Source organism: Bacillus cereus group sp. N11, assembly GCF_016483605.1.
Classification (GTDB): domain Bacteria; phylum Bacillota; class Bacilli; order Bacillales; family Bacillaceae_G; genus Bacillus_A; species Bacillus_A toyonensis.
Window position 1 is genome coordinate 114,800 of the sequence record NZ_JAEHBN010000008.1, and the last position, 57,514, is coordinate 172,313.

The following is a 57,514-nucleotide window of genomic DNA, read 5'->3' on the forward strand; positions in this document are numbered from 1 at the left end:
CTAAAGCTGATACTGCTACAATTTTCAAAGTAACTTCTAGCCCTTTTAATATATACGGTATCGAAGGCGTAATCGCTGAAAAATCCAAGTTCATTCTTTTCATTCCCTTCACAGAAAAGCGAAAGGCAGCTTATTTTCCGCTGCCAAACCACTTCTTCACTAATTTATCCATTTCTCCGTTTTCTTGCATTTTTTTAATCACTTTATTAAATTCAGCTGTTTTATCACTGTTTTTCGGAAGGGCAATTGCCGCTCCTACTTCTTCTGGTGCTTCTTTAATTTCAATTCCTTGTAAATCTTTCATTTTCTCTAAATAATTTTTCGCTACTGTATCTTCTAAAATCGCCGCATCAAAACGACCCGCTTTAATTTCTTGTACAATTTCTGGTATACGGTCACGTCCCTCAGCTTTGAAATCAACTTGTTTTTTAAATTCCGCCGCCTTCTCTTCTTGAATAGATCCTGTTTGTACCCCTACTTTTTTCCCTTTTAAATCTTCTACTGATTTAATGTTAGAATCCTTTTTAGAAACAATCATGTTTTTCGCAACAAAATATATATCTGTAAAATCTACATTATTTTTACGCTCTGCCGTTGGCGTCATACCTGCCATTACAAAATCAACTTTTCCTGAGCTAAGAGACGCTAATAAACCACCAAAATCCATATCTTTCACTTTCACTTCATACCCAAGTTCTTTTCCGATATACTTTGCAATATCAATGTCAAAGCCAATAATTTCATCACTCTTTGAAGCTTCTACATATTCATAAGGTTTATAGTCTGCTGAAGTTCCCATTACAAGTACTTTCTTATTTCCGTTTTCTTCTTTTACGTCCCCATTACTACACGCACTAAACATACTTACAATTAAAATAAGTGCAAACGATATCGATAATAACTTCTTCATCTTTCTTCCCCCTAATAATGTATATTTAAAAGTTTAATAGAATATTTATTCGATGTTTGTATTGTATCAGCAGTTTTATTTTTATGCAATATATAAAATAAAAATAAATAAAATAACATTAAATAACGCATTCTCAATGCATAAAAAACTGCATAACAAAACAAGATGATGTATATTCCATCGTTTTGTATAATTAATAAAAAAAGCAGTACACCCACTTAATCGTGGGCGTACCGCCTTTTCACTTATTTATAGTTCTTCACAATTCTCTTCAAAATACGATTGTAATTTCGCAATAACTTGCATCGGTTCATGACCTTCAATTTCATGACGTTCTACCATCGTTACAATTTTTCCATCTTTTAATAAAGCAAATGATGGAGAAGAAGGTGGATACCCTTCAAAATATTCACGAGCTCTTGCTGTTGCTTCTTTATCTTGACCTGCAAACACCGTTACAAGATGGTTAGGACGTTTATCATAATGTACGGAATGCGCAGCAGCAGGGCGAGCAATACCACCTGCACAACCACATACAGAGTTTACCATTACAAGTGTTGTACCATTTCTTTTAAACGCTTCTTCAACTGCTTCTGGTGTCGTTAATTCTGTATATCCAGCAGAAACGATCTCTTCACGCGCTTGACGAACAACATCATTCATAAAAAAGTTAAAATTAATCAATCTTTTCCCTCCTCTAAATCTACCTATTTGTATCTTACCAGTTAATGTTTATGAAATACAAGTAAGTTTACTTGTATTTAAGCATAGAAAAGGTGTTAGAGCTCTTGCTCTAACACCTTTTCTCAATGACCACGATGTTTTTGCTTTGCTTTTTGTACTTTTATAAAACGTTTTCTCTGCTTTTCAGCTTCCCGTTTCTCTTTAGATTGCACTTTCTGTTCTTGTTTATGCAGTTCATAAGATAAACTAATTGCTTCTTGTGCCTTTGTAAAACGTTTTACATTTACTTCTTTTGCTGCTTCTCGTATGATACGTTTTATATTTTTTGGACGCTGTTTTTCTTTAACGTCCACACCACATTTTGCAACGTGCTGGAAATATGCTAACATTGGACCATTCACAAATATAAGTACTTCCTCGTCTGAAGGTTCCATTCCAAAAATATACCTCGCTCCATACAATTTCCCTTTTTCTTTATGCGTAATAATTCCTACAAAAAATTGACCTTCGTGATATACTGTCAAATCCATTGACAGCCCCTCCTTTAATAAAATTAGAAATATTGGACATCCCGGAGGGGAAGGTTACTGACATGAAATCATGCGTCTGGACTACCGACCAGAGCTGTGTTTTTATATTTCTTTCATTATTATATATTCATTTCCATAATTTTCATATATTCAACAATCATTTTTTTATGCGATCCAACAATATAGTCAGGTAGCTCCGTTACTGGAAAGAATTTAAGCTGAACCGCCTCTTCTTTATTCATAACAAAATGTCCTTCGTATTCATCCGTATAATAGGCTGTCGTTACAGATTGAAATTCATCACCGTTTGCTAATTTTGTAAAGTAGTTCGCTCCAGAAAACACATTGATTAATCGTAAGTTCTTTACTTCTATACCTGTCTCTTCATATACTTCACGGTAAGCTGTTTCTTCTGGTGATTCACCAAGCTCCATGAGCCCGCCAGGCAGCCCCCATTTTCCATACGGTTCTGTTCGTTGTTGCAATAATACATCTCCATGTTCATTTATAACGAGTACAACAGCACCAACTAAAATTAAAGGGCGATGACCAACTATTTTTCGTAATTCTTCTACATATCCCATCGTATCGCCTCCTTTTTCGTTGTCCACACTATTGTATCATATGTATGAAACGACAAAATGCGTATATTTTTCATTTTTTTAACAAAATATTTATTTTACGTGCTTCATCTACTGTAGCTAACATAATAGATTCGACTTCTGTACTCTCCTCTAGAAATTCTCTCGCCCACGCTTCTGTTTTTCCTAATAAAGCAAGAACATCTTTCTGAATCCTCCCATCCTTTACTAATACAAAAGAAACTGGAGATTTTTTTCCCGCCACTTTAAGATCAAGTCGCGAAACTGCTTCATATTCTCGATATCGAAATATAGAAACGACACCGTTCGCTTCCCATAATGCTAATTTGATTGTTTGAATATCACTCACATTTCGCATACGAAGTTCCGAAAATAAATATTCCACGGTAATTCTCGCTTTTTTCAAATTGCTAAAATCAATGGAACCATTGTGTATAAGAATGATAGGTGCTGGCTCTAAAAAACGTCTCCATCTATCCCATTTCAGCATTAAAACTGAGCTTATAATATGAAGTACAACGAGTATGAACGTTGTAATCATCGAACCAAGTAACCCTACTTTTTCATCAGACAATGCGTTAGAAATATTCCCACCAAGCAATAGCACTAATACAACATCTAAAAAACGAAGTTGTGCGATAGATCTTTGCCCCATCGCTTTCGCAACTAATATTAAAAATACGTATGCTATTATAGCCCGTACAACCCATTCCATATTTGAAAGGTGCCGTGCCCCTTCAAAAATATGCATATGCATCATTCGCACCCCATCTCAAACTGCTAGTCTGTTTTAGTTTGCAACGTTTAAGAGCATATATGTAAAAAAGCTAGTTCGTTTTTACACGAACTAGCTTTTTTACTTAACTGAAAACATATATTTTTTATACGTTTTCCGTACCGATAATATGAGACCCATCATAATCATATTCGAGAACAAGGAACTTCCCCCATACGATAAGAAAGGCAATGCAATCCCTTTTACAGGCATTAATCCAACGATCATACCGATGTTTTGGAATATTTGAACCGTTAATATCCCAATTGATCCAGCACATAATAATGTACCGAATAAATTATCAGCAGAATAACCAATAATAATTGTTCTATATAGTAGTAATAGGAACAAGAACACAACTAACGCTGCTACGATAAATCCACCTTCTTCGGCAATTGTAGCGAAAATAAAGTCAGTATGCTTCTCAGGGATATAGACGTTCCCTTCGCCAAATCCTTTCCCTTCCATACCGCCACTACCTACAGCTAAAATCGATTGCTGCGTTTGATAACCTTGATCTGTATGTTCAAATGGATCTAACCAACCTAAAATACGTGATTGTTGGTGAGGTTTTAGTAAAGTAACTAACTTATTAAAGAAGAAATCCTCATACCTTACGTAAATAAATATTAACGTAGTTAATATGGTGACTGGAATAACTGTACATAACGCTATCAATTTCTTCTGAATACCTGACATAAATAAAATACATGCAATGGCAGCAGCATATAAGAACACCATCCCTGTATCCGGTTGGCTATATACAACAGCCATAGGCGGGAGGGATACTAGCACAATTTTACCTACTAATTTTAAGTCCGTTTGGAATGTCCTTGCCATATACTGTGCATTATGTTTCACTGCTATACTTGCTACTACGAGAAGCAATGAAATTTTGAAAAACTCAGACGGCTGAATTTGGCCAACTAGCGGAAATACAAACCATCTTTTTGCACCTAATTTTTCAGGTGTGAAAGTGGAAACTGGTAGTATTTTCAAAAGAATAAGTGAAGCAAATCCAACGATATAAAGTGGCCAAGACAATTTTTGTAATTGATCTAGGTCAATGCTTGCAACAAGCAATAACAATACAACCCCAATTATGTAGTTCAAACCCTGTTTCATCGCAAAGTTTGCCTCTCCATATTGGCCAGTTTGCTGACTGCTATATATAGCAGCTATACTCGTAACACATAGTGCACACAAAATTAAAATTAATTTTACATCTAAACTTTTTAGAAACTCGGTACTTCTTTTCATGACATCCTCCTGAAACATTGTTACAGCAAAATAAAAAACCAGGAGTCAACATTCTTCATGTTTTGACGACTGATTACACATTATCTATAAAACACTTATATAGAATAACTCTCTTTTTCATACAATACAATATATTATACTACAGTTTCATCAGTAAGATTTGCCAAAAAAATTATTCTTTTCTTATTTTATATCTATATACCATATATCAGCAATGTATTTTCGTAAATTCCTAATACATAATCGTTCATTGTAAGATTACTGGGAAAAGTGTTGTACATACAGTAGAATGCAAATGAAGAAATAAGATGATAAAAAGCTCGCATAAGCGAGCTTTTTATTAATATACAGATGTATTATTTTCTGACATGTTTTCTAAAATTTCTTTTACACGTCCTAAGAACTTACCACAAATTAAACCATCAAGTACACGGTGATCAAGTGATAAACATAAGTTAACCATGTCACGAGCACCGAACATACCGTTATCCATGATTACTGGGCGTTTTACAATTGATTCAACTTGTAAAATAGCTGCTTGTGGGTAATTAATAATACCCATAGATTGAACAGAACCGAATGATCCTGTGTTATTAATTGTAAATGTTCCGCCTTGCATTTCGTCCGCTTTTAACGATTTCGTGCGTACTTTTCCTGCAAGCTCTGTAATTTCACGAGCGATACCTTTAATTGTTTTCTCGTCCGCTTGTTTAATTACTGGTACAAATAGTTCTTCCTCTGTTGCAACAGCGATAGAAAGGTTAATATCTTTCTTCTGAACGATTTTATCGCCAGCCCACATAGAATTGATTTGAGGATACTCTTTTAACGCTTGTGCTACTGCTTTTACGAAGAAAGCAAAGAACGTTAAGTTAAAGCCTTCGCGCTTCTTAAAGTCACCTTTAATTGAATTACGGTATGACACAAGGTTTGTCACATCTACTTCAATCATCATCCAAGCGTGTGGCGCCTCATGTTTACTACGTAACATATTCGCTGCAATTGCTTTACGCACACCTGTTACTGGAATTTCGATATCGCCAGGCATTGTCGGTACAGAAACTGGTTTCGCAGCTTCTACTTTTTGCGCTACTGGCGCTGCTTTTGGTGCTTCTGGGCGCGCTTCTACTACTGCTACAGCTTCCTCTTTTTTCGCACCTACTTGCGGAATGTTTCCAGATTCCACTAGTTTTAAAATATCTTTACGAGTGATACGACCATTTGCTCCCGTACCTTCTACTAAATCTAAATCAACGTTATGCTCGCCCGCAAGTTTTAATACCGCTGGTGAAAAACGTGGTTTTCCATCAGTTGGTTGTTTTACTTTCGGCGCTTTTTCAGGCGTAGTTACTTCTGCCTTTGGTTCTTCTTTTGTTTTTTCTTCTACAGCTGTTGCTGCTACTTCATCCGCGCCTTCTACTTGAATGACACAAACTACTTCACCTACAGCTAACGTATCGCCTTCACCAGCGATTAACTCTTTCACAATACCAGTGAAAGAAGATGGTACTTCTGCATTTACTTTGTCAGTCATTACTTCTGCAAGCGGATCATACTTATTTACGTGATCGCCAACATTAACGAGCCATTTACTAATTGTGCCCTCTGTAACGCTCTCCCCGAGCTGAGGCATTGTAATATTTTCTACAGCCATGTATAGTCCCCCCGATTAAAATTCCGCAAGTTCACGCATTGCTTTTTCAACTTTATCTGGATTTACCATAAAGAATTTTTCCATTGTTGGTGCATATGGCATTGCTGGAACATCTGGGCCTGCAAGACGTGCAACTGGTGCATCTAAATCAAACAGACAATTTTCAGCGATAATTGCCGCCACTTCACTCATAATGCTTCCTTCTTTATTATCTTCTGTTACAAGAAGAACTTTACCTGTTTTAGAAGCAGCTTCAATGATTGCTTCTTTATCTAATGGATACACAGTACGTAAATCAAGAATGTGTGCAGAAATGCCATCTTGCGCTAACTTCTCAGCTGCTTGAAGAGCAAAGTGAACACATAATCCGTAAGTGATAACAGTAATATCATCACCTTCACGTTTTACATCTGCTTTTCCGATTGGTAATACGTAGTCATCTTCTGGCACTTCACCTTTAATTAAGCGATAGGCACGCTTATGCTCAAAGAATAGTACCGGATCTTCATCACGAATTGCAGCTTTTAATAAGCCTTTTGCATCATATGGTGTAGAAGGGATAACAATTTTTAAACCTGGTTGGTTTGCAAACATCGCTTCTACAGATTGTGAATGATACAATGCACCGTGAACACCCCCGCCAAATGGCGCACGAATTGTAACTGGACAAGTCCAATCATTGTTAGAACGATAACGAATTTTTGCTGCCTCAGAAACAATTTGGTTTACTGCTGGCATGATGAAATCAGCAAACTGCATTTCAGCGATTGGGCGCATACCATACATTGCCGCACCAATTGCTACCCCAGCAATTGCAGATTCTGCAAGCGGTGCATCAAGTGCACGATCTTCACCAAATTGATCGTATAAACCGTGTGTCGCTTTAAACACGCCACCTTTTTTACCAACATCTTCTCCTAAAACGAATACTTTCTCATCGCGTTCCATTTCTTCGCGCATTGCTAATGTAATAGCATCAATATAAGACATTACAGCCATGAAACGTTCCCCCCTATTCTGCGTATACGTGCTTCAATGCATCTTCAGGTGCTGCATACGGAGCATTTTCTGCATATTCTGTTGCTTCATTTACGATATGCATAATTTCGTCTAACATTTGTTTTTCAGATTCCTCAGTTAACACGCCAGCTTCTTTTAAATAAGCTGCAAATGTTATAATTGAATCTTTTTTCTTTGCTTCTTCTACTTCTTCTTTATCACGATAAACACGATCATCATCGTCACTAGAATGTGCTGTTAAACGATATGATACTGTTTCAATTAAAGTTGGACCTTCACCACGTCGACCGCGGTCTGCTGCTTCTTTTACAGCTTTATATACTGCAAGCGGATCGTTTCCGTCTATTGTATATCCAGGCATACCGTAACCAATTGCACGATCTGATACGTTTTTACATGCTAATTGTTTTTCAACCGGAATAGAGATTGCATATTTGTTATTTTCACACATGAAAATAACAGGTAGTTTGTGTACACCAGCAAAGTTTGCTCCTTCATGGAAGTCACCTTGGTTTGAAGAACCTTCTCCAAATGTAACGAACGTTACTAAATCTTTCTTCTCCATTTTTCCAGCTAACGCAATACCAACTGCATGTGGTACTTGTGTTGTTACTGGAGATGAACCTGTCACAATACGATTTTTCTTTTGACCGAAGTGACCAGGCATTTGACGACCACCAGAGTTTGGATCTCCAGCTTTCGCGAAAGCTGACAACATAAGCTCTTTAGCTGTCATACCAAACGCTAGTACAACACCCATATCACGGTAGTATGGTAATGCATAATCTTTCTCTCTATCAAGAGCGAACGCTGCTCCAACTTGTGCAGCCTCTTGTCCTTGACAAGAAATTACGAATGGAATTTTACCTGCACGGTTTAATAACCACATACGTTCGTCAATTTTACGTGCAAGTAACATCGTACGGAACATTTCTAATACTTGCTCATCACTTAAGCCAAGCTCTTCATGGCGCTTTTCTTTTACTTCTGCCATTTTTCATAACCTCCTAAATCCACATTTTTATGCGTGTAACGCTCTTCCATCTACAGCAAGTGCTGCTTCACCAATCGCCTCAGATAATGATGGATGCGGATGAATTGTATGTGCTACTTCCCAAGGTGTTGCATCAAGTACTCTTGCAAGACCAGCTTCAGAAATCATATCTGTTACGTGTGGTCCAATCATATGAACACCAAGAATGTCATTTGTTTCTTCATCAACTACAAGCTTTACAAAACCATCAGATTCTCCGTATACAAGCGCTTTTCCGATTGCGCGGAATGAGAACTTACCTACTTTTAACTTATAGCCTTTTTCTTTCGCTTCTTGTTCTGTTAAACCGACAGAAGCAACTTCTGGACTGCTATATACGCATTTTGATACCATAGAGTAATCAATTGGCGTAACTTCTTTCCCTGCAATATGTTCTACTGCAACAATTCCTTCGTGAGAAGCAACGTGAGCAAGTTGTAAGCCACCGATTACATCTCCAATTGCGTAAATATGAGATTCTTTCGTTTGATAAAACTCATTTGTTTGAATGTATCCTTTTTCCACAACGATATCCGTATTCTCTAAACCAATATTTTGCGTATTGGCTTGTCTTCCTACAGATACAAGCATTTTTTCTGCTTTAAATTCTTTATTCTCACCGTTATGTTCAGCTTGAATTGTTACTCCATTATCTTTTACCAATGTTTCTGGTAATACTTTTGCACCAGTCACCACTTTAATACCTTTTTTCTTGAACAGACGTTGCATTTCTTTTGAAACGTCCTGATCTTCTAGTGGTAAAATCGTTTTCGCATACTCTAACACTGTAACTTCTACACCGAAGTCAGCAAGCATAGATGCCCACTCAATACCAATTACACCGCCACCAACGATAATGATCGAACTAGGAAGCGTTTCCATTTTTAGGGCATGATCTGAAGACATTACATACTCTCCGTCTAACTCTAAACCTGGTAATGAATTTGGACGAGAACCCGTTGCAACAAGTACATTTTTTGGAATTAACATTTCATTCTCTTCTCCACTTGCAAGTTCAACTGAAATTGTCCCTGGCATCGGAGAAAAAATAGACGGGCCAAGAATACGGCCAATACCTTCAAACACATCAATTTTACCTTGTTTCATTAAATGTTGAACACCTTTATGAAGCTGCGTTACAATCTTCTCTTTACGCTCTTGTACTTTTGCAAAGTTTAGTTCTACATTACTTGCAATAACTCCGAACTCTTCGCTTTTTTTAGCAGTTGCGTATACTTCCGCACTACGTAAAAGAGCTTTACTAGGAATACATCCTTTATGCAAACAAGTACCACCAAGATTTTCTTTTTCAACAAGTGCTGTTTTTAATCCTAGTTGTGATGCGCGAATTGCAGCAACATATCCACCTGTACCGCCGCCAACGATGACTAAATCATATTCTCTTGCCATTATCTCAACCCCTAGCTACTGTTTGTTTTTCTCTTACCACATACTCTTTCGGCGCTTCTTCTTCACGTAATACACGAAGTGCTCCTTCTGCTAACGCTTCTAACTCATCTTCCCCTGGATGTACGATAACATCTGCAATCCAATCCACTCGTTCTTTTATTTCATCAACAAGTATTTTACTGTATGCAAGTCCACCAGTTAATACGATTGCATCGATTTTCCCGTGAAGTACAGCACTAGCTCCGCCAATCTCTTTCGCAACTTGATATGCCATTGCTTTATAAATAAGAGTTGCTTCAGGATCGCCTTTTTCAACCATTTGTTCTACTTTAATTGCATCATTTGTACCGATAAGACTTACAAGTCCACCTTGTCCGACAAGTTTTTTAACCATTTCGTCTCGGTAATACTCACCAGAGAAACACATCTCAACTAATTGTCCTACTGGTACTGTACCAGCACGCTCTGGACTAAATGGTCCTTCTCCGTTTAAGCCATTATTAACATCGATAACTTTTCCTTTTTTATGAGCACCAACTGTAATACCGCCGCCCATATGTGTAACTAATAAATTTAAATCCTCGTATTTGTGGTTTAATTCTACAGCCACTTTACGAGCAACTGCTTTTTGGTTTAATGCATGGAAAATACTTTTACGTTCCATACCAGCAATACCGCTTATACGAGCAATCGGTTCCATTTCATCTACAACGACAGGATCCACAATGAATGCTGGAATATTTAATCCAGAAGCGATTTCATATGCTAAAATGCCTCCAAGATTTGAAGCGTGATGACCGCTAAATCCATTTTTCAAATCTTCTAACATTGCATCGTTTACTGTGTATGTTCCGCCTTCTATTGGACGAAGTAATCCACCACGCCCACAAACAGCGTTCAATTTTGAAATGTTAATACCGTGAGAATGTAAAACTTCTAATATTGTTTCTTTTCGAAACTCATATTGGTCGATAATTCGTTTATATTTCCCAATCTTTTCTTCATCATGACGAATTGTTTCTTCTAAAACAGGTCTTTCATTATCAAAAACACCAATTTTTGTGGATGTACTACCCGGGTTAATAACAAGAATTCGATTTAAGGACAATGTTGCTACCTCCACTAATAAATTCAAAAGGACGTGGAAACCTCATAAGAGGTAACCACACCTTTTGTAAAAGTTATATATGAATGATTAGCGACGGCTAATAATGTCGTGACCGTTGCGTAAGTATGTGCTACGAGAGTTTTTCAAGCTTGCAATGCGCTCTTCAGCTAAACGATCTGCTGCTACATAAGTTGCTATGCCATCGCGTTTTGAAATTTCGATTACTTTTGCAATTGTGTCATAAATTGACTCAACACGTTTTAGCGCACGTTCTCTATTATATCCATATAATTCGTCTGCTACGTTAATTACGCCACCTGCATTAATTACATAGTCTGGTGCGTATACAATACCCATTTCATGAATGATGTCGCCGTGACGATCTTCTTTTAATTGGTTATTTGCAGAACCCGCGATTACTTTTGCTTTAAGTTGTGGAATAGTTTCATCATTAACTGTTGCGCCTAATGCACATGGTGCGTAAATATCACATTCAACACCGTAAATTTCATTTGGCTCAACTGCTGTTGCACCGAATTCTTCTACTGCACGTTGTACAGCTTCTTTATTAATATCTGTAACAATTAATTTTGCTCCTTCAGCGTGTAAATGTTTGCATAGATGATATGCTACGTTACCAACGCCTTGAACAGAAATTACTTTTCCTTCTAGATTATCTGTACCGAACGCTTCTTTCGCAGCTGCTTTCATACCACGGTATACACCGTATGCAGTTACTGGAGATGGGTTTCCAGAAGAACCGAATGAAGGTGAAATACCTGTTACAAAGTCAGTTTCTTCATGGATAATATCCATATCATCTACTGTAGTACCAACATCTTCAGCTGTAATGTAACGTCCGTTTAATCCTTGAATATAGCGTCCTAATGCACGGAACATCGCTTCACTCTTATCTTTACGTGGGTCACCGATAATTACTGTTTTCGCTCCACCTAGGTTTAAACCAGCTGCTGCGTTTTTGTATGTCATCCCTTTTGCAAGACGCAATGCATCTTCAATCGCCGCTTCTTCAGAATCATATGTCCACATTCTTGTTCCACCAAGAGCCGGTCCAAGTGTTGTATCATGAATTGCAATAATTGCTTTTAAACCTGATTCTTTATCTTGACAAAATACTACTTGCTCATAATCATATTTTTCTAAGTATTCGAAGATTTCTAATGTCATTGTCGTTTCCCCCTAATGTTTTACCCTTTTTGGTTTATTTTGAAGCAGTCGTAACTGCCAATGCTAATGAATATACTTTTGTTTCTGCTGAATCAGCACGAGATGTTAAAACTATCGGTGCTTTTGCGCCAGCAATCATCGCTCCTACTTTTGCATCTGCAAAGTAAACGAGTGATTTATAGAGCACATTTCCAGCTTCAATCGTTGGGACGAGTAAAATGTCTGCCTTACCTGCTACATCACTTACTATGCCTTTATGCTCTGCTGCGATTTGTGATACTGCATTATCTAAAGCAAGTGGTCCATCAACGATACAATTTTTAATTTGTCCGCGGCGATTCATTTGTGTTAACATCGCTGCATCAATTGTCGCCTGCATCGCTGGATTCACAACCTCTACTGCTGCAATTGGTGCCACTTTTGGCAACTCGATTCCTATTGCCCGGGCAACTTCTACAGTATTTTGTATAATAGCAGTTTTTTGTGTTACATCAGGTGCGATGTTCATCGCTGCATCTGTAACGAAAATAAGACGATCGTAATTTGGAACTTCAAATGCTGCTACATGTGAAAGCACGCTACCTTTACGTAACCCCCACTCTTTATTTAACACAGCCTTTAAAATATTCGCTGTTGGGATGTTGCCCTTCATAAGCACATCTGCTTCACCGTTTCTCACAGATTTAACAGAAAGCTCTGCAGCCTCAGCACTTGACGCTGCTGCAATCACTTCAATGTGGTCTGAAGTTTGTAAACCATGTTCTTGTAGCATCCCCATTATTTTTTCTTGATTTCCATATAGACGAAATTGAGCTAGCTGTAATTTAATCGCTTTCGCTACAGCTTCAATTACTTCATGATCTTCAGCTACTGCTACAGCTACAGTTTTTTTAGGCTGTCCTGCTGCTTGATCAATTAAGTGTTCTAACTTCATATTTTGTAATCAACCCTTTCCGTCGTCCCTCGTTTATTTATAAAGCAAATACCGTGCCAACTTTTTAAAGTGGTCTTACCAATAATGAAAACGCATTCAAAATGCAGTAAAATCAATACTTTGCAAAATAACGAAACATTCTGTCTTAATTTGTCGCTTTTTATATACCATGCAATAAATTGCACGGTACGCAATTTATTGCATGCTATTTTTTGCACACTCATACTTTTCTAGCTTGTAATATAGATTTCGAACTGAAATTCCTAATGCTTTTGCAGTCTTCGTTTTATTCCCATCAAATTTCTCTAGATATCCACGAATAATATTCCCTTCAAACTCTGTCACTAAATGTTCAAGTGGCTTTTCTTCTAATTCAGATAATAAGTTATTTTGAGCTAACTCCGCCTGCTCTTCTTTATGCAAAGGGGGTAAATGCTGTACATCAATATATATCTCGTTATAATTCATAAAGATAATCGCTCGCCCTAAAATATTTTCAAGTTCCCTTACATTCCCTGGCCATTCATATGATTGTAGATAGGAAATAGCCGAATCAGTGAGCCCATCTACATTCCGACCATAATCTTGGTTTATTTTTTGTATCAATCGTTCAGCAATTGCCGGTATATCTCCTTTTCGCTGACGAAGAGACGGAATTTGAATTGGAATTTTATTTAATCGATAATATAAATCCTCTCTAAACTCTCCTTCTAGAATAGCCTTTTCTAAATTCACATGTGTCGCTGCAATTACCCGAACATTAATAGGTATCGCTTTCGTTCCACCAACTTTTACAATTTCTTTTTCTTGCAACACGCGAAGGAGTTTCGCTTGCGTATTTGCAGACAACTCACCTATTTCATCTAAAAAGATACTACCGTTATTCGCTTCCTCAAAGAATCCGCGTTTCCCCCCTCTTTTCGCTCCAGAAAACGCACCCTCCTCATAACCGAATAATTCACTTTCTAACAACGTCTCCGAAATCGCCGCACAGTTTACACGGACGAACTTATTATATTTTCGATTACTTCCATTATGGATCGCATGTGCAAATAATTCTTTACCCGTTCCAGATTCTCCGCGTAACAATACTGTTGCCGGTGTATTCGCCCCAAGTTTCGCCTGCTCGATAGCTGCAGTTGTTTCATCTGAATTTCCGACAATATCATCAAATGAATATTTTGCTTCTAATGTACGAATAATCTGTCTCGCTCTATTCAACTCATTTGTTAACTTTTGAATTTCTGATACGTCACGAATTACACCGACGCTTCCTTTTAATATCCCATCAACAATAACGGGTGCTACGTTTACAATTACATCGCGCTTCTTTTGCCCAATCTTCATATGTATCCCGCGTACCGCCCTACGCGTTCGAAGTACTTTCATATGCATACTTTCACCTTCCACAATATCAGTTGTAGCCGGTTGTCCAAGAATATCTTCTTCTGTTAAACCCGTTAACTTCGTATAAGCAGGGTTTATAACTAATCCTCTTCCTTTCTCATCGACAACCGAAATTGCTTCTTCAGATGAATTGATAATTGCCTCTAGTAACGTTTGAATTTCTTTTAAATCTGTAACTTCTTCCGCTAAATCTACAACTTCTGTAATATCTTTAAAAATCGCAAATGCCCCTTGAACCTCTCCTCCTTCTTTTAATATTGGAATACGTGTTGTAATAATTTTCTTTTCATTTTCTAACGTCAGTTCATAATTTACTTCTATTTGTTTCGTACGTATAATGCGAAGCAGCTTACTAGTTGGAATAACTTCTAAAATATATTTCCCTATCGCGTCTTCTTTTTTATATCCGATAATACGCTCTGCACTTTTATTAAAAAGACGGACTTGTCCCTCTTTATCAATTACAATCATACCGTCATGTGTAGAATTTAAAATTAATTCTCCTTGTTGCGTCTGTTCCTCTAACTGTCCAATTAAACCTTCCTTCTCATGCGCTAATTTCGTAACAATTTTCGCAATATCACCTGGAATGAGAAGAGTATCTTTATGCTTTTTCTCTAGTAAAACTTTATGTAAACCATCGTCACCTGTCATATCAAATATGACATCGATATGCATAGAAAGAAACGGAGTTACACTCTCTCCAATCGCAATCCCATTTTCCTTAGCAATTTGTAATCCTTGCGCAATCGGATTTATATCAATAACCCCTATAATTTGAAATATATTCGAACTTTGTAACAGATTCAGCAGTGTACTTCCACCTTCACCTGCACCAACAATTAAAACCTTTTGTTTCATACATTACACTTCCTCTCGAAGTATCTCTGCAAAATTTTTCACACCTTTATCTTACTCGCTCAGCCCCCTCTTGACAAACCCCCTTCTCATATAACATCATTGTAATATACTAAATAATCTGAAAAGGAGCGTTATGTATGCAGCGTTACCTTGCTCTATTATTAGCACTCATCCCTATTTCATTAGCTGTATTCGGCATTAAGTTAATGAGAGATACTGTATTTGGGATTTTATTCCCCCCAATTTCTATACTATGGTTACAGTTTTTTATTGGCGCTCTCTGCTTCGCACTCGGGTTTTACATCTTTGGTGGCTTCGTCTTACACCGAGACCGTAAACGCAATAAAGTTCAAGCTCGCTTTAGAAGATAAAGTAAAACTTTAATCACCAGGGTTTTGTCCATTTCTAACTGATGATGAGTCCTACAACAAAGAGCTTGATAAATAAAAAATGAGACCTTTATATTAGGTCTCATTTTTTTATCGGCAATAAAGTTCTTGCTGTTTCAGGATAATCGGTAATAATCGCCGAAATATTCATATCAAAATATTTACGCATAAGAGTTTCTTCATTTATTGTATAGGGGCGAACCTCTACACCACTTTCCATTGTTAGTATAGCTATGGCATCTTGAAGGTAACGATAATTAGGATGTACTGCTGTTGCCCCCATTTTTTTTGCATATGCCCACGGACTATGCAAACCTTCACGATATAAAATAGCTGTTTGAATATCCGGAGCCATCATATGACATTTTTTCATACTGTAGTGATTAAACGAAGAAAATACAACACGATCTTCTAGACTAAACTTACGTACAAGTGTTATAACCTCTTCTTCTAAACCTCTGTATGGGATTTTATTATTTTTAAATTCAATATTGAGTAGCAATTTCGTTTTGGCGAGCCATTCTAATACTTCTTCTAGAAGAGGTATTTTACAAAAACCTACTTTATCACCGAATTTATAACTCGCATCCAACTTACATAAATCCTCATATAAATAATTTCGAACCGCACCTTTTCCATTTGTTGTCCGATCCACCGTTTCATCATGAATGACGACAACCTTTCCATCTTTCGTTAGTTGAACATCAAGCTCAATTCCGTCCGCTCTAAAAGCCTCCGCCGCTTCAAATGAAACCATTGTATTTTCCGGATACGTTCCCGCTGCACCACGATGTGCAAATATAAGAGTCATCCTCACTCCCCCAATCTTATGCTATACTATACGAAAAAGGAGGTACTTCTATGAGACCATTACAAATTTCTCCAGACACTGCAGTTCGCTTATCAAAAGCATTAGGTGTGCCGCTCGAACAGCTCATGCATATGCCACAACACATTTTAATTCAAAAGCTAGTTGAATTAGAAAAACAAAATAAAGACGAAGAATAATATGGTCCTGTTTTGCAGGACTTTTTAATTTATCCTTACTACATATACTATCACAAGTACATCTTCCATACAGTGAAACTTCCACCAGATAAGTTATCTTGTCTTATTCTCCTACTGATCCCACAACTAATCGCTTTCTTACAAGCATTCTTTGAACAAAAAAATGAAAGAGCGTTGCCTCATGGCATCGCTCTTTCATTTCTCTATTGGAAATATATTAAACCTTTATCATTTATCCGCTTTATGATTTATCGTTGTCTTATTATGCTCTGTTTTCACCCATGTATGTTGTTGCTTCCATTTAATTAGACCAACAATTTGAGCATAAACAAACGTATATGCGTAATAAAAGATAGAAAAACTCATTTGGATAAGTTTATACTTTCTATTTGTATCTACCTTAACTGCATAATACATACAAACAACAAATTGATACAGGAATAATATTAAAGAAAGAATACTCGCACCTAAAATCATCGCAACTAAACGTTTCCCTATTGCAGGGATATCTTGATATGATTGCGTCGCAACAACATATCCTAAAGCAATTAAAATACCTATCAAGGTTATTGTCATTTGAACTGCACGAGTCATTCCGAATAGATAAAACAACTGGTCAATAATTCTTATTTTCCCTTTTTCAGTAAACAGTTTTTTTACCATAGGTTTAAAGTTTGTAAATGCAACATACCAATGCCCTTGAGACCAACGCGTACGTTGTTTAATACTAATTTTAAAGTTATCTGGTTTTTCATCGTATACTCGAACAAAGTGATTCCATAATACTCTTCCATTATCTTTAACAATTTCCATCTCTAATTCTAAATCCTCTGTTAGCGAATCAAAACGGAAACCACCATGTTTCATTAAGTACTCCATTTTAACAATGAACCCAGTTCCACCAATAGCATTCGGTAATCCCAGACGATATTTTGCCAGCTGGAAGAAACGATTTGTTAAGTAATAGCTCATAGCATAACCAAGCGATAAATTAGTCGCTGAGTTTTTTGAATCTAAATAAATTTGAATCGCTTCTGGCTTATCTTTAGCAATGTACTGTGAATTTAACTCTTGTAAAACATTCGAATCGACATGATTATCAGCATCTAAAATCATTAAACAGTCATATTTTTCAGTCAGTTTATCAAATCCTAAATGACGTAACGCATATTGTAAACCTGCTGGTTTCCCTACGCCTTCACGAGGAAATAGCTGTTCACTTGTATTAACATATTTCATTCCCTTTTCTTCACAAATAGCACCTGTTCTATCCGTACTATTATCATTTACAACATAAATATCATACAAATCATCTCGGTATTGAATTTTTCTTAAATTATCAATAGTTGAACCAATTACTTTCTCTTCATTATGTGCTGCAACTAATATTAAAAACTTTGTCTTATCTTCAATTATTTCATAATCACGTTTCGCTTTACCAAATCCAAAAAAGGAAATGATTACATAGTATACCGTATTAATATTAACATATACTGTAATGATAAAAAACAATGCTAATAACACGGTAACTACTTTTCCGCTCAAAAATTCCATGTCCATCCTCCTAAAATCTTTCCAATATACACCATTATAGACTCTTAAATAATAATAATCTAGTTCGTTTCGTATTTCAAATAGTTTTTCTTACATAACGATGAAGATTAGTATCGTAAATAATCATAAAATACAGTGGAATTTTAGTCAGCTTTTTTTATCTATCTCCACTGACTATTATCCTCTATTAACTAAGTTTTTATTGTAATCTACCTTTCGCTAACCACCAAATCCCACTTACTAACATTACGTCTAAGCAAACTGTAAATAAAAATAAATGCTTAGCGAAATCCCCTTCTCCACTTCCAACAAATGGGACCACATAAGAAATCATGCCAATTATAGCTACCGCTGTAAATATGTCAGGAATAAGCCGCTCACTATGCGTCTTAGCTCTTCTGTATTCTAGCAAAATTCCTAGTCCATATAAAACGTATAAAAGAACAATCCATATGAATCCATTTGGATGATATTGCTCTTTCACATGACTCCATAAAGAAAATGTCTCCACTTGAGTAGCGGGAACTGGATTATCTTTTTTCTCATAATTACCAAGAAAAGCAACCCCATCAACGGACGGTCGGATAGTCCAAGCATATTCAGCTGTTGCCTCTAGTTTACTCCAAAATCTTTGTGGATGCGTCAAATAAAATTTGGCGATATCAGGGAATTTTATTTTATTATATAATTCTTTATGCAATCTCGGGTCTTCCTGTGGTATCGCTGCATTAGACCAAAAATGAGTTCCTGCATTTACAGCAAGTTCTGGGTCAACTCCAAGATCACGTAAATCTTGTTCTGGGTTTGGAGAATCTTTAAGAACCCCATAAAATACTGTTTGATATATATTAATTTTATCAATCCATGCAGGTGAGCTTTTATAACAAATGAAAGATAAAATTAAAAGTAATGCCGTCATTGATACAATTACACTTCTCCATACTTTATCCTTGCGTATAAACCATAGTCTAATAGTAAGTAATGCTGCTATAAATCCTGCTGGTGTATACTGCGTTTTAGAACAAGCTAGCATTATTGCTGATATATAAAACAAAATAACTAACCAAATAGACGGATGTTTCTGACGCGCAAGTTGTATTCCTAATGCAATTGTTAAAAATAGAAACACATACGTTACAGCTTCACCATACATAGAATTAAAATATAGTATGTATCCAATATCTGCAAAAACAACAATTGTTAACGTTACAAGAAAACCATTCACGATTTTATTATTCGTTTTATTCAGTTTGACAATTAGATATAGTGCTAGAAGAAAAATCATAATATATTCGACCGCTAGAACTCGTATATCAAACCAAGGTCCTGGTAATATTTTACCAATCCATAAAGCTGGAACCATGAGAAACAACTGCGAAGAAACATAATCACCTGCAGCTGGATTCACATAAGCATATAAATGATGGATAAATGAAAAGTATTTATCTACCCTCGCTTCATTTGGATCTGGATAAGCCAATCCAATTTGAATCATAATACGTTCAAAGTCACCATTGTCAGCGAGACCAACAATAGGCTTAATAAGTAATAAACCAATCATTACTATTGCCGCAACAACAACTGCTATAACTTCCCATTTTAACCACTTTGTCTGCATTTTTTATCTCCTTTATATGCATGCCATTACGTCATCGTTTTTTGCCAGACAAACATGCAACTAGCATTATCCTTCCAGCTCTTTTTAAGTATAAATTACAACCTATTTTGTCATATTTTTTAAAAAAGAATCTAGAAATACGAAAGCTTATAGTAAATATACCTCTTTATTTACTATAGCTTTCACAATATAAAAATCAACAAAATTTTACATCATCTACCTTAAACTGTCAATTGTTAATCTGATCTTTCAACATAATATTTTATTTATTAATTTAAATATTAGCTTCTTTCAGCAATAAAAAATTCAATTGGCCTCTTATTAGGACGTCGTTCGCACTAATAAGAGGGGAGGGATGGATACCTCCACTACTTATAGTTTCACTTTATTACACTTGTTTTGCATCGCTGTAGTTGCTTCGCTTTCAGTAGAATTTCCAGTAACATATAGATCCCCATCTCCCCTCTACCTACTACCAGCGATTCTCCTTTTTATCTATTTCAGCACTTGCTTGTTTATCTACTGGATAATCTCCAAGTTTTAATATCCAAAAGGTCGCCACCACCACAAGCCCCTATAACCACTACTATCCCTAGCCAAGTTAATATTTTATTTTTCCGCTCTCGTCCCCCCATCTGTATTCATTAAAACCTCTCGCAAAATATTATATAAAAGACCGTGCCCTTATAAGTAATCCTTCTAAATATAGACTTTATATCCTAGGGAGTTGAATGAGCCTTTAATTTACAAAAAAATTTTACTTCTCTACAAAATAAAAAGGCAAATGAATCATAAAATTCATTTGCCTTTGAATGAAACTTTTATTTTTTTAAAATTAGTATTGTTTCTAGATTTCATCGTCAGCTTTGCTATTTATACTCTCAGCTAGCCTTATGTTCAAGTCTCAACTTATCCGCAACCATTGCGATAAACTCAGAGTTCGTAGGTTTTGCTTTTGACATGGATACTGTATAACCAAATAAGGACGAAATAGAATCAATATTTCCACGGCTCCACGCTACTTCAATCGCGTGACGGATTGCACGCTCGACACGGCTCGCTGTTGTATTATATTTCTTTGCAATATCTGGATATAATACTTTCGTAATAGACCCTAGTAATTCGATATCATTGTACACCATAGAAATCGCTTCTCGTAAGTACATGTACCCTTTAATATGAGCAGGTACACCAATTTCATGAATAATACTCGTAATACTTGCATCTAAGTTTTTCGGTTTTCCATCTATTGTTGTTGCTGATCGGAAAGATGGTAATGGACGTTTAATAGTAGCATTTGCCTTGCCACTCACTTGACGAATATGACTAGTTAAATTCTCCATATCAAATGGTTTTAATATGAAATATGAAGCACCTAGGTCAACTGCTTTTTTCGTCACATCTTCTTGTCCAAATGCTGTTAACATAATTACGCTAGGCTGTCTTAACCTTTCAATATGTCGCATTTTCTCTAGTACAGCTAAACCATCTAAATGTGGCATAATAATGTCTAAAACGAGTACATCAGGCTGCTTATCTGTTAATAAGTTTAAACACTCTTGACCATTATAAGCAGTACCGATTACTTCCATATCATCTTGAGCAGCTACATAACTCTCTAGCATTGATACTAATTCTTTATTATCATCCACAAGACATACTTTAATTTTCTCCACAGCTTTTCCTCCCTTACCGAATCGATTCTCCGACATGTGTATCCTTCTAGGCTACATGAATTGTTCGACAATTGTGTGAAAATTCCCTTTTAAAGTTTGTTACTTTCCGATAAAATCACAAAAAAATATGTTTATCGTTCATTTATTCCCTTTCGCAACACATTCCATCATAGAAATACAACGAAACGTTCAACCCTTTGCTTATATTTTACAACAAAAAACATCTCTTGCGGAGCTTTTACAAAATTTCAACGAATTTTTCAATAGAAAAGCGAGCTAATGAATAAATTAGCTCGCTTTTTTTTCTTGATCATAAATATTAATTCCAGCCTCATGTAACATCCATTCAATATGAACACCGTACCCTGATGTTGGATCATTGACAAATACATGTGTAACGGCTCCGATTACTTTCCCGTTTTGTACAATTGGACTTCCACTCATCCCTTGTACGATACCACCTGTTTTTGCTAATAAACGCTTATCTGTTACTTTTATTACCATACCTTTTGTAGCTGGAAATTTTTGCGGTACCGTACTAACAACTTCAATATCAAATGCTTCTACTTTATCTTGATCAATAACTGTTAATATTTTTGCCGGCCCTTCTTTTACTTGATGAGATAATGCGATAGGCATTGCTTTATCCATTACGCCGTTTGTCATATTTGTATTTAATTTTCCAAAAATACCATACGGACTATTTATTGTAATATTGCCAATCACTTCACGATCTGGTGAGAACCTTGCTAACTTCTCTCCTGGATTCCCATGACTACCTCTTTCAATCGATGTAACTGTCGAACGCATAATTTGTCCATCTTCAACTTGAATCGGCTTTTTCGTATCATTATCAGAAATGACATGACCCAGTGCTCCGTATTTCATAGAATCTGGATGAACAAATGTCATTGTTCCGATTCCAGCTGCCGAATCACGAATATATAAGCCAATACGATAAGACGATTCCCCACTGTCTTTTTGTGGTGTTAATTTCGTGCGAATGTATTTTCCATCTCTTAACAAAACAAGGTTAAGTGGTTCACCTGTTTCACCACTACTATGAATAAATGGTGCGACATCACTCATTCTTTCAATTGTTTTACCATTAATTTCAGTAATCATATCTCCAATTTGCACACCAGCTGTTTCACCAGGAGATATTTTACCTTTTTCAGTTTGAATTAAATGATGGCCTACAACAAGTACACCTTTTGTGTTTAATTTCACACCAATTGATTGTCCACCTGGAATAACTTTAAAATCTTTTAATACTTTCACATTTACTTTTTTTACTGGAAAACCAGCGATTTGGAACACCATGTCCGCTTCACCATTTTGATGAGAATTTACCATAAGTCCTTGTTTTTGTTCATTCGAACTCACTGTAAATACATGGCTATTTGTAGATGAAGCTTTAAAAACTGGTAATGAAGCTATTTCTGATTGTTGTCCTTCAAAAACAACAAGTTGCTTCGGGGATGAAATAAACGTCCGAAGCGGCTTAAAACATCCAATAAAAACTAAAGAAACAAGGAGACAAAGACCTATTATTTTTCGAAATCTTTCTAATTTCAATTTGTTCACTCTCCTCGCTCCTACCCCACATTCAGCCTCTTGGCTTCACTTTTTAATCTCTCCTTGCAGTGCTTTATTTATAACCGGAAGAATTAAGAAATCTTCATTTGAGAAAAAAAGCTATCCATTACTGGATAGCCTCTGCTGTCTGTTTAAAATGATGCGCTTGCGTAAGTAACTCTTTCGCATGTTCTGTCGTTAAATCTGTAATTTCCACACCAGAAATCATTCGAGCTATTTCTGTTACTTTATCCTCCATAGTTAAAACGGTAACTGATGTAATTGTCCGATCATTCGCTACCTGTTTTCGAATAAATAAATGCGAATCCGCCATTGAAGCTACTTGAGGTAAGTGCGTAATACAAAGCACTTGTGAGTTTACTGATACACGATAAATTTTTTCCGCAATAGCCTGTGCAACTCGACCACTCACACCAGTATCCACTTCATCAAAAATAACAGATGCAATACCTTGATGTTTAGAAAAAATACTTTTTAAAGCTAAAATAATACGAGATAACTCTCCACCAGAAGCGACCTTTGAAAGTGGTTTTAACGGTTCACCGGGATTCGTTGAAATATAAAACTCCACGTGATCATAGCCGTCCGCCGTAAGGCGCACCGGTGCGCCTTCCACAAGAGGTTCTTCTGCATTTCCTTCTCTCTTCATGATTCTCACTTCAAATTTCGTTTTTTCCATATATAGTTCTTTTAATTCTTGATGAATAGCATTTGTAAGATGCTCTGCAAGTTCATGACGCATATTACTTAACAACGTTGCTTCTTTCAGAATAACACTTTCTAATTCCTTTAACTGCTTCTTCGTCGCTTCAATATGAACGTCTTTATTTTCAATCGTAAAAATTTCTTGCTCAATTTTATCAGCATACGCTAAAATCTCTTCTACATTATTTCCATATTTTCTCTTTAGCATACGAATTTCATTTAAACGTGTTTCAATTTCATCTAGACGATTCGGATCATATTCCATCATATCGAGATTTTCTCTAAGTTGATACGCAACTTCTTCTAATAAGTAATAGCTATTTGCAATTGAATCATGATTTTCTTGATATACTTCATCTAAATGTGTAATACTCTCCATTTGTCCCATTGCACTTCTTACATTATCTAATCCTTGTCCGTCAGCACTTAACGAACGATATGCATCACCTAACGCTTTATAAATCTTTTCAAAATTAGAAATTTGCAATCGTTCCTCAGTTAATTCATTTTCTTCATCCATCTTTAAATCAGCCTTACGGATTTCTTCATGCTGAAATTGAATTAAATCTAAGCGATGTGCCATTTGTTGTTCATTTTCACTTAACGATTTCAATTGTTTTTTTAATTTCTCATAGTCAGCGTATACATTTTGATATATATCCAACTGTTTAACAATACGCTCCCCATCAAAATGATCGAGCATAAACAGATGTCGCTCTTCATTCATTAAGTCTTGCGTTTCGTGCTGTCCATGAATATCAACAAGCGTTTTGCCAATCTCTTTTAATATACTAAGGGTGACAAGTTTCCCATTTACACGACATACACTCTTTCCGTTTGCAGCAATATCACGCTTCAAAATAATCATGCCGTCTTCTATTTCTATATCTAACTCTTCTGCCTTTTCAATACATGGATGCTTGTCGTCTTCCACATAAAATAACCCTTCTATCTCAGCTTTTTCTGTTCCGTATCGAACAAATTCCGCTGAACCACGGCCACCTACAAGTAAACTAATCGCATCAATAATAATCGATTTTCCAGCTCCTGTTTCACCACTTAAAACTGTTAAACCTTTTTGAAAAGAAATATTTAATGCCTCAATAATAGCAAAGTTTCTAATCGATAATTCCGATAACAATGCCCCATTCACCTCGTTATAAACTAATCCCCTACTAAGGGCTTTTTTCAGTTCTTTATTCAAATAGTCATACTATATGTTTGTATGTACTCTTCTAACCCGCTCCATTGTACCAAACATTCGTTTTACGGGTCAATCCACCTATTTTCTAATTTTATTCAAACAAAATATTATATTACAATTAAAAATTCACATTTTTAACCGCTAAAAAAATCCTGTTCACTTTCCACTTTACAGAGGAAAGCAAACAAGATTTTTTTGTTACAACATATTTAAGAAACGATCAGAGACAACACCTGTATCCTCAGGTGTACGGCAAATAATTAGGCAAGTATCATCACCACAGATGGTTCCGATGATCTCATCCCACTCTAAATGATCAATAAGTGCTCCAAGTGAATGAGCGTTACCAGGCAATGTTTTTAGCACAAGCATATGTCCTGCCGTGTCTAATTTTACAAATGAATCCACTAGATTTCGTTTTAATTTTTGTAACGGGTTAAACCGTTGATCTGCTGGCAAGCTATATTTATAGCGACCATCATGTAATGGCACCTTCACTAAGTGCAGTTCTTTAATATCGCGCGATACTGTTGCTTGCGTTACATTAAATCCCTCATTACGTAAAATATCAACTAATTCATCTTGTGTTTCGATTTCTTTGTTCGCAATAATTTCCCTGATTTTAATATGGCGCTGACCTTTATTCATACATTTGCACCTCACACTATCTCTTACCATAGTTTAAACATTGGTATACTTCACTTATTTATGTTAACTTATAATTCGTTACTTGTACACAATTGTTTTTACAATCATTATACAATTACAGCAAAAAGAGGAACAACATATGTTATTCCCCTTTTCCTTTTTGTTTTAGAACGTCATGCGCTTCTGTAACAACTTGCTCAATAGAAATTGGAGAATGATTTTTGCCACTCTCATCACGTTCACCATGCCATTTTAAATGAATTAAGAATTCAATATTACCGTCTCCACCCGTAATCGGTGAGAATGTTAACCCTTCTACATCATAGCCTTCTTTTAAAGCAAAATCGACAATCATTTCTACGACAGCTTCATGCACTTTTCTATCACGAACAATGCCTTTTTTCCCAACTTGCTCTCTTCCAGCTTCAAACTGCGGTTTAATTAACGCTGCTACATCACCGTTAAGCATAAGCATTGTTTTTAAAACTGGCAGTATTAGTTTTAATGATATAAATGAAACATCTATACTAGCAAATTGTGGTAAACCACGCTCTAAGTCTGCTGGTGTCACGTAACGGAAATTTGTACGTTCCATTACGACAACACGCTCATCTTGACGCAATTTCCACGCCAATTGATTATATCCTACATCTAATGCATAAGATAGTTTCGCTCCATTTTGAAGCGCACAATCTGTAAAGCCACCAGTTGATGAACCAATATCTATCATAACTTTATCTTGTAAATCTAGATGAAATGTCTCCAGTGCCTTTTCAAGTTTATAACCACCACGGCTTACATACGGCATAACTTGTCCCTTTACCGTAATCTCTGTATCTTGTGGGATCTTCTCTCCTGGCTTATCGAGTCTCATCTCATTCGCATATACGAGTCCAGCCATAATAGCACGTTTCGCTTTCTCACGTGTTTCTATAAGCCCTCGCTCTACTAATAGTACATCTACTCTTTCTTTTTTTGCACTCATTTGTTACGCCCTTTTTTGTTTTGATGGAATCATTGTATGAATACGGTCTACAACAGCATCTGTCGTTAAACCAATTTCTTCTAATAATTTTGTTACACTACCGTGCTCTATGAAACGATCTGGAATACCCATTCTTTCAATTAATGCACTATGGTATCCGTTCTCAGATGCAAATTCAACTACTCCAGTTCCAAAACCACCGATTAAACAAGCTTCTTCAATCGTTAAAATCGGTATATTTTTTCCTAAGAGATCATGTAAATACGCTTCATCCATTGGTTTAATAAAGCGAGCGTTCACTACTTTCACTGAAACTCCAGCCTTTTCAAGACGCTCTGCTGCTTCCATTGCCATTGGAATTGTCGTACCAAATGTTAAAATAGCTGCCTGCGTACCTTCTTTTAACGTTTCCCATGTGCCGATTGGAATTGCCTTTAATTCTTCGTCCATATGAACGCCAAGACCATTACCACGTGCATAACGTAAAGCGATTGGTCCATCTTCATATTGCATCGCCGTATACACTAAATGTTGTCCTTCATTTTCATCTTTTGGCATCATTATTACCATATTCGGTAAATGACGTAAAAACGAGATATCAAATACACCTTGATGTGTTTCACCGTCTGCTCCTACTAATCCAGAGCGATCTATTCCGATGAAAACATTTAAATTTTGACGACATATATCATGAACAACTTGGTCATATGCTCTTTGTAAAAACGTTGAATAAATTGCTAAGAATGGTTTCATCCCTTGCGTTGCCATACCTGCTGCCATTGTTGTAGCATGCTGTTCTGCAATACCTACATCGATCATACGATTCGGGAATTCCTTTTGGAATTTCTCAAGTTTCGATCCAACAGGCATTGCAGGCGTAATTGCAACAATACGCTCATCTTCTCTCGCCAACTTAAGTACTGTTTCACTAACAACAGCACTCCATGCTGGTGCAACTTCCTTCGGTTTAACGAAGTCACCTGACTCAATTTTATACGGGCCTGTTCCATGCCAAGTTCCAATTACGTCACTCTCAGCTGGTTTATAACCTTTTCCTTTTTTCGTAATCACATGAACAAGTACTGGACCTTTTGTTTTCTTTGCATATTGCAACGTTTCGAATAACTTTTCATAATCGTGCCCATCGACTGGACCTAAATATGTAAAGCCTAACTCTTCGAAAAAGACGCCTGATACTAGTAAATATTTAAGACTATCTTTTATTTTCTCTGCTGTTGCAGCCACTTTTCCACCGACTGCTGGGATTTTTTTCAATATATACTCTAGTTCATCTTTTACCCAATGGTATTTTCCTGCGGTACGTAAACGACCAAGTACATTATGAAGCGCACCAACGTTTGGTGCAATTGACATTTCATTGTCATTCAAAATAACAATCATGTCTGTTTTTTCATGCCCAATATGGTTCAATGCCTCTAAGGCCATTCCACCTGTTAAAGCACCATCTCCAATGATTGGTATAACATATTCTTTCGTTTTCTTTAAATCACGTGCTAAAGCCATTCCCATTGCAGCAGATAGTGATGTCGAGCTATGACCTGTTTCCCATACATCGTGCTCACTCTCACAACGTTTTGGAAAACCACATAGACCTTGATATTGCCTTAATGTACCGAATTCCTTCGCACGTCCTGTTAAAATTTTATGTACATAGGATTGATGTCCTACATCCCATAAAAATTTATCTTTCGGACTATCAAATAATTTATGCAGAGCAATTGTGAGTTCTACTACACCTAAGTTAGGTGCAATATGTCCACCTGTTTGAGAGAGCTCTTCAATTAAAAATTTACGAATATCCTCACTCAATCCCTCTAGTTCACTGATAGACATATCTTTCAAAAAACTAGGGTTTTGAATTTGCGTTAGATCCACATGGATCACTCACTTTCATTTCATAATCTGTCAACATGTCAAATATTATAAAAAACATTTACACAACACAAGAAATTTTCTTTTCTATCCTTTATCTTACCCTGCTATCAACCAGTCTATTGTGCCCTAATCCTATTATAAACCATATTTCTTTATGCGTTGAAAAAAATAGCCGCTAACACGAAGTGATAACGGCAATGTAATCTACATATATTTTTGCCAATAACAAGAAAAGAAAAACCTTTTCCTACATTTATATCATAAAATGATGAATGACTCAACAAATGAAAACGCTGTTATATTAGTTATTACGTTTTGCAATCAAATCGCAAATAGATAGTAAATATTCATCTTGTAATTGCAAGGAGCTAATCGCATCTTTTGCTTTTGCAATTGTTTCTTCTAAAATATTCTTTGCTCTATCTACAGTAAATAACGTCGTATATGTGCTCTTTTCGTTGGAAACATCACTACCAATCGGTTTTCCAATCTCTTCTTCGGTTCCTTCTACATCTAAAATATCATCTCGAATTTGGAAAGCTAGGCCAATATTTTTTGCAAACTCAAGTAACTTTTCTTCCTGCTCTTTTGTAGCATTAGAAAGTATCGCTCCTGCAAGTACAGCGAATTCAAGTAGTTTCCCGGTCTTATGCTTATGAATATACTCTAACTCATCAATCGTAAGTTGTTTCCCTTCAGCTTCCATATCCGCCACTTGTCCGCCAACCATTCCTTCCGGCCCAGCTGCTTTTGCAAGCTCAAGTACAAGTCTTACTTTTTTTTCAGCAGAGATTTCTTTTTGCTCATATGCCATAACAATTTGAAAAGCATACGTCAACAAACCATCTCCTGCTAAAACTGCCATTGCTTCACCAAATACTTTATGATTCGTGGGCTTTCCTCTTCTTAAATCATCATCATCCATACAAGGTAAATCATCATGAACTAACGAGTATGTATGTATCATTTCAAGAGCACAAGCTGCACCTACTCCAAGATTTCTTTCTTTCCCAAACGCTTGTAATGTTGCAAATAAAAGTAACGGGCGGAGACGTTTTCCACCCGCTTCCAAAGAATATGCCATCGCTTCCCGAAGTACATTTGGACATTGTAATTCATTTGCATAGCTTACAAGCTTCTCTTCTACGAAAGTTTTACTTTCTTTCAAAAAAGTATCAAAAGCGATTGTCACTATGCTTCATCTCCTAAAGCAGTAAACGGTTCAAGCTCTCCATCTTCTCCAAGAATAACTGCCATTTGTTCTTGTACGTTCTTCAACTTCTCATCGCAAAGCTTAGATAATTCCATACCCTCTTTAAAATAAGAAATCGCTTCTTCTAAAGGTACATCACCTTGCTCTAGCTTAGATACGAGATGCTCAAGTTGCGAAATTGCCTCTTCAAAACTCACTTTATTTTCCATTATTCAATTCACGCTCCTCTTTGCCTGATACGCTACAATCTAGTATTCCATCTTGTAATTGAACTGAAACAGCATCTCCAAGGCTGACATCTTTCACACTTTTTAACACTTGCTTCTCTTCATCATATACAAGCCCGTACCCTCTCATCATTACTTTAAGCGGACTTAATGCTTCAAGTTTTTGAGCAGCTCTTACAAAGACAAATTCTTTCGTTTGAAGTAATGTTTGCATTTCACGTTGTAATTGCTTTTGCAACGTTTCAATCGCTACCTTTGTTTGTATAATTTTTTGAGACGGGTGGTGCTTCTCTAAATAAAATGAAAGCTGTTTTAACTGATTCACCTTTTTATCAATGTAGCGCTCTTTCGCTAAAACAAGCTGTTCTAACGCTCTATCTAATTGCTCTTCCTTTTGTTCATATACTTGTCTTGGATAACGGAATGCATAAGATTTTTGCAATACTTGTAATTTTTCTTCTTTTTTATGTACTAACTCTCTCATTGCTCTTTGCAATCTTAGAGTTCTTTGTAATACCTTTTCTTGTAACTCTATAACGTTCGGTGCTGCTAGTTCAGCTGCTGCAGTCGGTGTTGGTGCACGTAAATCGGCAACAAAATCTGCGATTGTAAAATCTGTTTCATGCCCTACTGCTGAAATAATAGGAATTTCGCTCTTAAAGATTGCTCTTGCAACCACTTCCTCATTGAAAGCCCATAATTCCTCAATAGAACCTCCCCCGCGCCCAACAATTAATACATCTATATCTCCCATTTCATTCGCTGTACGAATCGCTTGTACAATCGAGGGAGCTGCTGACTCCCCCTGTACAAGTACTGGAAATACAATAACATTCCCAATTGGATAACGACGTTTAATCGTTGTTATGATATCACGAATCGCAGCTCCTGTTGGCGACGTAATTACCCCTATTGTTTTAGCATAAGGAGGGATTATTTTTTTATAAACTTGAGAAAACAATCCTTCTTCCTCTAAACGAACTTTTAATTGTTCGTAAGCCAAATGCAAATTTCCGACTCCGTCAGGTTGCATGTCTTGAATATAAATTTGATAAGAACCACTCGCCTCGTAAACAGAGATTTTCCCTTTTACAAGTACCTTCATCCCATTTTCAGGTCTGAATTTAATATTACGATTATGGCCCGCAAACATAACCGCTGCGATTCTGGCATTTTCGTCTTTCAATGTAAAATACATGTGACCACGACTATGATTTTTAAAGTTGGAAATTTCACCTTTTAACCAAACAGACTGTAAATGCGGGTCATATTCTATTTTTGTTTTTATATAGCGTGTTAATGCTGTAACGGTTAAATATTGTTTCTCCATTTCTCTCTCCTCATAGCCGACTCAAATTATTTACAAACGACACCTGCGCGTTTGGCAGATTCAACAGTATTATGAAGAAGCATTGTAATCGTCATTGGACCAACACCCTTTGGCACAGGCGTAATGTAACCCGCAACGTCTAACACGTTGTCAAAGTCAACATCACCACAAAGCTTGCCTGTTTCTAATCGATTCACACCAACGTCAATTACAACCGCGCCTTCTTTCATATAATCAGCTGTTACCATTTTAGGTCGTCCAACAGCTACGATTAAAATATCAGCTAACTTCGATAATTCTTTAATATTTTGCGTCTTAGAATGACAATATGTGACAGTTGCATTTTCATTTAAGAACAATTGCCCCACTGGTTTGCCGACAATATTACTTCTTCCAATTATTACAACATGTTTTCCCGAAATATCAAGATTCGTTTCTTTTACTAATTCTACAATACCATGCGGTGTACATGGAAGGAATGTATCTTGTCCCGTCATCATACGTCCCACGCTGATTGGGTGAAATCCATCTACATCCTTTTCTGGTGAAATTCTTTCAATGATAGCTTTTTCTTCAATATGTTTTGGTAAAGGTAATTGCACTAATATGCCATTAATGCGGTCATCGCCATTTAAGCGATCGATTTCAGCAAGCAAACGTTCCTCAGTAATCGTTTCAGGAAGTTCAATTAGCTCAGAATAAATTCCTACTTGTTCACAGCCTTTTTCTTTTCCTTTTACGTAAGAACGAGATGCTGGATCTTCTCCCACTAAAATCACTGCTAATCCTGGTACAATCCCTTGCTCTTTCAACTTCACAACTTCTTCTGTTAATTGTGCTCGTTTTTTCTCCGCAACTTCATTTCCTTTGATGATTACTGCTACCATTTTAAGATTCCCCCTTAAAGAAATTACAGTGTATCTTTTATATTAGATAAAACGCCGTTAATAAAACGACGAGATTCCTCATCCCCAAATGTTTTAGCAATTTCAATTGCCTCGTTAATTGTTACGTTGTGTGGAATTTCTTCCATGTACTTCATTTCATACACAGCTACACGTAAAATACTGCGATCAACAATACTAATACGCTCAAGCTTCCACTTTTTTAAGTTTTGACGAATTGCTGCGTCAATCTCTTCTTTATTGTCTACAAATCCTACAACAAGTGATTCTAAAAACTCATTTGTTTCTTCACCTTCATCTAGCGTATTTTCCACCGCTACCTTCGGTTCTAATTCACCTGTAATATCCATTTGGTATAATGCTTGCATAGCTCTTTCTCTAGCCGTCCTACGTTTCATTGTAACTCTCCTTTATGCTTCAAGTCTTTCCTTATGCTTTGTTATATTATTATAATTTATAAGCCGTCAATTCACTTACTCTTACAGTTTTCATTGATTTTCCAACCTTATAATACAATGATAATAACACAATTTATCGTTTCACACACGGGTTACAAGGCTGAAAAATAATAAAAAGATTAACTTCAAGTTCCATATCTTATCACAATGTACGTTTTTTGGAAAAACGAAACATTTTCTTTTTTATTTCTTATTTTTTGAAATAGTATAACAATTAGAGGGTTGTAATTTGTGAAGAAATGAAACGATAAAAAAGATGCCTATGTTACTAGGCACCTTTTTCATTCTTACACTGGTTCAATTTCTGTTTTTTGTGTTTCGAATGTTACGCCAACGATGTGAACATTCACTTCTTTTGGCTCAAGTCCTGTCATTGTAAAGAGTGCTTGGCGAATATTGTCTTGAATCTTTTGTGCAACAACTGGAATTGCTACACCAAAATACATTACAACATAAAGGTCAACGATAATATCTTCGTTTGCTAATTCAACCTTTACACCTTTACCATGATTTTTCTTACCTAACTTCTCAACAACATCTGTAGCAAAATTACCACGCATTGCCGCCACACCTTCTACCTCAGCAGCTGCAATACCTGCAATTACTTCAATTACTTCTGGTGCAATTTCTACTTTACCAAGAGTTGTATCTTGACCCATATCTAACATATGTTCAGCCATGAAAAAAACCTCCTTTAATGTATCACTGCGTCACAAGTTCATGCTCTTCCAAAAACTTCGTATTAAACTCACCTTTTACAAAATCAGGATGATCTAACAATTGCAAATGGAACGGGATTGTTGTATGTACGCCTTCAATGACAAACTCACTGAGTGCACGCTTCATTTTTGCAATTGCCTCTTCACGTGTTTTTCCGTGAACAATTAATTTAGCAACCATCGAATCATAGAAAGGTGGGATTGAATATCCCGGATATACAGCTGAATCGACGCGAATACCAAATCCGCCTGGTGGTAAGTACATTTCTACTTTACCTGGAGATGGCATAAATTTTTTGGCAGGGTTTTCCGCATTAATTCGGCATTCAATTGCCCAACCATTAAATTGTACTTCTTCTTGCTGTAACGATAACTTTTCTCCAGAAGCAACAAGAATTTGCTCTTTAATTAAGTCCATTCCTGTCACCATTTCAGTAACCGGATGCTCAACTTGAATTCTCGTATTCATCTCCATGAAATAAAAGCTTTTCGTTTTATATTCATAAATAAACTCAACCGTACCAGCACCTGTATAATCAACCGCTACCGCCGCTTTAACTGCCGCTTCACCCATCTGCTTGCGAACATTTTCATCAAGTGCAGGTGATGGACTTTCTTCTAATAGTTTCTGCAAACGGCGCTGAATTGTACAATCACGCTCTCCTAAATGAATGGCATTTCCGTGTGTATCTGCCATTATTTGAATCTCAACATGGCGGAAATCTTCAACGTACTTTTCTAAGTATACACCAGGGTTCCCAAAAGCGGTACTAGCTTCTTGCTGTGTAATTTGAATTCCTTTTACAAGCTCTTCTTCATGACGTGCAACACGAATACCTTTTCCGCCGCCACCTGCAGTCGCTTTAATAATAACTGGATATCCAATTTGATTTGCAAGCTCGATCGCTTCCTCGGTATTTTTTATAATCCCTTGTGAACCTGGTACAATCGGAACCCCTGCTTTTTCCATTGTATCACGAGCAACGTCTTTTGTGCCCATCTTTGAAATAGCTTCTGGACTTGGACCGATAAAAATTAAGTTACATTCACGGCATAACTCTGCGAAATCTGCATTCTCTGCTAAAAATCCGTATCCCGGATGGATAGCATCGCAGCCCGTTAACTTCGCAACGCTAATAATGTTCGTCAAATTTAAATAACTTTCTTTTGAAACTGTTGGTCCTACACAATACGCCTCATCTGCAATTTGTACGTGAAGTGACTCTTTATCTGCTTCTGAATAAATCGCAACTGTTTCAATATCCATTTCTTTACAAGCACGAATAATTCGTACAGCAATTTCCCCACGATTGGCTATTAATACTTTTTTTATCATCACAAAGACTCCCTTATTACGCTTTCACAAGAAATAGCGGTTGTCCATACTCAACAAGCTGTCCGTTATTAACAAGAACCTCAACAATTTCGCCCTCTACATCAGCGTCAATTTCGTTAAATAACTTCATAGCCTCGACAATACATACGATAGAATCTTTCGATACCCTGTCTCCAACACTTACATATGGAGGTGTATCAGGTGAAGATGAAGAATAGAATGTACCTACCATTGGTGAGGTAATCTTATGTAGGTTTTCATCTTGAACAGCTTTCTTCTCTTCTTGTTTTGGTGCTTCTACTTGCGCTGCCGCTACTGCTGTTTCAACTTCAACAGATGCTACTGGTTGCATAGCTTGTTTCGCTACAGGTGCTTGCATCGCAACAACTTCATTACCACGCTTTTTCATTTTGATTGTTGTACCGTCTTTTTTGTATTCAAATTCATCAATATTAGAGCTATCAATTAATTTAATTAATTCACGAACTTCTTGAATTTTAAACATGTAAAATCCACTCCCATACTCTTGTTTGTCCCGTTTTTACAGATTCTCATCACTAACACTAGATTGACTGTAAAAATACGATGTATTCTATTAGAAAATTTATTTTATTTACTAATAGAAATATTTACTATTTCCATCTTACGATAAATTTTTTAAACATTCCAATTTATATTTCTTTATAATAAATCGAAACTCCTGTAAAAATATTATTCCAATAAAAAATTTATTACCTAGTAATAATACCAAGTTTCACACGAAATTGGCAAGACCACTTCCTAAAAAACATTCCTTACCTTTTCAAAATGCTACACAGTAAACATCTAATTGCCGCTCCACTCTTCACCACATCTACGGTTCATAACATATTTTTACCAAATATTATTTTTTTGTTTACACGCCGTTCATCATTCCTTCATATAAGAATAGTATGTTCAAAGTGTAGAAAATATATTGTATCGAGGTGTGGACATATGATATGGCTCATGCTCTTCTTACCTGCCGTAATGGTTTGGGCATTCGTTCTCTTCATCCACGTCAAATCTGGAAAAAGTAATCATCATCACCATGAACCGCTAATTTTTTATTCACAACGTATTTCTCCATTCCGAGTTGAACATAGTAAAAACACATACAAAGACGAAATAGAAAAAAACTATCGAAAGTGATAGCTTTTTTCTATTATTATTTTTATCTAATTATTTTGAAGTACTCTATGTTCTTATTTACAAACAATGCGATTAGTAAAAATTAATAATCCATGGGGGAAATCCCCCACGGATTAAAATTCTACTTATTTTGCTGATGGATCAAATTTCACACCTACATCTTTAGAACCGCCTTCACTTCTTACAAGCTGTATAATTTTGTTCGCTTCTTTTTGTGAATGTTTCGCTGCCTTCACTGTTACTCTAATGTCAGTTCCATCAGCTCTTACAAGGGCATCTTTATATCCTCCTTGAGCTTTAATAACTGTTTCAAGTAAACCTTCTTTTGTTTCCATTGTAGCGATTGCATCCATACCATCTTTCGCCTTACTTCTTTCTTCAGCAGTAGCGTTAGAAGACTTTATTACATTTTGTAATTTTTCTCTTTCAGCACTACGCTTATCTTCCATTTGCATACGTAAAGCTGTGAAATTCTCATCACTCGATTGAACTGATACATTCCCCTCTTTTTTACTTGTTTCTTTTTTAGCATTTTCTTTTTTATCTGTCTCTTTATTTGTTGTCTCTTTATTTGGTGTTTCCTTGCTTGGAGTTTCTTTTGTTGTTTCTTTATTTGGCGTTTCGTTTGTTACTGCTTTGTCAGTACCTTGTTTTTCTTGTCCAATCTTTTCACCTGTTGCCGGCGATGCTGTATTCATTTTGTCAGGAGTTGTTACGTAATACACAGATAGTACAACAACTAAACTTAACATTGTTAATAGCCAAACCGTTTGTTTTTTTAACACTTTATTTCCTCCCTATCAATTTTTCGGTGAAACTGAAACACGATGGGCTGGTACATCTAGCAGCCTTATCACAGCTTCTTTTACCATTGCTTTAACTTGTATATTATCCACTCCTTTTGCTACGACGAGAACACCTCGTACTTTCGGTTTCTCTGTCCGTAAAACAACGGGAGTTTCTTTATCACCTTCACGTATAATGACAGTCTTTTCATCAAGAGACTCGTCCTCTACTTCCCTCTTACCGCCTGTTTTATCTGTTTCACCTGTTGTTTGTGAGCGTTTCACTGTATTTTTTTCTAAAATTTTTTCTTCAGATGAATCTAAATTCACCTTAATCGTTACGTCTTTTACTCCTGCTATTTCTTCTAAAGCAGCTTTTAATTCTTGTTCATACGCTTTTTCATATTTTTCTACATTTGACATACTATCATTACTTTTTTGTCCGAAAGTTGGTACGTCTTTTTCTTGGTTTTGAGTTTTTTGTTCTTTAAATACAGGTACTTCTTCTTTTTTACTTGAAAAGAGACTACTAGAAAACATAAGCAAAATTCCAAGTATGAGTAGGACAAGTAAAAACTTAGGTGTTACCTTTTTCCCCTTCTCGTTGCTTTCTTTTTGATCCCCATTCAATAAGTTTCGAAAAAATGAGAACTTCGAATTTTTATCTTTATTGTCCATTTACTCTACCTGTCCTCCCTTCCGTTTGAACTTGGATTTGTTTATTCTCTAGTTGCCACCTGCTTGAAAAGAAATCTTTCATTTCTACATTCGTTTCTTCTACCTTTTTTGGAGGTTCATTCGTATTAATTTCAATTGGCTTTACTGTTTCAATTGCGTCATTTTTACTGCGTTCTTTTTCTTTCAACGTCACAACAACAGATTGAATATCTTTGGCTGACTTTACTTCTTCTACCCTTTCCGTTGCGACTATTTGTATTTCAGAGACTGTCATACCATACTTTTTCTCAAACTCTTTTCCTACTTCTTTTTTCATTTTGGTAGCCATCTCTTCTAAACTATATGCACGTGTTAGAGCTTGTATTTCTTTTTTCTTCGAATCTATTGAATTTTTTACAGATCCCTCTGCTACATACTTTTCTTCATTAAAATTTGCGATTACTTCATTTACATCTGTTTGCAACAGTTTAAAAAGAGGTGTTAAAATTAATACAACTAATAGTAGACTTACGACGAATTTAACGTATTTTTGCAAATTCGAGTTTGGAAGAATAAGATGAAGCATTGTCGCTAAGAGTAAAAAAACGATAATATTTCTAATCCACTCTGTAACAAATTGCATACTCTTCACCTCCTATCGCATCATAAGCGTAATGTTCCCCGCAGCAATAATAATTGTGATACTTAAAAAGAACATAAATGATACGATAGCTAAGCAAGCAAACACGTAAATGATGCTTCGTCCAATGATATCTAAACATTGAATAATTGCTCCTCCGCCAACTGGTTGCAATACTGCTGCTGCGAATTTATAAATAAACGCGATACAAAAAATTTGAATCGCTGGAAAAGCGACAATTAAACATAACATAACGAGCCCTATAATTCCGACTGTATTTTTTAATAACCCCGACGCACTAATAACAGTATCCGCTGCCTCTGTAAACATCCTTCCAACTACAGGAATAAAGTTCCCTGTTACAAATTTAGCAGTTTTCACAGCTATCCCATCAGCAACCGCTGTCGCTGTTCCTTGTACAGATAATACTCCTAAAAAAATCGTTAAAAAGATCCCGATAATCCCAACGCTAACGTTTTGCAGAAGCTTGGACAATTTCGTAACTTTATATTGATCACTCATCGTACTTACAATACTTAATATCGTTGCAAGTAATAAAAGTGGTAGAACGATGTAATTCATAAGAAGCCCACTCGTATTCATTAAGAAAATGATAATCGGATGAAAAAACGATACAGATACAACACCGCCTCCAGTTGCTATGAGTGCAAGCAAGATTGGTAATAGCGCTAATATGAAATCTACCATTGTTTGTATCGTTTCTCTTGCATATGTCATAACCACATAAAAACTATTTAAAGCAAAAATAATAAGCACCATATATACAACTGCATCGGCAATTTTACTTACACTACTCTTTGAAAAGGCAGATTGCAGTGATTGCAACAATGCACTAAAAATTGTGAGCATAATGAGTGTTCCAAGTAGCTTTCCATTTGCAGCAAGCTCGTGAAACAAATATTTTAATAAACCTAGCATCCATTCTTTTATAGAGAATTCTTTTTCTCCCTTTACAAACTCCATAAAGCTTCCTTTTTGACTCTCTGGTAAATAACCTCCATATTTTGTAACAAGCCCGTCCCAAAATTGCTTCACATCTTCAATTCCGAGCTTATCCAATTGTTGATCAACGACGTTTGTTTCTACAGGAGAAGCTTGTACAACAACCGGTAAAGAAAAGAAAAGGAAGCAAGCAAATAGCAGCTTAGCTCCAAACTTCCTCAACATTCACTCCCCCTTATCCCGTCGGTAAAAATCCGAGAATAGTTTCAATTACGACTGTCAAAATAGGAATTGCCATAACGAGAATTAAGATTTTACCAGCTAGTTCAATTTTCGAAGCGATTGCACCTTGCCCAGCATCTTTTGTAATTTGCGCTCCAAACTCAGCGATATAAGCAATCCCAATAATTTTCAGTAACGTTTCTACATAGACGTTGCTAACTTTCGCTTCACTCGCTACTCTCTCAATCATTTGTAAAATAGAGTGAATTTGATCGATTAAAATAAGAAACATTACGCTACCTACAAAAACAATAAATAGCGATGTAATGCTAGATTTATGCTGATTCAAAACAGCTGCTAAAAACGTAGCAACGAGGCCTAATCCGACAATTTGTATAATTTCGATTCGAACCGCCTCCTTTACTGGAAGAGAAAGACACTTTTAATCTTGTCGAACAACGTATTAATTAAAAATGCAACATGGAATAGAATGACGACAAAACCGACAAGGATAACCCAATTTGCAATATCCTCTCGTTTTAATTCTTTTAATACGGTATGAATGAAAGCTAAAACAATGCCGATTCCGGCGATTTGAAATATTAATCCAACATCAATGGACATCGCCTTTCTCCCTCCTATAGCAGTAAAATTACGATAAGTAGCCCCGCTAGTACCCCTAAGCTCTTAATCATTTTTTCATATTGCAGTTGTAACGCTTTCGCTTCTTCTTCCTCTCTCTCTAAATGTGTAATACATAATCGAATATGTTTTTGTTGTGATTCACGATCATGTTGTCCAAGTGTTTCACCAAATTGCTGCAAGATTTCATACTCGGTTTGTTGAAATGCTGTTAACTTCCAATTCTCTTTCAAACTTTCTATCCAAGCTTCCCTTACTGTTTGTTCCCCGTTTTCTAGTTTTTTGGCGAAACTTTGAAATATCCAATTTAATGGCTTGGGCATTTGTTTAACTAATCGTTCGGCGGCTTCAGATAAAGGTGTGTGCCCATACATAATTTCTGCCTCTAATGATTGGAGTGCCGATTTTAATAGTCTAAGTTGCCGCGGCCTCTCACTATATCTTTTTGCGTATGAAAACCCGAAAAAAGTGCTGACCGCAACGATTAACACTGCACCAATTATTTTCACCATACGCCCCCAGCCTTTCGATTCGGTAGTACTGGTTTTCCATATCTATCTTTCACTTGCATAACTGTTCCTGGGCCTCTTGCTTTTGATAACTCCACAAACCTATCAAATATGCCAAGCTCCAGCACTGCCTGTAGCGATGGACGTTTCACAACATCATCATAAGAAAACCCGTGTGCACTTATAAAAAGCTGGACCCCTGCATGCACCGCCTCCATAATTGCTTCACTATCTTCTTTACGTCCAATCTCATCTACGATCAAAACATCTGGACTCATAGAACGAATCATCATCATCATTCCTTCAGCCTTTGGACATGCGTCTAACACATCTACTCGTGTACCAAATTCATACTGAGGGATTCCTTTCACACATCCAGCAATTTCTGACCGCTCATCAACAATCCCCACTTTGCAAGAAGGAATTTTCGACGTACCAACCCCTTGACTCATGCAACGTGCTACATCTCTTAAAAGTGTCGTTTTCCCCGTTTGCGGCGGGCCAATTACCATCGTGTTTAACCATCTTGATTCATACAAATACGGCAAAAGCGGCTCAGCTATTCCTATTTTTTGACGAGAAATACGAATATTAAATGAAGAGACATCACGAATCATTTTCACTGTACTTTTCTCTGTAATGACTTTTCCTGCTAGGCCAATTCTATGTCCTCCTCGAAGTGTCACATACCCACGTTTCAATTCCTCTTCCATCGTATAAATTGAGAATTGACTTAACTTATTCAATAAGTAACTTGCATCTTCTGCTGTAGCGATATAGTCGTAAAAAAACACCTCTCCATGCGCAATACACTCTAGCGGTCTTCCAATTCGAACACGAATTTCCTCTAAAGTATTGTATTGCTTACAACTTTCAACTAACTGTTTCATCATTTTTGGTAAAACCTCTAATACTTCTTTCATAGGCTTCTCCCCACTATACTCGACTTACTATTTCAACAATGCGATAAAAATGCAGCCAATTCCAAGTGCCAGAAAAAAGAGTTTCAAGAAAGAAATTTCGCTCGCTACACTCGCTATGCCTATTGTCATTGTTAAAATTAATACGGTCGGTCCAACAAACGCCAACATACCATTTATAAACAATGCTTTCTTCGCATCATTCACGTAAAGCATAAGCAAAGCGGCGAATATTTCCGCGCTACCCGAAAACAACCGAAGTAACCCCATTACGAGCACGGATGTTTCCATTGCCGCTAGCCACTGTTTCATTCTCCCACCTTCTCCCGTAACGGTTACGAATTCTACATTCCAAAAAAGAATATATTTGTACAACCATATGCAGAGGTTGTCTATTTCAGAAGTAAAAACATAATTTTTCTCTAACACCTTTATTTAAATCTGAATATTCGTGTTTTTTAATGGTATATTATGGTATATTTAATTTAAAAGGGGTATAGACGATGCAGCACGTTACTTTATTACCACTTGATTTACGCTATGCAAATGTGCTTTTTGAGCTATCAAGTGAACCACACGTAAAAAACGCATTAGGAATACAGGTAGAAAAAGTCGAAGACACGAAAGCATTTCTTCTTTTTGCAATAGAAGAAGAGCGCCAAAAGAAGTCTTTATCGAGAATGATTGTAAATGAAGAGAATGAAATACTTGGCCTCACCACACTTAAACATATTAATTATGGGAAGAAACAATCTCACATTGGTAGTTGGCTTGGCTATCCATATTGGGGTAAAGGGTATAATGAGGCAGCTAAAAAAGAAATCTTTAAAATCGCTTTTTTAGACTTACAACTTACATACGTATTCACTGGTGCTAAAACGACTAACATTCGCTCGTTAAAAGCACAAGAAAAACTACCTTACATTTCATTGCATGTGAAAAACAAGTTTCCAGGCGAACATGCTGCACTGGAGAAAGAAGTAAAATCACCTTGCGTACTGCATGTCGTATCGCGTAAGAAATTTTTAAATTGGCTGGACGTACAAAATGAGGGGGGAAAATATGAAGGTTTTGAAAATTAGTTTAACAATTGTAGTAGAATTAGCTCTTATTTATCTTTTTTCATTATTGGTCGGTTGGTCATTTATAGAGACCTTTTTCCTTGGCAGTCTAGCAATATTTGCAATTATGTGGTTAATTATTATGAGTAACCATAGAAATAACATTACAGATCACGCAATAAGTAAAACATTAACTGGTGTTGAGACTGGTGAAATAAAACCATTTCAATTCATTTTCACACCATATATAGCGGGTACTCTTTCACTTGTTTTAGTTAGTTTTGTTGTCACCGCAATTTACTATATGCCCTATTTTCTATAAAAAAGCACTCGTGATAATCACGAGTGCTTTTTTACTATGCACGAGAAACGTATTTACCTTCACCAGTGTTGATGATAAGCATTTCGCCTTCGTTAATGAAGATTGGTACTTGTACAACAAGACCAGTTTCTAATGTAGCTGGTTTTGTTACGTTAGAAGCTGTGTCACCTTTAATACCAGGCTCTGTTTCTGTAACTTTTAATTCAACTGTGTTTGGAAGTTCAACACCAAGTACTTCACCTTGGTATGTCATAATAGATACTTCCATGTTTTCTTTTAGGAATTTTAATTCGCGCTCGATTTGGTTTTCACCAAGTTCGATTTGCTCATAAGTTCCGTTATCCATAAATACATGAGCCTCACCGCTCGCGTATAAGTATTGCATACGACGGTTTTCGATGTGTGCTTTTTCTACTTTTTCACCTGCACGGAATGTTTTCTCTTGAACAGAACCTGTGCGAAGGTTACGTAGTTTAGAACGAACGAATGCAGCACCTTTACCTGGCTTTACGTGTTGGAAATCAAGTACTTGCCAAAGGGCATTGTCCACTGAAATTGTTAAACCTGTACGAAAATCGTTTACTGAAATCATGTAAAAAAATCCTCCTGTGTATTACAAAATAATAAGTTCTTTTGGTGATTTCGTAATTACTTCATTACCTTCACTCGTTACAATGATATCATCTTCAATACGTACGCCGCCAATACCTGGAATATAAATACCTGGTTCTACTGTTACAGCCATACCTGGTTCAAGTACTGTATCAGAACGGAACGCTAAACCTGGCGCTTCATGGATTTCAAGGCCGATTCCATGACCAGTAGAGTGTCCAAAGTATTCACCATATCCTTTTTCCGTTATGTAATCACGCGTTAATGCATCTGCCTCGCGGCCTGTTAAACCAGCTTTAATACCGTTTACACCACGTAATTGTGCTTCTAAAACGACATTATAAATTTCTTTTAATTTATCAGATGGTTCACCGACTGCAATTGTACGAGTAATATCAGAACAATACCCTTTGTAATAAGCGCCGAAGTCTAATGTAACGAAATCTCCTGTTTCTATCACTTTTTCAGATGCCACGCCGTGCGGTAATGCCGAACGAAGACCTGAAGCAACGATAATATCAAACGAAGAAGATGTTGCTCCTTGTTTTCTCATGAAAAATTCAAGTTCATTTGACACTTCAATTTCAGATACTCCCGGGCGAATGAATGATAGAATATGCTCAAAGGCAGCATCTGCAATCTGTGCAGCTTCCTTTAATATCTTAATCTCTGAATCAGTCTTTATCAAGCGTAACTTTTCTACAAGCCCAGAAGTCGGGATAAATTCAGCTTCGATCGCCTCATTATGCGTTACGTAAGAGCTATATGTAAGAGTATCCTGCTCAAAGCCAAGCTTTTGAATTCCAAGTTCTTTCACTTGCTTTGCAACTTCATCAATAATTAATCCCGCATGCTGCACGATTTCATATCCAACAGCTTGTTTACTAGCCTGCTCTACATAACGAAAATCCGTAATAAATTGAGCACGCTCTTTTGAAATAAGTACAACTCCAGCTGTTCCAGTGAAGTTAGCCATGTATCTACGACTATGTTCATTTGTTAATAAAATACCGTCGATACCAGCCTCAGCAAATGCGCTTCTTAATCTTTCGATTTTCTCCATGACTTTATGCCTCCCTTAATTTCTCCATTAATGCAAATAACGCTAACTTATAGCCATAAAAACCAAATCCAACAATTTGTCCTGCACAAACAGCCGCCGTCACAGATTCGTGACGGAACGATTCACGCTGGTGAATGTTAGAGATATGTACTTCAATAACAGGAATCGAAATGCTCGCAATTGCATCTCGAATTGCATAGCTATAATGCGTAAATGCTCCAGGATTTAAAATGATCCCTTCATATATATCTTCAGCCTCATGAAGACGATCGATAATCGCACCTTCATGATTCGATTGGAAACATTCTAACTCCACTCCCATTGTTTTTGCTTCTTGCTTCATATCTGCTTCAAGTGTCGCTAACGTGCCCTTTCCATATACATTTACCTCACGAACACCGAGGCGATTTAAGTTAGGACCGTTTACGAGGAGTAACTTTTTCATATTCTTAAAACTCCTTAATATTAAATATCTATACAACATTTTAACATAGGAGTTACTTATTTGAATAGTTCGTCTTCTCTTCTCCTTCTTGCTCCGCTTTATTACTATTTACTGCGTAAGAAACAGAGTATGCAATAAACACACCATACAATATAAAAATACATATTGTCGTCACAATCGTCTCTTTCGGCAAATTGAACGCACTTTTAATAACAGGTGCCATTAAACCCATTCCGAAAAACAGTAACGCCCACCAAAATAGCCCATAAATAATCCCTGGAATGATTCCTTCAAATTTCGCCAAAAACGCTTTATACAAAAAGGAAATCAAGATTGAAAGAAGTCCCATGCAAACAATTCCTGACAGATTGCCCCATATCCCTTCTTTCCAACTCCCAAACGCAAATGGTAACAGTAAATAATTAGGTCCCGCTTCCGTGAATGAAAATATATGAAGGAAATACCATATTCCTCCCCAAAAAATTCCACCAAACAAACCGATTTGCACATAATTCCTTGTTCCTAATTGTTCTTGACTCACATCAACACCTCCGCTCAATAGTATGCCCGAAACTATTTTGAAGCATGTTTAAATACTGCGAAATTTGTCTATAAAAAGAATAAGAAATGTCCGACTCTCGTAACATTTTCTCTTGTCATATACTTGTATTTGTCGATAAAATAAAGGAAACTCGGTGATTGTCTTATTTCAAAACGACAGAACCCAGTATGACAATTGCCTCTTTTTCTACATAAGAGAGAAACAAATACAGGTTGGTGTTAACATGGCAGAAGAGTCAAAACAAATATATGGCGGGCAAGCAGTCATAGAAGGAGTTATGTTTGGCGGTAGAGAATATACTGTTACAGCGGTTCGTCGTAAAGATAAATCGATTGAATTTTATCGATTACCACGCGTTCGTAATAAAGCATTATCTATCCTAAAAAAAATTCCATTTTTACGAGGTATTGCCGCCATTGTGGACGCAAGTGCGAATGGAGCAAAGCATTTAAACTTCGCTTCAGAACGATTTGATGTCCACCCAGAAGATGATGAACAAATTGCAAATAAAAAAGAAGAACAATCAAAATTAACGATGGTATTAGGAGTTGCAGCAGTTGGCGTTTTATCTTTCATATTCGGTAAAGTCATTTTCACAGCAGTTCCTGCACTATTAGCTGAATTAACGAGACCGATTTTCCCATCTCATACAGGGCAAATCATTGTCGAAAGTGTCATTAAGCTCATGCTACTATTGAGCTATATATACTTTATTTCTTTAACCCCACTTATTAAACGGGTATTTCAGTATCACGGTGCAGAGCATAAAGTAATTAATGCTTATGAGAATAATCTTCCTATGACTGTAGAAAACGTCCAAAAGCAAACCCGCCTCCATTATAGATGTGGTAGTAGCTTTATTATATTTACAGTCATTATTGGAATGTTTGTTTATTTCCTCGTTCCTACAGATCCACTTTGGGCACGAGTAATAAACCGAATTTTATTAATTCCAGTCGTTCTCGGCATTTCGTTTGAAGTACTACAATTTACGAATCGATTGCGAGACATTCCTGTATTACGCATACTTGGATATCCCGGATTATGGCTGCAACTATTAACAACGAAAGAACCAACAGATGATCAAGTGGAAGTAGCTATTGCATCGTTTGAAGAATTATTACGTTTAGAAAACAAACAATAATTATTTAAAAATGGTGTTCAACTCCTCTCCTCATCGTTAATATACTAATTTTAATATATGTTTTTAGGAGGTGTTCCTTATGAACGGTCGTTCGTTTACTTTCGCTATATTTGTGCTTATAATCGGATTAGCAATATTCGGCCTTGTTTCATCTGTAATTACAAATCCAATGGGTGTATTAAGAAATATCGGGTATATGTTACTTGTTGTCGGTATCTTTTACTTGCTATACAAGATGTTTACTAATTCCAGTGGTTCTGCAAATTCGCAAAGCTCATATAAGCGCGCTGCAAAACAATCGAACCGCAAACATGGGAAACAAAATGTAGCACCCCTAAGCAATTCATTCTTGAAACGAAATACTTCTGATGACAAGGGCAAAAAGGGTAATTCTCCATCGTTGAAACGAAAAAGAAAACAATCTCATTTAACTGTCATTGAAGGTAAAAAGAACAAAAAGAAAGACCGTGCTTCCTTTTAGGAAATACGGTCTTTCTTTATACTTTCAAGCACTTCTTTCAAAGTTTTATCTATCATACTTTCAATTCGAAGGTGATGATTTTCAAATGGTAAATTTCTTGTCACATCATTTGGAACAACGACGCATTTTAATCCTGCCGCAACCGCTGCTTTCAATCCATTTAATGAGTCTTCAAATACAACAGCTTCTGATGGTTCAATTCCTAATTCCTCTATTGCAATTCGATAAAGTGCTGGATCTGGTTTTACCTTCTCAACATCTTCTCTCGTTTTAATTACTTCAAAATAATCTCGAATCTGTAGATCTTCTAAAAAACGAACAACCCATTCTCTAGATGAACTAGAAGCTAATGCGATTTTCAATCCCATTTCTTTCGCTTCTTCTAAATATTCTTTTACCCCATCACGCGCTTCTGGTATTTTCATTTTCTCTTTATGTAAAGTCGTCACCTTTTCTTTTAGTGCACGCTCGTTAAACTTTTCTTTTAATTGTTCCTTTAAATATGCATAAAGTACATTATCTGTCGTTCCAATACATTTCGCAAATTCCTCTAAAGGTAACTCTCCGCCGTACTCACGAACAGCATCTCTGAAAGAGTGAAACCATATTGTTTCTGTGTCCACAATTAATCCATCAAAATCAAAAATAATTGCTTTCATAATTCTCCCGTCCTTTTCGATTGAAATAAAAAAGGAAACGCCATCCGTTCCCCTTAATTACTTTTCTCTTCATTTGCTTTTTGAACACCACGAAGTGTTTCTACTCGAACCTCATCTTGTTCAAAATATTGTACTAAATCACCGATACGGTCAATTGCTTCCCAACTTAAATGATGTTCAATCCCTTCAACATCATTGTAAATCTTGCTTTCATCCAAACCAATAATACGCATAAACTGCTCTAGCAAGTCATGACGATATACGAGACGTTCTCCGATTTTTTTACCTTTTGATGTTAATACAAGCCCTCTATATTTTTCATAAATTAGATATTCATCTTTGTCTAATTTTTGCACCATTTTTGTTACAGAGGATGGATGTACACTAAGCGCTTCAGCAATATCAGATACGCGGGCATAACCCTTTTCATCAATCAACAAATAAATTTGTTCAATATAATCTTCCATACTAGGGGTAGGCATCGGTTTCCTCCATCCAATTTCATTTTGCTTATTCCGAACGAAGCAATCAATAAAATGATACACCAGAAAGAATAACGTGACAAGGTAGAAACGAGCCTAAATCTGCAAAAGAGAAAAGAACCCGCATTCAAATACAAGTTCCTTTCATGTGAAATATTGAATTTCTGCGTCAGGAAAAAAGTGACGAATATATCCTCGAATCGTTTCCTCCAATACTTCTGCATCATCTTTTTTATAGACGTATTTCCCAATACCGTATCGTCCCCATTTATATTTCCGCTTCTCTTCGTCCATTTCAAGTTTCGTATTCGGATAACGCGCTTGAATGACCTTTTTTGCCGGCTTCGTAAAGCGATGCTGAATTAATTCAAACGTTAAATTTGGTATCACCATATCTTTCAAGGCATTGTATAATCTCTCAAACAATTCACGATACCCCTCTTCCCATCCTTCATGCATATAAAGTGGCGCAACTATAAAGCCAAGTGGATAATTAGCCCCTGCCACTTTACGAGCAGCCTCAATTCTCTCTTCGAACGGCGATGTCCCCGGTTCAAAATTTTTAATCACATAACGTGAATTAATGCTAAATCGAAAACGCGTTTTCCCATTATGCTTTGCATCTAATAAATGATCAACGTGCGAATATTTCGTAACGAAACGTAAACGCCCATGCTCACTTTCTCCCATAAATTCGATCGTTCGCTTTAAAGCATGCGTTAAATGATCAATTCCAACGATATCTGATGTACACGCCGCTTCAAATCTTGTTATTTCTGGTGCCCTTTCATCCATATATTGCTGTGCCTTCTCAAATATTTCATCTAGATTCACATATACACGAACGTAAGGTTTACTACCAAGCGTCGTTTGCAAATAACAATAATGGCAATGTCCCATACACCCTGTTGCAAGCGGAATTGCATATTCAGCTGACGGCTTTGACGTATCAAACTTTAATGTCTTCCTCACCCCAACGACAAGCGTTGCCTTTGCATTGCGATACTTTTGCAAATCATTTTCACCTGGCAAATTTCTAATTTGATTATGGGATGTCGTTTCACGAATTTCTAATCCCATCTTCGTAAACTTCTCATACAGCTCTTTTCCAAGTGGATATTCGAGTGCCTTCGGTTCAAAGTAAACAAGTTTTGGCATAAACGGTTTCATATACTTCCCTCCTCTCGTTAGTATGGAGAACACGGAAAAATTAAAACGCATTAAAGTTTTCCACTTCAGTAACTTGCGTTGCAAGTTACTGAATGTTATAATTTGGATAACAGCTACCTTGCAAGGCAAGTTACCTGAATAAAAGGTGGGGAAATCATGCACAGCCAAATGTTAAAAGGTGTACTCGAAGGTTGCATCCTATACATCATTTCGCAAGAAGAAGTGTATGGATATGAGCTGAGTACAAAATTAAATAAATACGGCTTTACATTTGTCAGCGAAGGAAGCATATATCCGTTATTGTTACGTATGCAAAAAGAGAGGCTAATTGAAGGAACATTAAAAGCTTCCTCACTCGGTCCAAAGCGAAAATATTATCATGTAACCGATAAAGGAATAGAACAGCTTGAAGAATTTAAACAAAGCTGGGGAATGGTTTCGACAACGGTGAACAACTTATTACAGGGAGAGGGAGAGGGAGAGGGAGAGGGAGAGGGATGAATGCGCAAGACATGATTGAATTGAACAACAAAAAACGCGAACTTCTAACATTTGAAAACGAAGCTTCTTATGGCGATATGCTAGTATATCTTCGGTTATCTAACGTACCTGAACAACAAGTAGAAGAACTATTATTAGAAATATTAGATCATCTCATCGAAGCACAAAGAGAAAATAAAAATGCTTATGATATTTTCGGCAATGACTTACAATCTTATTGTGATGAACTCATATCGGCTTTACCAGCTCAAACAAAGTTAGAAAAAACTTCTTTAATCGGTTTTGTTATTAGCTTACTTCTTGCTATACAGTTTGGAATGGATGCACTTGTTTCGACTTTCATTTTAATCTTCAGGAAAAATATCGAACAATTAAGCCCAGCTTTTAGCATCCCTGGAACCACTTTGTTCGTTTCACTTATTATACTAGGCATACTTTTCATTTTATATTTATTAAAGCGCTATTCCTTTGATCAAAAGATGAATTGGAAAAGAAGGATTCTATTTGGATTTGCATTTGCTACTCCATTTTGTTCAGCTGTATTTTTAAATGTCTATTTTAAAAAACAACCTTATCTCATTTACCACCTAACCTTTTGGCAAAACGCCTTAATTGCTATCTTATTTTTCATTTTATATAAATTACTATACAAAAAATCAAATTTTTAACAGCCTTTCAAAAGGCTGTTTTTCTTCTGTCTAATTTTACAAATTGAAAAATTTCATAAAGAAAATAAGAAAAATGCAAAATAATTAAAGTTAATTGTTGACGTGATGCTTTTATTATCGGTATCATAAATCTTCGTGAGCAATTATTTTTCGTTATACGATTTTTTTATTATTACTGAATTTTTGAGAGGAGAAATTAGATGTCAGTTAAGAAGAAAACGCAAGTACGCACCGGCAAAATGGTACGTGAACTAATGTTAGCAGACGAAGATGTAAATGCTTCGCTAATTATGGTATACAGTGAAAACGGTGTAAACGCAGAAATTAAAATCGAGGGCTTAACGCCGAAATGTAACGAAGAATTATTTTTGAGCGGAAACGTGGATTGGAACAAGAGTGTTATTTATAAAATTGTTGATTTCACTGGAAACGCTGAAGTTGGTAAAGTTACATTATCAGCGATGAACAAAAACAATGTTTCTCTAGAAATAGAACGCGTTATGTGGAGTAAAGAAAATAAAGAGGCTGCTGGTCAAGAAGAAACACCGGTAGAAGCCACACCGAAAAAAGAAGTAGTTGTAGAAGCTCCAAAAGCAGTTACACCTGCTCCTAAACCTATTACGCGTGTAGAAACACCTGCTATGGCCCCTAAGCCTACTCCGGTACCGACGCCGAAGCCAGTAAGCGTAGAAGCAGCTGTAGAACTAACTACTCCAGCACCTGTGAAAAAAGTAGTCCCTACTTCAGTTACAAAGCAAGAGACAGTACCGGTTGCTCCAGCAAAACCGAAACAACCTGCTTTGACTGAAACAAATTCAAAACTACAAGAAAATTATGTGAAACTCGTGAAAAAGACAATTGAAGTTTGTCAAGATTACGAGCTTGGCATCGACATAGATGATTCTATTGAAGGCTTAAAAGAAGAACTACAAAGCCAAGGTATTAGCGTTACATTCGACAAAGAAATTATGGACGTTGTAAATCGCCTTCGTTCTTTACAAGATAAAGGAATCAAAGTAGAAAAAGTACTTAATTTACTATAAAAAAATAAGAGATGGCAATTGCCATCTCTTATTTTTTATAATTCCATTCCTTACTTTCATACTTTTCTTTTGCTAACGTTTGAACTTCATGTAACTGTTCTTCTGTTAATTCATATGGCACAAGCTCTATATCCAATCCTTTTTCAAACCCAACCTCGAACGCTTTAATTAACTGTTCGATCGTAAATGTACGGTCTGTCAATTTATTAATTGCTACCGCTTTAGAAGAAAACATACTTTTCATACGTTCTTTCACACGTTCATTTGGGAATAAAAATAGGTCGTATAGTTCGTCTAAATCTATTTCTAACGGAATCGATCCGTGCTGTAAAATAACACCTTTTTGACGTGTTTGAGCACTACCTGCGATTTTTCTTCCTTCAACTACAATTTCATACCAAGATGGCGCATCAAAACATACTCCTGAACGCGGATTTTTTAAATTCTCACGATCCGCCTCTGTTTTCGGAACTGCATAATACGCTTCTAATCCTAATGCCTTAAAACCGTCCAATAAGCCTTGCGAAATAATGCGGTATGCTTCCGTAACTGTTTTTGGCATATTTGGATGATCTTCAGACACAATAACACTGTACGTTAATTCTTTGTCATGTAGTACACCCCTGCCGCCTGTTTGACGACGAACGAACCCATATTTCTTTTCGTTAACTACATCCATATTTATATCTTTTTCAACACGCTGGAAATACCCGACTGTTAATGTTGGTACTTCCCATTCATAAAAACGAATTGTTGGTTGCATCTTCTTTTCACTTTGCCAATTTAATAAACATTCGTCTAACGCCATATTAAACGCTGGTGAACATTGACCAGAGTTAATATAACACCATTTTTCTTTTCCCATCCTACACCTCATATAACCAATTATTTTTCACATTCTCTAGTCTACCAAATTCGACAAAATTTGTGAAAGAATACGAAATTTCTCCTTATATACAAATGAATCTGTTGCATAAATACATATGGGCATTATAATATTGAAAGTAGGATAAGAAAAAAGGGAGCGATAGAACCGTGTCAACAACTTGGATTATTTTATTAGCCGTAATCGTAGCGTTCATCGGTTACACTGTATGGATGTATTTCTATCAGAAAAAATTAATTAAAACTCTTACAGAAGAAGAATTTCGCGCTGGCTACCGTAAAGCACAGCTTATCGATATTCGCGAAGCAGACGAATATAACGCAGGGCACATTTTAGGTGCACGTAACATTCCGTTATCACAAATTCGCCTTCGTCATAAAGAACTTCGCCAAGATCAACCTGTTTACTTATACTGCCAAAGCGGATTCCGTACAGGCCGTGCAGCTCAATACTTAAAAAAACAAGGTTACAAAGATTTCTACCAATTACAAGGTGGATTTAAATCTTGGACAGGTAAAATTAAAAAGAAATAACATACAAAAACTAGCTGCATGCTGCAGTTAGTTTTTTATTTCATATTGTTTGCAATGTAATATAGATTCTTTTTTATTACATCTGCATCGTTCTCTTCTACATTACGATATAATAACTGATATTCAATCCCCTTTTCTTTCCATAGAAGCGTAGCAAATTCCTCTCCTCTCTCGAAGTCATCTTTATTTTTAAAATAAGCAGACGCTCCATTATTCAATTTCATTTGTTCTTGAAATCGCTTTTCTTCTACAAAATCCGGAAAACTGTAAGGGAAATTTGCAACAGTTAGCTCAATATACTCATGTCTACCTTGCTCCTGTTGTTTATATTTAATCGTTAAGACAGCATTCTTCTTTTCAATCGTTCTTACTTCACCCAACACATCACTCGTAATGTCATACGGTAAAAAGGTAGGAACTTTAAATTTCGCCGGAAAATATTTTGGAAGTTCTTTTAAGGGAATCGGATCCGTAACGCGATCTGTAGCCCCACCTGTTGATCCCACAAATGTTTTTTCTTCTTGCATCGTTTGCTGAAATGAACATGAGCTAAGTAATACACTAGAAAACACGAAACAAATGATTCCTTTTTTCAATTTGTTTCCGCCCTTTCATACCGCCCTCTTAACGAACAAAGCGTTTATATGTTGTTCATATTCGCTTGAATGCCACACTCCACCTTTGAAAACTTTCCTCGTTATTCTCACACATTTTGACAAAACTGCTTTCAAACAAACAGAAAGACTTCGCTATTCTTACGCCCAAACGAAATGGTTACGCGAATAACAGAAGTCCTATTTATAACATAGATTGTGAAAAGCTTTTCAGGTCAAGATTTTTTCATTCTACTTATTTTCCCTTTATAATATAAGTAAAGAGGTGATGCATATGGCCAATATAAAACAAATCGCTAAAACTGCTGGTGTATCTATATCAACCGTTTCCCGTGTCTTAAATAATCACCCTTACGTAAAAGAAGACAAACGGAAACGAGTTCTAGAGGCGGTTGAAGAATTAAACTACGCAAAAAATATAAATGCTATTCATTTAATAAAGGGGAAAACATATACAATCGGGGTTATGCTCCCTTTCATTAATGTCCCTTACTTCAGTACCATTATTGAAGGAATCGGAAACGAAGCGTTAGCAGCCGGATATCACATTAATTTATGCCAAACAAATTACGATAGTATTGAAGAAATTCGTGTTCTTGAAATGATGAAAATGAAACAATTTGACGGGATGATTATTTGTTCTCGAACGAGTTCATGGGAACAAATCGAACCTTTCGCAAAATTCGCCCCTATTATTTCATGTGAAAAAATGAACCACCCCCTCATTTCATCTGTCTACGTAGATCATTATGAAGGATTCCGGCTCGGTACTGCATATTTACTAAGTAAAGGCCATGAAAAAATCGGAATTTGTTTAGCAAGAAAAACGAGTGTAAATTCTATGGAACGTGAAAAAGCGTTTGCTGATACACTTCATAACGAAGGTCAAACGTTACATCCTGAATGGATTTTTCATCAATGCTATACAATGCAGGACGGAGCACAAATACTCCACCGTATTTTACATATGAAAAATCGTCCAACTGCTATTTTCACAGCGAATGACCAAGTAGCTGCCGGTTTATTAACAGAGGCAAAGAAACATGGTGTTCGCGTCCCTGAAGATCTCGCTATTTTAGGATTCGATAACCATGAAATTTCAAAGGCATTAGAAATTTCGACTATTGAACACCCTGGTCTTACGATGGGATCACGTGCTTTTACCTTATTCCATAAACAGATGCAGGACGAACAAATAACCGGGAACTCAGAAGAACTTCCATTCCATTTAATTGAGCGAAAAACAGTCTGAAAAGGAGCGTTAACTATAGCACTCTTTTTCAGCTTTTCACCTATTGACTTTGTGTTTATTATCTCATATAATAAGCCTAACGAACGGTAGGTAGGGGATGAAAATGACAGCAAATCGCATTAAAGCTGTAGCACTTTCTCATTTCGCACGCTACGGCTATGAAGGAACTTCATTGGCAAATATTGCCCAAGAAGTTGGGATTAAAAAACCATCGATTTACGCACACTTTAAAGGAAAAGAAGAGCTATATTTCATATGCTTAGAATCTGCTCTTCAAAAAGATTTGCAGAGCTTCACAGGCGATATCGAAAGCTTTTCCAATTCGTCCACTGAAGAATTGCTATTAAAATTATTAAAAGGCTACGCAAAACGATTTGGTGAAAGTGAAGAATCAATGTTTTGGTTACGAACTTCTTATTTTCCGCCTGATGCATTTCGCGAACAAATTATTAATAAAGCAAATGTACACATTGAAAACGTCGGAAAACTTTTATTCCCGGTATTTAAAAGAGCAAGCGAACAAGATGAGCTGCATAACATTGAAGTAAAAGACGCCTTAGAGGCTTTTCTATGCTTACTCGACGGTCTTATGGTTGAACTACTATACGCAGGTTTAAATCGTTTTGAGACACGTTTAGACGCTTCTTGGAAAGTATTTTGGCGCGGACTTTCAAACTGACGGATTGCTCCTTTGCAATGCGTCGTTTTTAAGCCCTTTACCTAACGACTGGTAGGAAGGAGAAATGACATATGGCATGGATTTATGTAATCATCGCTGGTATTATTGAAATCTTTTGGGTGATTGGACTAAAAAAAGCGGAGGCACCACTTGAGTGGGCTGGTGTTGCGCTATTAATTACAATTAGTTTCGTCTTATTATTTAGAGCTTATAAAGATTTACCTGTCGGCACTGTATACGCAGTCTTCACAGGAATCGGAGCGGGCGGAATCGTTCTTACAGAAATTTTCATCTTCGGAGAACCTTTCTCTATCGTAAAAGTTTTATTAATCGGTTTAATCTTCTTCGGAGTAATTGGTTTAAAACGAGTAACAGAAGAAAAAGAAGCGAAGGAGGCCGCATAAAATGGCTTGGGTATTTTTAATTCTAGCTGGTATTTGTGAAATTATTGGTGTACTCTTTATGAAAGTAGCCACTGAAAAGAAAGGCTGGGCACCAAAAGTTATTTTAATCGCTAACTTCGGCGTAAGCTTCTTCTTCTTATCCCTTGCGATGGACACATTACCGATGGGAACTGCTTACGCGATTTGGACTGGAATCGGAACTGCCGGAAGTGCACTTCTAGGCATTCTTATTTTCCGAGAATCAGCGGATTGGCGTCGTCTTGCCTTCTTAAGCTGCATTCTATGCGGCGCTGTTGGCTTAAAACTATTAAGCTAACGCGAGGTGAATGTCATGTGGAAAGAAAAAGGAAAACAAATGTTAGCATGGATCACACTCGTGATCGCCATTCTACTGCAAGTAAGTTTTCATATAATAGAATGGTTGTTTCATAAAGTATTATCCATTCTTGCATTCCTTCCGAACATGACACTTGAAATTTTATCTATCGTTTGGTCAATTATTGCCTCCATTGCAATCGTAATTATATGGAGTATCGCCAAGCTATATAATAAGTTATTTAAAAAGGACAGTTACTCTGAAAAAGAGTAACTGTCCTTTTTTATATTGATTCAGACTTTCTATAGAAGTTTGATGTGATAAGACAAAACAGACCAACTACGACAACACTCATACCAATCCCTTTATGCAAACTAGGAAATAGCGGTGGTATATCCGAATAAAAGTTTGCTAATATGCAACCAATTGAAACTAAAAGTATTCCTATTCTATATAACCATTTTCTTTTGTTCATCATTCTCCCTCCTAAAATTTTTCATACACTCCTACCTTTTGGACATACTACCTAAAAAAGGAGTGGATAATATGCAAAATTCTATACATAAACAGATCCTATTTTTATTTTTCCTCTTTCTCATTCTCATTATCGTTTTCAGCTTTATATTACATACTCCAAAAGATGTTGTACCGAATAGCCTCTCTGTTTATAAACTCTTACTTTCATATTGTCGATATTGAAGAAGGTGCCTTTTATGAGGCACCTTTTAAAATTCTCTCTTCTCATACAATTTCATTGAAACGAAGGCAGATACTATGAACATGCATATTGAACTAACGAATAATAAACTGTTATATAGTTGGATTTGTTCCAGGTTGATTTCAAAGAACATAGTACAAATGGCTGTCGGTGCTATTAGCATGAAAAGCGTAATAAAAATAGCTTTTTTATATGCTAGCCAAAATGATATCGGTAAAACCAAGCTTAAATATATTAAAATAAAGCTAATACTAGCAACCATTGTCGTTTCAATAAATTCAAATAGGTTAACCCCATTCTTCATTCCCATCGTGAAACAACCGACTATTACACTTATAAAAAGAATAATAATTGCTACTATATATTTCGCATACACAATTTGTTTTCTCAATATTGGTAAACTATTTACTATCACTTCACTCTCATTTTTACTATCTGCTTCAAATGTTTTTACTGTTGCCCCAATTGTAATAATTACTGACATAATTATGAACAGATTTTCCGTATCTGTTAAGGCCATATAAAAGAAAATAGGATACAGTATG

68 protein-coding genes and 1 pseudogene (2 of these 69 cut by a window edge) are annotated in these 57,514 nt (G+C 36.4%); 16 read left to right on the forward strand and 53 right to left on the reverse strand.

Annotated features, from left to right (window positions below; translation table 11 throughout):
* The 15 genes from JDS98_RS15040 to JDS98_RS15110 form a co-directional block, all read right to left on the reverse strand.
* Window positions 1-94: the start of an amino acid ABC transporter permease gene (locus tag JDS98_RS15040; RefSeq protein WP_001046918.1), read on the reverse strand. It extends 566 nt beyond the left edge of the window; the window shows 94 of its 660 coding nt (coding positions 1-94); its start codon is at window positions 92-94; its stop codon lies off the left edge, out of view.
* Window positions 95-130: 36 nt separating this feature from the next.
* Window positions 131-910, reverse strand: a complete 780-nt coding sequence (locus JDS98_RS15045) for a transporter substrate-binding domain-containing protein (RefSeq protein WP_000735467.1) — start codon at window positions 908-910, stop codon at window positions 131-133.
* A gap of 249 nt (window positions 911-1,159) precedes the next feature.
* A complete protein-coding gene (locus tag JDS98_RS15050) occupies window positions 1,160-1,573 on the reverse strand; it encodes a BrxA/BrxB family bacilliredoxin (RefSeq protein WP_001979317.1) in 414 nt (137 codons plus the stop codon).
* Between the two features lie 143 nt (window positions 1,574-1,716).
* Window positions 1,717-2,124, reverse strand: a complete 408-nt coding sequence (locus JDS98_RS15055; RefSeq protein ID WP_097957983.1) for a YjdF family protein — start codon at window positions 2,122-2,124, stop codon at window positions 1,717-1,719.
* Window positions 2,125-2,243: 119 nt separating this feature from the next.
* Window positions 2,244-2,708, reverse strand: a complete 465-nt coding sequence (locus JDS98_RS15060; protein WP_000542539.1) for an NUDIX hydrolase — start codon at window positions 2,706-2,708, stop codon at window positions 2,244-2,246.
* A gap of 70 nt (window positions 2,709-2,778) precedes the next feature.
* On the reverse strand, window positions 2,779-3,483 hold the full coding sequence (locus JDS98_RS15065; RefSeq protein WP_199634013.1) for a DUF421 domain-containing protein: 705 nt from the start codon (window positions 3,481-3,483) through the stop codon (window positions 2,779-2,781).
* 99 nt (window positions 3,484-3,582) lie between these two features.
* Window positions 3,583-4,761: an FtsW/RodA/SpoVE family cell cycle protein gene (locus JDS98_RS15070; protein ID WP_000831187.1), complete on the reverse strand. Its 1,179-nt coding sequence runs from the start codon at window positions 4,759-4,761 to the stop codon at window positions 3,583-3,585.
* A 340-nt stretch (window positions 4,762-5,101) separates the two neighbouring features.
* Entirely contained in the window at window positions 5,102-6,415 is a 1,314-nt protein-coding gene (locus JDS98_RS15075; protein ID WP_000257668.1) for a dihydrolipoamide acetyltransferase family protein, read from the reverse strand.
* A gap of 15 nt (window positions 6,416-6,430) precedes the next feature.
* Window positions 6,431-7,414 carry a 3-methyl-2-oxobutanoate dehydrogenase subunit beta gene (gene bfmBAB / locus JDS98_RS15080; RefSeq protein ID WP_000290072.1) on the reverse strand — a complete coding sequence of 328 codons (984 nt, stop codon included), beginning with the start codon at window positions 7,412-7,414 and terminating at the stop codon, window positions 6,431-6,433.
* Window positions 7,415-7,427: 13 nt separating this feature from the next.
* Window positions 7,428-8,429, reverse strand: coding sequence for a 3-methyl-2-oxobutanoate dehydrogenase subunit alpha (bfmBAA, locus tag JDS98_RS15085; RefSeq protein WP_000852551.1), 1,002 nt, complete (start codon window positions 8,427-8,429; stop codon window positions 7,428-7,430).
* Window positions 8,430-8,456: 27 nt separating this feature from the next.
* The gene (gene lpdA, locus JDS98_RS15090; RefSeq protein ID WP_000090439.1) at window positions 8,457-9,878 is read right to left on the reverse strand and encodes a dihydrolipoyl dehydrogenase; all 1,422 of its coding nucleotides are present in this window, start codon (window positions 9,876-9,878) and stop codon (window positions 8,457-8,459) included.
* A gap of 4 nt (window positions 9,879-9,882) precedes the next feature.
* Window positions 9,883-10,986 carry a butyrate kinase gene (buk, locus tag JDS98_RS15095; protein ID WP_000056190.1) on the reverse strand — a complete coding sequence of 368 codons (1,104 nt, stop codon included), beginning with the start codon at window positions 10,984-10,986 and terminating at the stop codon, window positions 9,883-9,885.
* Between the two features lie 87 nt (window positions 10,987-11,073).
* On the reverse strand, window positions 11,074-12,174 hold the full coding sequence (locus JDS98_RS15100; protein WP_000171363.1) for a leucine dehydrogenase: 1,101 nt from the start codon (window positions 12,172-12,174) through the stop codon (window positions 11,074-11,076).
* A 34-nt stretch (window positions 12,175-12,208) separates the two neighbouring features.
* The gene (gene yqiS / locus JDS98_RS15105; protein ID WP_000763063.1) at window positions 12,209-13,108 is read right to left on the reverse strand and encodes a phosphate butyryltransferase; all 900 of its coding nucleotides are present in this window, start codon (window positions 13,106-13,108) and stop codon (window positions 12,209-12,211) included.
* A 195-nt stretch (window positions 13,109-13,303) separates the two neighbouring features.
* On the reverse strand, window positions 13,304-15,376 hold the full coding sequence (locus JDS98_RS15110; protein WP_097957982.1) for a sigma-54 interaction domain-containing protein: 2,073 nt from the start codon (window positions 15,374-15,376) through the stop codon (window positions 13,304-13,306).
* Window positions 15,377-15,513: 137 nt separating this feature from the next.
* On the opposite strand from JDS98_RS15110, the gene JDS98_RS15115 reads away from it, so the two are divergent.
* On the forward strand, window positions 15,514-15,747 hold the full coding sequence (locus JDS98_RS15115; RefSeq protein ID WP_001190186.1) for a DUF2627 domain-containing protein: 234 nt from the start codon (window positions 15,514-15,516) through the stop codon (window positions 15,745-15,747).
* A 100-nt stretch (window positions 15,748-15,847) separates the two neighbouring features.
* On the opposite strand, the gene JDS98_RS15120 is transcribed toward JDS98_RS15115, so the two are convergent.
* Entirely contained in the window at window positions 15,848-16,576 is a 729-nt protein-coding gene (locus JDS98_RS15120) for a glycerophosphodiester phosphodiesterase (protein ID WP_000172598.1), read from the reverse strand.
* A gap of 50 nt (window positions 16,577-16,626) precedes the next feature.
* On the opposite strand from JDS98_RS15120, the gene JDS98_RS15125 reads away from it, so the two are divergent.
* A complete protein-coding gene (locus tag JDS98_RS15125; RefSeq protein WP_001247671.1) occupies window positions 16,627-16,773 on the forward strand; it encodes a YycC family protein in 147 nt (48 codons plus the stop codon).
* Window positions 16,774-17,001: 228 nt separating this feature from the next.
* Here the strand turns inward: JDS98_RS15125 and JDS98_RS15130 are convergent, their stop codons facing one another.
* The 17 genes and pseudogenes from JDS98_RS15130 to accB all read right to left on the reverse strand — a co-directional run bounded on the left by JDS98_RS15130 (window position 17,002) and on the right by accB (window position 35,351).
* On the reverse strand, window positions 17,002-18,327 hold the full coding sequence (locus tag JDS98_RS15130) for a glycosyltransferase family 2 protein (RefSeq protein WP_000395074.1): 1,326 nt from the start codon (window positions 18,325-18,327) through the stop codon (window positions 17,002-17,004).
* Between the two features lie 199 nt (window positions 18,328-18,526).
* Window positions 18,527-19,945: a glycan biosynthesis hexose transferase WsfD gene (gene wsfD, locus JDS98_RS15135; protein WP_001193753.1), complete on the reverse strand. Its 1,419-nt coding sequence runs from the start codon at window positions 19,943-19,945 to the stop codon at window positions 18,527-18,529.
* Between the two features lie 402 nt (window positions 19,946-20,347).
* Window positions 20,348-20,580: pseudogene (locus tag JDS98_RS30745) on the reverse strand (hypothetical protein); the annotation flags it as partial.
* A gap of 246 nt (window positions 20,581-20,826) precedes the next feature.
* Window positions 20,827-21,621, reverse strand: coding sequence for a sporulation transcription factor Spo0A (gene spo0A / locus JDS98_RS15140; protein WP_000411416.1), 795 nt, complete (start codon window positions 21,619-21,621; stop codon window positions 20,827-20,829).
* A 288-nt stretch (window positions 21,622-21,909) separates the two neighbouring features.
* Window positions 21,910-23,208: a SpoIVB peptidase gene (gene spoIVB / locus JDS98_RS15145; RefSeq protein ID WP_002048975.1), complete on the reverse strand. Its 1,299-nt coding sequence runs from the start codon at window positions 23,206-23,208 to the stop codon at window positions 21,910-21,912.
* A gap of 118 nt (window positions 23,209-23,326) precedes the next feature.
* A complete protein-coding gene (recN, locus tag JDS98_RS15150; RefSeq protein WP_043322351.1) occupies window positions 23,327-25,066 on the reverse strand; it encodes a DNA repair protein RecN in 1,740 nt (579 codons plus the stop codon).
* Between the two features lie 261 nt (window positions 25,067-25,327).
* A complete protein-coding gene (gene argR, locus JDS98_RS15155) occupies window positions 25,328-25,777 on the reverse strand; it encodes an arginine repressor ArgR (RefSeq protein ID WP_001032581.1) in 450 nt (149 codons plus the stop codon).
* A 142-nt stretch (window positions 25,778-25,919) separates the two neighbouring features.
* A complete protein-coding gene (locus JDS98_RS15160) occupies window positions 25,920-26,762 on the reverse strand; it encodes a TlyA family RNA methyltransferase (protein WP_001274740.1) in 843 nt (280 codons plus the stop codon).
* A gap of 3 nt (window positions 26,763-26,765) precedes the next feature.
* A complete protein-coding gene (gene dxs / locus JDS98_RS15165; RefSeq protein WP_000366442.1) occupies window positions 26,766-28,658 on the reverse strand; it encodes a 1-deoxy-D-xylulose-5-phosphate synthase in 1,893 nt (630 codons plus the stop codon).
* A 301-nt stretch (window positions 28,659-28,959) separates the two neighbouring features.
* Window positions 28,960-29,850 (reverse strand): (2E,6E)-farnesyl diphosphate synthase, encoded by an 891-nt coding sequence (gene ispA / locus JDS98_RS15170; protein WP_000150368.1) that lies wholly within the window; start codon window positions 29,848-29,850, stop codon window positions 28,960-28,962.
* Window positions 29,850-30,080 carry an exodeoxyribonuclease VII small subunit gene (xseB, locus tag JDS98_RS15175; protein WP_000428977.1) on the reverse strand — a complete coding sequence of 77 codons (231 nt, stop codon included), beginning with the start codon at window positions 30,078-30,080 and terminating at the stop codon, window positions 29,850-29,852. The genes ispA and xseB overlap by 1 nt, the downstream gene beginning before the upstream one ends.
* A complete protein-coding gene (xseA, locus tag JDS98_RS15180; RefSeq protein WP_199634014.1) occupies window positions 30,070-31,428 on the reverse strand; it encodes an exodeoxyribonuclease VII large subunit in 1,359 nt (452 codons plus the stop codon). The genes xseB and xseA overlap by 11 nt, the downstream gene beginning before the upstream one ends.
* Window positions 31,429-31,454: 26 nt before the next feature.
* Window positions 31,455-32,315 (reverse strand): bifunctional methylenetetrahydrofolate dehydrogenase/methenyltetrahydrofolate cyclohydrolase FolD, encoded by an 861-nt coding sequence (gene folD, locus JDS98_RS15185; RefSeq protein WP_000226729.1) that lies wholly within the window; start codon window positions 32,313-32,315, stop codon window positions 31,455-31,457.
* A gap of 23 nt (window positions 32,316-32,338) precedes the next feature.
* Window positions 32,339-32,731: a N utilization substance protein NusB gene (gene nusB, locus JDS98_RS15190; protein ID WP_000830246.1), complete on the reverse strand. Its 393-nt coding sequence runs from the start codon at window positions 32,729-32,731 to the stop codon at window positions 32,339-32,341.
* Between the two features lie 347 nt (window positions 32,732-33,078).
* Window positions 33,079-33,471: an Asp23/Gls24 family envelope stress response protein gene (locus JDS98_RS15195; protein WP_000807630.1), complete on the reverse strand. Its 393-nt coding sequence runs from the start codon at window positions 33,469-33,471 to the stop codon at window positions 33,079-33,081.
* Window positions 33,472-33,493: 22 nt separating this feature from the next.
* Window positions 33,494-34,846, reverse strand: a complete 1,353-nt coding sequence (gene accC, locus JDS98_RS15200; protein WP_000592880.1) for an acetyl-CoA carboxylase biotin carboxylase subunit — start codon at window positions 34,844-34,846, stop codon at window positions 33,494-33,496.
* A 16-nt stretch (window positions 34,847-34,862) separates the two neighbouring features.
* Entirely contained in the window at window positions 34,863-35,351 is a 489-nt protein-coding gene (accB, locus tag JDS98_RS15205) for an acetyl-CoA carboxylase biotin carboxyl carrier protein (protein WP_000472855.1), read from the reverse strand.
* A gap of 470 nt (window positions 35,352-35,821) precedes the next feature.
* On the opposite strand from accB, the gene JDS98_RS15210 reads away from it, so the two are divergent.
* Window positions 35,822-36,016 (forward strand): hypothetical protein, encoded by a 195-nt coding sequence (locus JDS98_RS15210; RefSeq protein WP_000638007.1) that lies wholly within the window; start codon window positions 35,822-35,824, stop codon window positions 36,014-36,016.
* A 125-nt stretch (window positions 36,017-36,141) separates the two neighbouring features.
* Here the strand turns inward: JDS98_RS15210 and JDS98_RS15215 are convergent, their stop codons facing one another.
* The 9 genes from JDS98_RS15215 to JDS98_RS15255 are packed head-to-tail and all read right to left on the reverse strand — an operon-like array spanning window position 36,142 to window position 41,666.
* Window positions 36,142-36,801, reverse strand: a complete 660-nt coding sequence (locus JDS98_RS15215) for a SpoIIIAH-like family protein (RefSeq protein ID WP_000914719.1) — start codon at window positions 36,799-36,801, stop codon at window positions 36,142-36,144.
* A gap of 15 nt (window positions 36,802-36,816) precedes the next feature.
* Window positions 36,817-37,479, reverse strand: coding sequence for a stage III sporulation protein AG (spoIIIAG, locus tag JDS98_RS15220; protein WP_000368888.1), 663 nt, complete (start codon window positions 37,477-37,479; stop codon window positions 36,817-36,819).
* Complete coding sequence (gene spoIIIAF / locus JDS98_RS15225) at window positions 37,469-38,101, reverse strand: stage III sporulation protein AF (protein WP_001161043.1); 633 nt, start codon at window positions 38,099-38,101, stop codon at window positions 37,469-37,471. The genes spoIIIAG and spoIIIAF overlap by 11 nt, the downstream gene beginning before the upstream one ends.
* 12 nt (window positions 38,102-38,113) lie before the next feature.
* A complete protein-coding gene (gene spoIIIAE / locus JDS98_RS15230) occupies window positions 38,114-39,286 on the reverse strand; it encodes a stage III sporulation protein AE (RefSeq protein WP_097957951.1) in 1,173 nt (390 codons plus the stop codon).
* A gap of 10 nt (window positions 39,287-39,296) precedes the next feature.
* Window positions 39,297-39,680 (reverse strand): stage III sporulation protein AD, encoded by a 384-nt coding sequence (gene spoIIIAD / locus JDS98_RS15235; protein ID WP_077393170.1) that lies wholly within the window; start codon window positions 39,678-39,680, stop codon window positions 39,297-39,299.
* 23 nt (window positions 39,681-39,703) lie between these two features.
* The gene (gene spoIIIAC / locus JDS98_RS15240) at window positions 39,704-39,907 is read right to left on the reverse strand and encodes a stage III sporulation protein AC (protein ID WP_000020914.1); all 204 of its coding nucleotides are present in this window, start codon (window positions 39,905-39,907) and stop codon (window positions 39,704-39,706) included.
* Between the two features lie 14 nt (window positions 39,908-39,921).
* Window positions 39,922-40,437: a stage III sporulation protein SpoIIIAB gene (gene spoIIIAB, locus JDS98_RS15245; protein ID WP_015000953.1), complete on the reverse strand. Its 516-nt coding sequence runs from the start codon at window positions 40,435-40,437 to the stop codon at window positions 39,922-39,924.
* Window positions 40,431-41,357, reverse strand: a complete 927-nt coding sequence (gene spoIIIAA, locus JDS98_RS15250; RefSeq protein ID WP_097957949.1) for a stage III sporulation protein AA — start codon at window positions 41,355-41,357, stop codon at window positions 40,431-40,433. Before spoIIIAA ends, spoIIIAB begins: the two co-directional genes overlap by 7 nt.
* 27 nt (window positions 41,358-41,384) lie before the next feature.
* Window positions 41,385-41,666 carry a YqhV family protein gene (locus JDS98_RS15255; RefSeq protein ID WP_000816054.1) on the reverse strand — a complete coding sequence of 94 codons (282 nt, stop codon included), beginning with the start codon at window positions 41,664-41,666 and terminating at the stop codon, window positions 41,385-41,387.
* Between the two features lie 191 nt (window positions 41,667-41,857).
* On the opposite strand from JDS98_RS15255, the gene JDS98_RS15260 reads away from it, so the two are divergent.
* Window positions 41,858-42,436: a GNAT family N-acetyltransferase gene (locus JDS98_RS15260; protein ID WP_001164998.1), complete on the forward strand. Its 579-nt coding sequence runs from the start codon at window positions 41,858-41,860 to the stop codon at window positions 42,434-42,436.
* Complete coding sequence (locus tag JDS98_RS15265; protein WP_000866179.1) at window positions 42,417-42,737, forward strand: hypothetical protein; 321 nt, start codon at window positions 42,417-42,419, stop codon at window positions 42,735-42,737. The genes JDS98_RS15260 and JDS98_RS15265 overlap by 20 nt, the downstream gene beginning before the upstream one ends.
* Before the next feature lie 34 nt (window positions 42,738-42,771).
* Here JDS98_RS15265 and efp read toward each other — a convergent pair whose 3' ends face one another.
* The 4 genes from efp to JDS98_RS15285 are packed head-to-tail and all read right to left on the reverse strand — an operon-like array spanning window position 42,772 to window position 45,398.
* Window positions 42,772-43,329 (reverse strand): elongation factor P, encoded by a 558-nt coding sequence (gene efp, locus JDS98_RS15270; protein ID WP_000626519.1) that lies wholly within the window; start codon window positions 43,327-43,329, stop codon window positions 42,772-42,774.
* Window positions 43,330-43,350: 21 nt separating this feature from the next.
* Window positions 43,351-44,412, reverse strand: coding sequence for a Xaa-Pro dipeptidase (gene pepQ, locus JDS98_RS15275; RefSeq protein WP_000411034.1), 1,062 nt, complete (start codon window positions 44,410-44,412; stop codon window positions 43,351-43,353).
* A 4-nt stretch (window positions 44,413-44,416) separates the two neighbouring features.
* On the reverse strand, window positions 44,417-44,857 hold the full coding sequence (gene aroQ, locus JDS98_RS15280; protein WP_000735144.1) for a type II 3-dehydroquinate dehydratase: 441 nt from the start codon (window positions 44,855-44,857) through the stop codon (window positions 44,417-44,419).
* 52 nt (window positions 44,858-44,909) lie between these two features.
* Window positions 44,910-45,398, reverse strand: coding sequence for a YqhR family membrane protein (locus JDS98_RS15285; protein ID WP_000076902.1), 489 nt, complete (start codon window positions 45,396-45,398; stop codon window positions 44,910-44,912).
* A 244-nt stretch (window positions 45,399-45,642) separates the two neighbouring features.
* Here JDS98_RS15285 and JDS98_RS15290 point away from each other — a divergent pair, with 244 nt between their 5' ends.
* Together JDS98_RS15290 and JDS98_RS15295 are read left to right on the forward strand one after the other, a co-directional pair.
* Window positions 45,643-46,563: a DUF1385 domain-containing protein gene (locus JDS98_RS15290; RefSeq protein WP_000797102.1), complete on the forward strand. Its 921-nt coding sequence runs from the start codon at window positions 45,643-45,645 to the stop codon at window positions 46,561-46,563.
* Between the two features lie 79 nt (window positions 46,564-46,642).
* Window positions 46,643-47,044 (forward strand): SA1362 family protein, encoded by a 402-nt coding sequence (locus JDS98_RS15295; protein WP_001014465.1) that lies wholly within the window; start codon window positions 46,643-46,645, stop codon window positions 47,042-47,044.
* On the opposite strand, the gene JDS98_RS15300 is transcribed toward JDS98_RS15295, so the two are convergent.
* The 3 genes from JDS98_RS15300 to splB form a co-directional block, all read right to left on the reverse strand.
* Window positions 47,041-47,703 (reverse strand): HAD family hydrolase, encoded by a 663-nt coding sequence (locus tag JDS98_RS15300; protein WP_000643926.1) that lies wholly within the window; start codon window positions 47,701-47,703, stop codon window positions 47,041-47,043. The two genes, JDS98_RS15295 and JDS98_RS15300, sit on opposite strands and share 4 nt — an antisense overlap.
* Window positions 47,704-47,756: 53 nt before the next feature.
* A complete protein-coding gene (gene mntR, locus JDS98_RS15305) occupies window positions 47,757-48,185 on the reverse strand; it encodes a transcriptional regulator MntR (RefSeq protein ID WP_001143071.1) in 429 nt (142 codons plus the stop codon).
* A 144-nt stretch (window positions 48,186-48,329) separates the two neighbouring features.
* On the reverse strand, window positions 48,330-49,355 hold the full coding sequence (splB, locus tag JDS98_RS15310; RefSeq protein WP_000802126.1) for a spore photoproduct lyase: 1,026 nt from the start codon (window positions 49,353-49,355) through the stop codon (window positions 48,330-48,332).
* Window positions 49,356-49,511: 156 nt separating this feature from the next.
* Here splB and JDS98_RS15315 point away from each other — a divergent pair, with 156 nt between their 5' ends.
* From JDS98_RS15315 to JDS98_RS15325, 3 genes are all read left to right on the forward strand, one after another.
* Window positions 49,512-49,856 (forward strand): PadR family transcriptional regulator, encoded by a 345-nt coding sequence (locus tag JDS98_RS15315; protein WP_199634015.1) that lies wholly within the window; start codon window positions 49,512-49,514, stop codon window positions 49,854-49,856.
* Window positions 49,853-50,524, forward strand: a complete 672-nt coding sequence (locus JDS98_RS15320) for a DUF1129 family protein (RefSeq protein WP_000993577.1) — start codon at window positions 49,853-49,855, stop codon at window positions 50,522-50,524. The genes JDS98_RS15315 and JDS98_RS15320 overlap by 4 nt, the downstream gene beginning before the upstream one ends.
* Window positions 50,525-50,724: 200 nt before the next feature.
* Entirely contained in the window at window positions 50,725-51,567 is an 843-nt protein-coding gene (locus tag JDS98_RS15325; protein WP_000111890.1) for a hypothetical protein, read from the forward strand.
* A 28-nt stretch (window positions 51,568-51,595) separates the two neighbouring features.
* Here the strand turns inward: JDS98_RS15325 and JDS98_RS15330 are convergent, their stop codons facing one another.
* Window positions 51,596-52,432, reverse strand: coding sequence for a lipoate--protein ligase family protein (locus JDS98_RS15330; RefSeq protein WP_000514088.1), 837 nt, complete (start codon window positions 52,430-52,432; stop codon window positions 51,596-51,598).
* Window positions 52,433-52,602: 170 nt separating this feature from the next.
* Between JDS98_RS15330 and JDS98_RS15335 the strand changes: the two genes are divergently transcribed.
* On the forward strand, window positions 52,603-52,986 hold the full coding sequence (locus JDS98_RS15335; RefSeq protein WP_000108653.1) for a rhodanese-like domain-containing protein: 384 nt from the start codon (window positions 52,603-52,605) through the stop codon (window positions 52,984-52,986).
* A 35-nt stretch (window positions 52,987-53,021) separates the two neighbouring features.
* Here JDS98_RS15335 and JDS98_RS15340 read toward each other — a convergent pair whose 3' ends face one another.
* Window positions 53,022-53,558, reverse strand: coding sequence for a DNA polymerase III subunit delta (locus tag JDS98_RS15340; protein ID WP_142345868.1), 537 nt, complete (start codon window positions 53,556-53,558; stop codon window positions 53,022-53,024).
* A gap of 316 nt (window positions 53,559-53,874) precedes the next feature.
* Between JDS98_RS15340 and JDS98_RS15345 the strand changes: the two genes are divergently transcribed.
* The 5 genes from JDS98_RS15345 (at window position 53,875) to JDS98_RS15365 (ending at window position 56,524) form a co-directional block, all read left to right on the forward strand.
* On the forward strand, window positions 53,875-54,852 hold the full coding sequence (locus JDS98_RS15345) for a LacI family DNA-binding transcriptional regulator (protein ID WP_001273954.1): 978 nt from the start codon (window positions 53,875-53,877) through the stop codon (window positions 54,850-54,852).
* A gap of 97 nt (window positions 54,853-54,949) precedes the next feature.
* Entirely contained in the window at window positions 54,950-55,531 is a 582-nt protein-coding gene (locus JDS98_RS15350; RefSeq protein ID WP_002005730.1) for a TetR/AcrR family transcriptional regulator, read from the forward strand.
* Between the two features lie 71 nt (window positions 55,532-55,602).
* Window positions 55,603-55,935, forward strand: coding sequence for a DMT family transporter (locus JDS98_RS15355; protein WP_000312339.1), 333 nt, complete (start codon window positions 55,603-55,605; stop codon window positions 55,933-55,935).
* 1 nt (window position 55,936) lies between these two features.
* Window positions 55,937-56,251, forward strand: a complete 315-nt coding sequence (locus JDS98_RS15360) for a DMT family transporter (RefSeq protein WP_000312621.1) — start codon at window positions 55,937-55,939, stop codon at window positions 56,249-56,251.
* A 15-nt stretch (window positions 56,252-56,266) separates the two neighbouring features.
* Complete coding sequence (locus tag JDS98_RS15365; protein ID WP_000265398.1) at window positions 56,267-56,524, forward strand: DUF3975 family protein; 258 nt, start codon at window positions 56,267-56,269, stop codon at window positions 56,522-56,524.
* A 10-nt stretch (window positions 56,525-56,534) separates the two neighbouring features.
* On the opposite strand, the gene JDS98_RS15370 is transcribed toward JDS98_RS15365, so the two are convergent.
* Both JDS98_RS15370 and JDS98_RS15375 read right to left on the reverse strand, forming a co-directional pair.
* On the reverse strand, window positions 56,535-56,726 hold the full coding sequence (locus JDS98_RS15370; RefSeq protein ID WP_141523499.1) for a hypothetical protein: 192 nt from the start codon (window positions 56,724-56,726) through the stop codon (window positions 56,535-56,537).
* 250 nt (window positions 56,727-56,976) lie between these two features.
* A protein-coding gene (locus JDS98_RS15375; RefSeq protein WP_000595334.1) for an ABC-2 transporter permease crosses the window boundary here: on the reverse strand, window positions 56,977-57,514 show its 3' portion. It continues 59 nt past the right edge of the window; 538 of the gene's 597 nt are visible here — the last part of the coding sequence; the start codon falls outside the window, past its right edge — the gene reads right to left on this strand; the stop codon is at window positions 56,977-56,979.

Coding starts and splice junctions, on each gene's coding strand:
- JDS98_RS15110 (WP_097957982.1), bottom strand. CDS start 15,376: ATGAAACAAAAGGTTTTAATTGTTGGTGCAGGTGAAGGTGGAAGTACA.
- JDS98_RS15320 (WP_000993577.1), top strand. CDS start 49,853: ATGAATGCGCAAGACATGATTGAATTGAACAACAAAAAACGCGAACTT.
- nusB (WP_000830246.1), bottom strand. CDS start 32,731: ATGAAACGTAGGACGGCTAGAGAAAGAGCTATGCAAGCATTATACCAA.
- efp (WP_000626519.1), bottom strand. CDS start 43,329: ATGATTTCAGTAAACGATTTTCGTACAGGTTTAACAATTTCAGTGGAC.
- JDS98_RS15260 (WP_001164998.1), top strand. CDS start 41,858: ATGCAGCACGTTACTTTATTACCACTTGATTTACGCTATGCAAATGTG.
- JDS98_RS15360 (WP_000312621.1), top strand. CDS start 55,937: ATGGCTTGGGTATTTTTAATTCTAGCTGGTATTTGTGAAATTATTGGT.
- JDS98_RS15055 (WP_097957983.1), bottom strand. CDS start 2,124: ATGGATTTGACAGTATATCACGAAGGTCAATTTTTTGTAGGAATTATT.
- spoIIIAG (WP_000368888.1), bottom strand. CDS start 37,479: ATGGACAATAAAGATAAAAATTCGAAGTTCTCATTTTTTCGAAACTTA.
- JDS98_RS15210 (WP_000638007.1), top strand. CDS start 35,822: ATGATATGGCTCATGCTCTTCTTACCTGCCGTAATGGTTTGGGCATTC.
- JDS98_RS15365 (WP_000265398.1), top strand. CDS start 56,267: ATGTGGAAAGAAAAAGGAAAACAAATGTTAGCATGGATCACACTCGTG.
- spoIIIAB (WP_015000953.1), bottom strand. CDS start 40,437: ATGGTGAAAATAATTGGTGCAGTGTTAATCGTTGCGGTCAGCACTTTT.
- JDS98_RS15160 (WP_001274740.1), bottom strand. CDS start 26,762: ATGAGTGCAAAAAAAGAAAGAGTAGATGTACTATTAGTAGAGCGAGGG.
- JDS98_RS15075 (WP_000257668.1), bottom strand. CDS start 6,415: ATGGCTGTAGAAAATATTACAATGCCTCAGCTCGGGGAGAGCGTTACA.
- xseB (WP_000428977.1), bottom strand. CDS start 30,080: ATGGAAAATAAAGTGAGTTTTGAAGAGGCAATTTCGCAACTTGAGCAT.
- lpdA (WP_000090439.1), bottom strand. CDS start 9,878: ATGGCAAGAGAATATGATTTAGTCATCGTTGGCGGCGGTACAGGTGGA.
- xseA (WP_199634014.1), bottom strand. CDS start 31,428: ATGGAGAAACAATATTTAACCGTTACAGCATTAACACGCTATATAAAA.
- folD (WP_000226729.1), bottom strand. CDS start 32,315: ATGGTAGCAGTAATCATCAAAGGAAATGAAGTTGCGGAGAAAAAACGA.
- JDS98_RS15130 (WP_000395074.1), bottom strand. CDS start 18,327: ATGGAATTTTTGAGCGGAAAAGTAGTTACCGTGTTATTAGCATTGTTT.
- JDS98_RS15330 (WP_000514088.1), bottom strand. CDS start 52,432: ATGGGAAAAGAAAAATGGTGTTATATTAACTCTGGTCAATGTTCACCA.
- JDS98_RS15265 (WP_000866179.1), top strand. CDS start 42,417: ATGAAGGTTTTGAAAATTAGTTTAACAATTGTAGTAGAATTAGCTCTT.
- argR (WP_001032581.1), bottom strand. CDS start 25,777: ATGAATAAAGGTCAGCGCCATATTAAAATCAGGGAAATTATTGCGAAC.
- pepQ (WP_000411034.1), bottom strand. CDS start 44,412: ATGGAGAAAATCGAAAGATTAAGAAGCGCATTTGCTGAGGCTGGTATC.
- spoIIIAC (WP_000020914.1), bottom strand. CDS start 39,907: ATGTCCATTGATGTTGGATTAATATTTCAAATCGCCGGAATCGGCATT.
- mntR (WP_001143071.1), bottom strand. CDS start 48,185: ATGCCTACCCCTAGTATGGAAGATTATATTGAACAAATTTATTTGTTG.
- JDS98_RS15350 (WP_002005730.1), top strand. CDS start 54,950: ATGAAAATGACAGCAAATCGCATTAAAGCTGTAGCACTTTCTCATTTC.
- JDS98_RS15325 (WP_000111890.1), top strand. CDS start 50,725: ATGTCAGTTAAGAAGAAAACGCAAGTACGCACCGGCAAAATGGTACGT.
- aroQ (WP_000735144.1), bottom strand. CDS start 44,857: ATGAAAAAGTTACTCCTCGTAAACGGTCCTAACTTAAATCGCCTCGGT.
- JDS98_RS15300 (WP_000643926.1), bottom strand. CDS start 47,703: ATGAAAGCAATTATTTTTGATTTTGATGGATTAATTGTGGACACAGAA.
- wsfD (WP_001193753.1), bottom strand. CDS start 19,945: ATGCAGACAAAGTGGTTAAAATGGGAAGTTATAGCAGTTGTTGTTGCG.
- JDS98_RS15060 (WP_000542539.1), bottom strand. CDS start 2,708: ATGGGATATGTAGAAGAATTACGAAAAATAGTTGGTCATCGCCCTTTA.
- JDS98_RS15100 (WP_000171363.1), bottom strand. CDS start 12,174: ATGACATTAGAAATCTTCGAATACTTAGAAAAATATGATTATGAGCAA.
- JDS98_RS15065 (WP_199634013.1), bottom strand. CDS start 3,483: ATGCATATGCATATTTTTGAAGGGGCACGGCACCTTTCAAATATGGAA.
- JDS98_RS15070 (WP_000831187.1), bottom strand. CDS start 4,761: ATGAAAAGAAGTACCGAGTTTCTAAAAAGTTTAGATGTAAAATTAATT.
- accC (WP_000592880.1), bottom strand. CDS start 34,846: ATGATAAAAAAAGTATTAATAGCCAATCGTGGGGAAATTGCTGTACGA.
- JDS98_RS15355 (WP_000312339.1), top strand. CDS start 55,603: ATGGCATGGATTTATGTAATCATCGCTGGTATTATTGAAATCTTTTGG.
- JDS98_RS15295 (WP_001014465.1), top strand. CDS start 46,643: ATGAACGGTCGTTCGTTTACTTTCGCTATATTTGTGCTTATAATCGGA.
- JDS98_RS15370 (WP_141523499.1), bottom strand. CDS start 56,726: ATGAACAAAAGAAAATGGTTATATAGAATAGGAATACTTTTAGTTTCA.
- JDS98_RS15255 (WP_000816054.1), bottom strand. CDS start 41,666: ATGAAACAGTGGCTAGCGGCAATGGAAACATCCGTGCTCGTAATGGGG.
- accB (WP_000472855.1), bottom strand. CDS start 35,351: ATGTTTAAAATTCAAGAAGTTCGTGAATTAATTAAATTAATTGATAGC.
- JDS98_RS15195 (WP_000807630.1), bottom strand. CDS start 33,471: ATGGCTGAACATATGTTAGATATGGGTCAAGATACAACTCTTGGTAAA.
- JDS98_RS15045 (WP_000735467.1), bottom strand. CDS start 910: ATGAAGAAGTTATTATCGATATCGTTTGCACTTATTTTAATTGTAAGT.
- bfmBAB (WP_000290072.1), bottom strand. CDS start 7,414: ATGGCTGTAATGTCTTATATTGATGCTATTACATTAGCAATGCGCGAA.
- JDS98_RS15315 (WP_199634015.1), top strand. CDS start 49,512: ATGCACAGCCAAATGTTAAAAGGTGTACTCGAAGGTTGCATCCTATAC.
- JDS98_RS15115 (WP_001190186.1), top strand. CDS start 15,514: ATGCAGCGTTACCTTGCTCTATTATTAGCACTCATCCCTATTTCATTA.
- spoIIIAF (WP_001161043.1), bottom strand. CDS start 38,101: ATGCAATTTGTTACAGAGTGGATTAGAAATATTATCGTTTTTTTACTC.
- JDS98_RS15120 (WP_000172598.1), bottom strand. CDS start 16,576: ATGACTCTTATATTTGCACATCGTGGTGCAGCGGGAACGTATCCGGAA.
- JDS98_RS15125 (WP_001247671.1), top strand. CDS start 16,627: ATGAGACCATTACAAATTTCTCCAGACACTGCAGTTCGCTTATCAAAA.
- spoIIIAE (WP_097957951.1), bottom strand. CDS start 39,286: ATGTTGAGGAAGTTTGGAGCTAAGCTGCTATTTGCTTGCTTCCTTTTC.
- yqiS (WP_000763063.1), bottom strand. CDS start 13,108: ATGAAGTTAGAACACTTAATTGATCAAGCAGCAGGACAGCCTAAAAAA.
- bfmBAA (WP_000852551.1), bottom strand. CDS start 8,429: ATGGCAGAAGTAAAAGAAAAGCGCCATGAAGAGCTTGGCTTAAGTGAT.
- JDS98_RS15345 (WP_001273954.1), top strand. CDS start 53,875: ATGGCCAATATAAAACAAATCGCTAAAACTGCTGGTGTATCTATATCA.
- spoIIIAA (WP_097957949.1), bottom strand. CDS start 41,357: ATGAAAGAAGTATTAGAGGTTTTACCAAAAATGATGAAACAGTTAGTT.
- splB (WP_000802126.1), bottom strand. CDS start 49,355: ATGAAACCGTTTATGCCAAAACTTGTTTACTTTGAACCGAAGGCACTC.
- JDS98_RS15050 (WP_001979317.1), bottom strand. CDS start 1,573: ATGAATGATGTTGTTCGTCAAGCGCGTGAAGAGATCGTTTCTGCTGGA.
- JDS98_RS15290 (WP_000797102.1), top strand. CDS start 45,643: ATGGCAGAAGAGTCAAAACAAATATATGGCGGGCAAGCAGTCATAGAA.